Source organism: Streptomyces sp. ISL-99, assembly GCF_018614005.1.
Lineage (GTDB): Bacteria > Actinomycetota > Actinomycetes > Streptomycetales > Streptomycetaceae > Streptomyces > Streptomyces flavidovirens.
In genome coordinates, this window is record NZ_JAGGPC010000006.1 from 1 (window position 1) to 57,671 (window position 57,671).

47 protein-coding genes, 4 tRNA genes and 1 pseudogene (1 of these 52 running past the window's edge) are annotated in these 57,671 nt (G+C 68.9%); 35 read left to right on the plus strand and 17 right to left on the minus strand.

Features of this window, described 5'->3' with window-relative positions; all coding sequences use genetic code 11:
• From J7E91_RS03460 to J7E91_RS03505, 10 genes and pseudogenes are all read left to right on the plus strand, one after another.
• Positions 1 to 313, plus strand: a pseudogene (locus tag J7E91_RS03460) (NADH-quinone oxidoreductase subunit C); the annotation flags it as partial.
• On the plus strand, positions 310 to 1,278 hold the full coding sequence (locus J7E91_RS03465) for a complex I subunit 1 family protein (protein ID WP_214899029.1): 969 nt from the start codon (positions 310 to 312) through the stop codon (positions 1,276 to 1,278). The pseudogene J7E91_RS03460 and the gene J7E91_RS03465, both read left to right, overlap by 4 nt.
• Positions 1,278 to 1,874 carry an NADH-quinone oxidoreductase subunit I gene (locus tag J7E91_RS03470; RefSeq protein WP_214899031.1) on the plus strand — a complete coding sequence of 199 codons (597 nt, stop codon included), beginning with the start codon at positions 1,278 to 1,280 and terminating at the stop codon, positions 1,872 to 1,874. Before J7E91_RS03465 ends, J7E91_RS03470 begins: the two co-directional genes overlap by 1 nt.
• Positions 1,871 to 2,431 (plus strand): NADH-quinone oxidoreductase subunit J, encoded by a 561-nt coding sequence (locus J7E91_RS03475; RefSeq protein ID WP_214899033.1) that lies wholly within the window; start codon positions 1,871 to 1,873, stop codon positions 2,429 to 2,431. The genes J7E91_RS03470 and J7E91_RS03475 overlap by 4 nt, the downstream gene beginning before the upstream one ends.
• The gene (gene nuoK, locus J7E91_RS03480; protein ID WP_251015136.1) at positions 2,431 to 2,820 is read left to right on the plus strand and encodes an NADH-quinone oxidoreductase subunit NuoK; all 390 of its coding nucleotides are present in this window, start codon (positions 2,431 to 2,433) and stop codon (positions 2,818 to 2,820) included. Before J7E91_RS03475 ends, nuoK begins: the two co-directional genes overlap by 1 nt.
• Entirely contained in the window at positions 2,817 to 4,850 is a 2,034-nt protein-coding gene (locus J7E91_RS03485) for an NADH-quinone oxidoreductase subunit L (protein WP_214899035.1), read from the plus strand. The genes nuoK and J7E91_RS03485 overlap by 4 nt, the downstream gene beginning before the upstream one ends.
• 27 nt (positions 4,851 to 4,877) lie before the next feature.
• Positions 4,878 to 6,437: an NADH-quinone oxidoreductase subunit M gene (locus J7E91_RS03490; RefSeq protein ID WP_214899201.1), complete on the plus strand. Its 1,560-nt coding sequence runs from the start codon at positions 4,878 to 4,880 to the stop codon at positions 6,435 to 6,437.
• Complete coding sequence (locus tag J7E91_RS03495; protein WP_214899037.1) at positions 6,434 to 7,942, plus strand: NADH-quinone oxidoreductase subunit N; 1,509 nt, start codon at positions 6,434 to 6,436, stop codon at positions 7,940 to 7,942. The genes J7E91_RS03490 and J7E91_RS03495 overlap by 4 nt, the downstream gene beginning before the upstream one ends.
• Positions 7,943 to 8,086: 144 nt before the next feature.
• Positions 8,087 to 8,950 (plus strand): zinc metalloprotease HtpX, encoded by an 864-nt coding sequence (gene htpX / locus J7E91_RS03500; RefSeq protein ID WP_214899039.1) that lies wholly within the window; start codon positions 8,087 to 8,089, stop codon positions 8,948 to 8,950.
• A complete protein-coding gene (locus J7E91_RS03505) occupies positions 8,947 to 9,339 on the plus strand; it encodes a YccF domain-containing protein (RefSeq protein WP_214899041.1) in 393 nt (130 codons plus the stop codon). Before htpX ends, J7E91_RS03505 begins: the two co-directional genes overlap by 4 nt.
• 33 nt (positions 9,340 to 9,372) lie before the next feature.
• Here J7E91_RS03505 and J7E91_RS03510 read toward each other — a convergent pair whose 3' ends face one another.
• The 4 genes from J7E91_RS03510 to J7E91_RS03525 form a co-directional block, all read right to left on the minus strand.
• Positions 9,373 to 10,599, minus strand: coding sequence for an APC family permease (locus tag J7E91_RS03510; RefSeq protein ID WP_214899043.1), 1,227 nt, complete (start codon positions 10,597 to 10,599; stop codon positions 9,373 to 9,375).
• A gap of 49 nt (positions 10,600 to 10,648) precedes the next feature.
• Positions 10,649 to 11,311 (minus strand): alpha-ketoglutarate-dependent dioxygenase AlkB, encoded by a 663-nt coding sequence (locus J7E91_RS03515; RefSeq protein ID WP_214899045.1) that lies wholly within the window; start codon positions 11,309 to 11,311, stop codon positions 10,649 to 10,651.
• Complete coding sequence (locus tag J7E91_RS03520; RefSeq protein ID WP_214899047.1) at positions 11,308 to 11,826, minus strand: methylated-DNA--[protein]-cysteine S-methyltransferase; 519 nt, start codon at positions 11,824 to 11,826, stop codon at positions 11,308 to 11,310. The genes J7E91_RS03515 and J7E91_RS03520 overlap by 4 nt, the downstream gene beginning before the upstream one ends.
• 154 nt (positions 11,827 to 11,980) lie before the next feature.
• Positions 11,981 to 12,469 (minus strand): YajQ family cyclic di-GMP-binding protein, encoded by a 489-nt coding sequence (locus J7E91_RS03525; protein ID WP_028812401.1) that lies wholly within the window; start codon positions 12,467 to 12,469, stop codon positions 11,981 to 11,983.
• Positions 12,470 to 12,693: 224 nt separating this feature from the next.
• Between J7E91_RS03525 and J7E91_RS03530 the strand changes: the two genes are divergently transcribed.
• Positions 12,694 to 12,775 (plus strand) — tRNA-Tyr (locus J7E91_RS03530).
• A 99-nt stretch (positions 12,776 to 12,874) separates the two neighbouring features.
• Here the strand turns inward: J7E91_RS03530 and J7E91_RS03535 are convergent.
• Both J7E91_RS03535 and J7E91_RS03540 read right to left on the minus strand, forming a co-directional pair.
• Positions 12,875 to 13,531: an SDR family oxidoreductase gene (locus J7E91_RS03535; protein WP_214899049.1), complete on the minus strand. Its 657-nt coding sequence runs from the start codon at positions 13,529 to 13,531 to the stop codon at positions 12,875 to 12,877.
• A 54-nt stretch (positions 13,532 to 13,585) separates the two neighbouring features.
• Positions 13,586 to 14,845 carry an amidohydrolase family protein gene (locus tag J7E91_RS03540; RefSeq protein ID WP_214899052.1) on the minus strand — a complete coding sequence of 420 codons (1,260 nt, stop codon included), beginning with the start codon at positions 14,843 to 14,845 and terminating at the stop codon, positions 13,586 to 13,588.
• A 218-nt stretch (positions 14,846 to 15,063) separates the two neighbouring features.
• On the opposite strand from J7E91_RS03540, the gene J7E91_RS03545 reads away from it, so the two are divergent.
• The 6 genes from J7E91_RS03545 (at position 15,064) to J7E91_RS03570 (ending at position 17,597) form a co-directional block, all read left to right on the plus strand.
• Positions 15,064 to 15,136 (plus strand) — tRNA-Thr (locus tag J7E91_RS03545).
• Between the two features lie 48 nt (positions 15,137 to 15,184).
• A tRNA-Met gene (locus tag J7E91_RS03550) sits at positions 15,185 to 15,257 on the plus strand.
• A gap of 88 nt (positions 15,258 to 15,345) precedes the next feature.
• The gene (gene rpmG / locus J7E91_RS03555; RefSeq protein ID WP_003956487.1) at positions 15,346 to 15,510 is read left to right on the plus strand and encodes a 50S ribosomal protein L33; all 165 of its coding nucleotides are present in this window, start codon (positions 15,346 to 15,348) and stop codon (positions 15,508 to 15,510) included.
• Between the two features lie 93 nt (positions 15,511 to 15,603).
• Positions 15,604 to 16,056, plus strand: a complete 453-nt coding sequence (locus J7E91_RS03560) for a MaoC family dehydratase N-terminal domain-containing protein (RefSeq protein WP_214899054.1) — start codon at positions 15,604 to 15,606, stop codon at positions 16,054 to 16,056.
• Entirely contained in the window at positions 16,056 to 16,484 is a 429-nt protein-coding gene (locus tag J7E91_RS03565; protein ID WP_214899056.1) for a MaoC family dehydratase, read from the plus strand. Before J7E91_RS03560 ends, J7E91_RS03565 begins: the two co-directional genes overlap by 1 nt.
• Before the next feature lie 57 nt (positions 16,485 to 16,541).
• The gene (locus tag J7E91_RS03570; protein WP_214899057.1) at positions 16,542 to 17,597 is read left to right on the plus strand and encodes a UDP-N-acetylmuramate dehydrogenase; all 1,056 of its coding nucleotides are present in this window, start codon (positions 16,542 to 16,544) and stop codon (positions 17,595 to 17,597) included.
• Between the two features lie 393 nt (positions 17,598 to 17,990).
• Here the strand turns inward: J7E91_RS03570 and J7E91_RS03575 are convergent, their stop codons facing one another.
• The gene (locus J7E91_RS03575) at positions 17,991 to 19,010 is read right to left on the minus strand and encodes an adenosine deaminase (protein WP_214899059.1); all 1,020 of its coding nucleotides are present in this window, start codon (positions 19,008 to 19,010) and stop codon (positions 17,991 to 17,993) included.
• Between the two features lie 118 nt (positions 19,011 to 19,128).
• A complete protein-coding gene (locus tag J7E91_RS03580) occupies positions 19,129 to 20,355 on the minus strand; it encodes a pyridoxal phosphate-dependent aminotransferase (protein ID WP_214899061.1) in 1,227 nt (408 codons plus the stop codon).
• A gap of 194 nt (positions 20,356 to 20,549) precedes the next feature.
• Here J7E91_RS03580 and J7E91_RS03585 point away from each other — a divergent pair.
• From J7E91_RS03585 to tuf, 13 genes are all read left to right on the plus strand, one after another.
• A tRNA-Trp gene (locus tag J7E91_RS03585) sits at positions 20,550 to 20,622 on the plus strand.
• Positions 20,623 to 20,728: 106 nt separating this feature from the next.
• Complete coding sequence (secE, locus tag J7E91_RS03590; RefSeq protein ID WP_028812393.1) at positions 20,729 to 21,016, plus strand: preprotein translocase subunit SecE; 288 nt, start codon at positions 20,729 to 20,731, stop codon at positions 21,014 to 21,016.
• 73 nt (positions 21,017 to 21,089) lie between these two features.
• The gene (gene nusG / locus J7E91_RS03595; protein ID WP_214899063.1) at positions 21,090 to 21,959 is read left to right on the plus strand and encodes a transcription termination/antitermination protein NusG; all 870 of its coding nucleotides are present in this window, start codon (positions 21,090 to 21,092) and stop codon (positions 21,957 to 21,959) included.
• A 161-nt stretch (positions 21,960 to 22,120) separates the two neighbouring features.
• Positions 22,121 to 22,555 (plus strand): 50S ribosomal protein L11, encoded by a 435-nt coding sequence (gene rplK / locus J7E91_RS03600; protein WP_028812391.1) that lies wholly within the window; start codon positions 22,121 to 22,123, stop codon positions 22,553 to 22,555.
• A gap of 103 nt (positions 22,556 to 22,658) precedes the next feature.
• The gene (gene rplA / locus J7E91_RS03605) at positions 22,659 to 23,381 is read left to right on the plus strand and encodes a 50S ribosomal protein L1 (protein WP_214899065.1); all 723 of its coding nucleotides are present in this window, start codon (positions 22,659 to 22,661) and stop codon (positions 23,379 to 23,381) included.
• Between the two features lie 324 nt (positions 23,382 to 23,705).
• Entirely contained in the window at positions 23,706 to 24,236 is a 531-nt protein-coding gene (gene rplJ / locus J7E91_RS03610; protein ID WP_028812389.1) for a 50S ribosomal protein L10, read from the plus strand.
• 111 nt (positions 24,237 to 24,347) lie between these two features.
• Entirely contained in the window at positions 24,348 to 24,731 is a 384-nt protein-coding gene (gene rplL, locus J7E91_RS03615) for a 50S ribosomal protein L7/L12 (protein WP_214899067.1), read from the plus strand.
• A gap of 548 nt (positions 24,732 to 25,279) precedes the next feature.
• The gene (rpoB, locus tag J7E91_RS03620) at positions 25,280 to 28,762 is read left to right on the plus strand and encodes a DNA-directed RNA polymerase subunit beta (RefSeq protein WP_214899069.1); all 3,483 of its coding nucleotides are present in this window, start codon (positions 25,280 to 25,282) and stop codon (positions 28,760 to 28,762) included.
• A 98-nt stretch (positions 28,763 to 28,860) separates the two neighbouring features.
• Positions 28,861 to 32,760: a DNA-directed RNA polymerase subunit beta' gene (locus J7E91_RS03625; protein ID WP_028812386.1), complete on the plus strand. Its 3,900-nt coding sequence runs from the start codon at positions 28,861 to 28,863 to the stop codon at positions 32,758 to 32,760.
• Between the two features lie 388 nt (positions 32,761 to 33,148).
• Positions 33,149 to 33,520: a 30S ribosomal protein S12 gene (gene rpsL / locus J7E91_RS03630; protein ID WP_003948652.1), complete on the plus strand. Its 372-nt coding sequence runs from the start codon at positions 33,149 to 33,151 to the stop codon at positions 33,518 to 33,520.
• Positions 33,521 to 33,522: 2 nt separating this feature from the next.
• Complete coding sequence (gene rpsG / locus J7E91_RS03635; protein ID WP_028812383.1) at positions 33,523 to 33,993, plus strand: 30S ribosomal protein S7; 471 nt, start codon at positions 33,523 to 33,525, stop codon at positions 33,991 to 33,993.
• 38 nt (positions 33,994 to 34,031) lie between these two features.
• Positions 34,032 to 36,161, plus strand: coding sequence for an elongation factor G (gene fusA / locus J7E91_RS03640; RefSeq protein ID WP_214899071.1), 2,130 nt, complete (start codon positions 34,032 to 34,034; stop codon positions 36,159 to 36,161).
• Positions 36,162 to 36,309: 148 nt separating this feature from the next.
• On the plus strand, positions 36,310 to 37,503 hold the full coding sequence (tuf, locus tag J7E91_RS03645) for an elongation factor Tu (RefSeq protein ID WP_028812381.1): 1,194 nt from the start codon (positions 36,310 to 36,312) through the stop codon (positions 37,501 to 37,503).
• A 123-nt stretch (positions 37,504 to 37,626) separates the two neighbouring features.
• On the opposite strand, the gene J7E91_RS03650 is transcribed toward tuf, so the two are convergent.
• Positions 37,627 to 39,690 (minus strand): PIG-L family deacetylase, encoded by a 2,064-nt coding sequence (locus J7E91_RS03650; RefSeq protein ID WP_214899202.1) that lies wholly within the window; start codon positions 39,688 to 39,690, stop codon positions 37,627 to 37,629.
• 266 nt (positions 39,691 to 39,956) lie between these two features.
• Here J7E91_RS03650 and J7E91_RS03655 point away from each other — a divergent pair, with 266 nt between their 5' ends.
• Complete coding sequence (locus tag J7E91_RS03655; RefSeq protein WP_214899074.1) at positions 39,957 to 40,508, plus strand: excalibur calcium-binding protein; 552 nt, start codon at positions 39,957 to 39,959, stop codon at positions 40,506 to 40,508.
• Positions 40,509 to 40,558: 50 nt separating this feature from the next.
• Here the strand turns inward: J7E91_RS03655 and drmC are convergent, their stop codons facing one another.
• The 3 genes from drmC to drmA are packed head-to-tail and all read right to left on the minus strand — an operon-like array spanning position 40,559 to position 46,757.
• Positions 40,559 to 41,299, minus strand: coding sequence for a DISARM system phospholipase D-like protein DrmC (drmC, locus tag J7E91_RS03660; RefSeq protein ID WP_214899075.1), 741 nt, complete (start codon positions 41,297 to 41,299; stop codon positions 40,559 to 40,561).
• Positions 41,296 to 43,155 carry a DUF1998 domain-containing protein gene (gene drmB, locus J7E91_RS03665; RefSeq protein ID WP_214899076.1) on the minus strand — a complete coding sequence of 620 codons (1,860 nt, stop codon included), beginning with the start codon at positions 43,153 to 43,155 and terminating at the stop codon, positions 41,296 to 41,298. The genes drmC and drmB overlap by 4 nt, the downstream gene beginning before the upstream one ends.
• Entirely contained in the window at positions 43,152 to 46,757 is a 3,606-nt protein-coding gene (gene drmA / locus J7E91_RS03670; RefSeq protein WP_214899077.1) for a DISARM system helicase DrmA, read from the minus strand. The genes drmB and drmA overlap by 4 nt, the downstream gene beginning before the upstream one ends.
• A gap of 187 nt (positions 46,758 to 46,944) precedes the next feature.
• On the opposite strand from drmA, the gene J7E91_RS03675 reads away from it, so the two are divergent.
• Both J7E91_RS03675 and J7E91_RS03680 read left to right on the plus strand, forming a co-directional pair.
• On the plus strand, positions 46,945 to 47,568 hold the full coding sequence (locus J7E91_RS03675) for a DUF4365 domain-containing protein (RefSeq protein ID WP_214899078.1): 624 nt from the start codon (positions 46,945 to 46,947) through the stop codon (positions 47,566 to 47,568).
• On the plus strand, positions 47,565 to 48,746 hold the full coding sequence (locus tag J7E91_RS03680; protein ID WP_214899079.1) for a hypothetical protein: 1,182 nt from the start codon (positions 47,565 to 47,567) through the stop codon (positions 48,744 to 48,746). Before J7E91_RS03675 ends, J7E91_RS03680 begins: the two co-directional genes overlap by 4 nt.
• Positions 48,747 to 48,764: 18 nt before the next feature.
• Here the strand turns inward: J7E91_RS03680 and J7E91_RS03685 are convergent, their stop codons facing one another.
• The 3 genes from J7E91_RS03685 to J7E91_RS03695 all read right to left on the minus strand — a co-directional run bounded on the left by J7E91_RS03685 (position 48,765) and on the right by J7E91_RS03695 (position 51,070).
• On the minus strand, positions 48,765 to 49,352 hold the full coding sequence (locus J7E91_RS03685) for a Uma2 family endonuclease (protein ID WP_214899080.1): 588 nt from the start codon (positions 49,350 to 49,352) through the stop codon (positions 48,765 to 48,767).
• A gap of 49 nt (positions 49,353 to 49,401) precedes the next feature.
• Entirely contained in the window at positions 49,402 to 50,364 is a 963-nt protein-coding gene (locus J7E91_RS03690; RefSeq protein WP_214899205.1) for a helix-turn-helix domain-containing protein, read from the minus strand.
• Between the two features lie 295 nt (positions 50,365 to 50,659).
• The gene (locus J7E91_RS03695) at positions 50,660 to 51,070 is read right to left on the minus strand and encodes an ATP-binding protein (RefSeq protein ID WP_214899082.1); all 411 of its coding nucleotides are present in this window, start codon (positions 51,068 to 51,070) and stop codon (positions 50,660 to 50,662) included.
• A gap of 138 nt (positions 51,071 to 51,208) precedes the next feature.
• Here J7E91_RS03695 and J7E91_RS03700 point away from each other — a divergent pair, with 138 nt between their 5' ends.
• Positions 51,209 to 52,078 carry a helix-turn-helix transcriptional regulator gene (locus tag J7E91_RS03700; protein WP_214899207.1) on the plus strand — a complete coding sequence of 290 codons (870 nt, stop codon included), beginning with the start codon at positions 51,209 to 51,211 and terminating at the stop codon, positions 52,076 to 52,078.
• Positions 52,075 to 52,281 carry a DUF397 domain-containing protein gene (locus J7E91_RS03705; RefSeq protein ID WP_214899084.1) on the plus strand — a complete coding sequence of 69 codons (207 nt, stop codon included), beginning with the start codon at positions 52,075 to 52,077 and terminating at the stop codon, positions 52,279 to 52,281. The genes J7E91_RS03700 and J7E91_RS03705 overlap by 4 nt, the downstream gene beginning before the upstream one ends.
• A gap of 52 nt (positions 52,282 to 52,333) precedes the next feature.
• Here the strand turns inward: J7E91_RS03705 and J7E91_RS03710 are convergent, their stop codons facing one another.
• Entirely contained in the window at positions 52,334 to 56,452 is a 4,119-nt protein-coding gene (locus J7E91_RS03710; RefSeq protein WP_214899086.1) for an Eco57I restriction-modification methylase domain-containing protein, read from the minus strand.
• Positions 56,452 to 57,671, minus strand: the final stretch of a protein-coding gene (gene drmD, locus J7E91_RS03715) for a DISARM system SNF2-like helicase DrmD (protein ID WP_214899088.1). The gene runs 2,059 nt beyond the window's last position; 1,220 of the gene's 3,279 nt are visible here — the last part of the coding sequence; its start codon lies off the right edge, out of view; its stop codon occupies positions 56,452 to 56,454. The genes J7E91_RS03710 and drmD overlap by 1 nt, the downstream gene beginning before the upstream one ends.

Genomic DNA, 57,671 nt, shown 5'->3' on the forward strand with positions numbered 1-57,671 from the left:
CCCGCCGGCTGCGGGGTCCGCCCGGCCCGCCCCGGCGGTGCCCGCGCGCAGCGCGGACGCGCCGTGGCACCACCCGCGTCCCGCGTTCCGGGACGAGGAAGCTCAGGCGGAGAGCGAGGCCGCGACCAGGACGGGCGCCTCCGCGGACACAGAGGCCGACGCGGCGGCAGCCGCCGATGCAGCCGCCGACGAAGCCGTGGGCGGCGACGCGGCCGCTGCCAAGGAGCCCGGCCGGCAGGCCGACGGCTCCGCCGACGGCGAGGGCGCGACCGGCGCCACCCCAGGCCCGGACCGAGGGAGCGACAACGCGTGAACGACGTACTCGATGTCGCCTTCCGCCTGGTCATCGTCTTCGCCGTGTTCATGGTCATGCCGCTCGTCGTGGGGCAGACCGAGCACAAGGTGATGGCCCACATGCAGGGCCGCCTCGGCCCCATGTACGCGGGTGGCTTCCACGGCTGGGCTCAGCTCGTCGCCGACGGCGTGAAGTTCGCGCAGAAGGAAGACATCGTCCCGGCCAACGCCGACCGCCGTATCTTCCAGCTCGCGCCCGCCGTCGCGCTCCTCCCCTACCTCCTCGTGCTCGTCGCGATCCCGATCGGCCCGAGCGAGGGCGCGGTCGGCCAGGTCATCGACGCGGGCATCTTCTTCGTGCTCGCGGTCATGGGCGTCGGAGTGCTCGGCTCGCTCATGGCGGGCTGGGCCTCGGCCAACAAGTTCTCCCTCCTCGGCGGCCTGCGCACCGCCGCCCAGTTGCTCGCGTACGAACTGCCGATGCTGCTCGCCGCCGCCTCCGTGGCGATGGCGGCCGGCACCGTATCGCTCCCCGGCATCCTGAACGCCTTCGAATGGTGGTGGCTGCCGTGGCAGATCGTCGGCGCCATCGTCTTCTTCGTCGCCGGCCTCGCCGAACTCCAGCGACCGCCCTTCGACATGCCGGTCGCCGACTCCGAGATCATCTTCGGCGCGTACACCGAGTACACGGGTCTGCGCTTCGCGCTGTTCCTGCTCGCGGAGTACGCCGGAATCGTCGTCCTCTGCGGTCTGACCACCGTCCTGTTCCTCGGCGGCTGGCACGGCCCCTGGGGCGCGGACGGCCTCGGCTGGGTCTGGACGCTCCTGAAGACCGCGATCCTCGCGTTCGGCGTCATCTGGCTGCGCGTGACCTACCCGCGCCTTCGCGAGGACCAGCTTCAGAAGCTCGCCTGGACCGTACTCATCCCGCTCGCTCTCGCGCAGATCGCGCTCACCGGCATCGTGAAGGTGGCGATCCAGTAATGCCTCCGATCCCAGGTTCGGGCCTCGCCAAGGGCCTGGCCGTCACGCTCCGCACGATGACGAAGAAGACCGTCACCGCGCAGTACCCGGACACCCAGCCCGAACTCCCGCCCCGCACGCGCGGCGTGATCGGCCTGTTCGAGGAGAACTGCACGGTCTGCATGCTCTGCGCCCGCGAGTGCCCCGACTGGTGCATCTACATCGACTCGCACAAGGAGACGGTCCCGGCGGCCGTCCCCGGTGGCCGCGAGCGCAGCCGTAACGTCCTCGACCGCTTCGCGATCGACTTCTCGCTCTGCATGTACTGCGGTATCTGCATCGAGGTCTGTCCTTTCGACGCGCTCTTCTGGTCCCCGGAGTTCGAGTACGCCGAGACCGACATCCACGAACTCACCCACGAGCGGGACAAGCTCCGCGAGTGGATGTGGACGGTGCCCGAGCCGCCCGCCCTGGACCCGGGCGCCGAGGAGCCCAAGGAGATCGCGGCTGCCCGCAAGGCCGCCGACAAGCTCGCAGCCGCCCAGGAACAGGCCGCCCAGGAACAAGCCGCCCAGGAACAGCCCGCCCAGCAGGAAGACGAGGGGCCCGCCGAATGAGCCACCTCGCCGCAGCCGCCGAGCAGGGCTTCCTCTCCCCGACCGGCGTCGAGATCGCCTTCCTTCTCGTCGGCATCGTCACCCTCGGCGCGGCCGTCGTCACCGTCACCACCAAGCAGCTGGTGCACGCCGCCCTCTGGCTGGTCGTGGCACTCGGCGGCCTCGCCGTCGAGTACCTCCTGCTGACGGCCGAGTTCGTCGCCTGGGTACAGGTCCTGATCTACGTCGGTTCCGTGGTCGTCCTCCTCCTCTTCGGGCTGATGCTCACCAAGGCGCCCATCGGCCGCTCCCCGGACGCCGACTCGGGCAACCGCTGGGCCGCCCTCGTGGTGGCCGTCGCCGCGGCGGCCGCACTCGTCTGGGTGGTCGTGGACGCGTTCCGCACCCAGTGGATCGACCTGGACGGACCGTCCCAGGGCTCGACGAGGGTGACCGGCGAGATCCTCTTCCAGCACTGGGTGCTGCCCTTCGAGGCGCTCTCGGTCCTGCTGCTCGCCGCCCTCGTCGGCGCGATCGTCCTCTCCCGCAAGAGCGACAGCGACAAGGAGCAGCGCTGATGCACCTCGCCTATCCCGCCGTGCTCGCAGCCCTCCTCTTCTGCACCGGTCTGTACGGAGTGCTCGCGCGCCGCAACGCGATCCTGGTCCTGATGTCCGTCGAGCTGATGCTCAACGCCGTCAACCTCAACCTGGTCGCCTTCGACGTCTGGCTGCGCGACACCCTCCACACCGGCCAGGCACTCACCCTGTTCACCATCGCCATCGCCGCGGCGGAGATCGGCATCGGCCTGTCGATCGTCCTGATGGTCTACCGCAACCGCGGCACCGCGGACATCGACAGACTCCGCGACACCGCCGAAGGCCCGGCCGCCGACGAAGAAGCGGCTTCCGCCATGGCACAGAAGGCCGCACAAGAGGCCGCACAGAAGGCTGAGGCCGCCGCGTGACGACCACGACCCTCGCCGTCCTCGTCCCCCTCCTTCCGTTCCTCGGCGCCGCCGCCGGCCTGCTGCTCGGCCGCACCGCGCCCGGATTCGTCCGGCCCCTGGCCGTACTGCCGACCGTGGCGGCCGCCGTGCTCGCCGCCGTCGTCGCCGTACGCCAGGGCGGTGACGGGCCGATCGACGCCTCGACGCAGCTGACCCCCACCGGCTCGGTCCCCATCGACCTCGCCCTGCACCTCGACGGCTTCGCGGTCCTCGTCGCCGTCCTGGTCGGGGTCGTCGCGACCTGCGTGCAGCTCTACTCGACGGGCTACCTGCGCGACGACCCGCGCTATCCGTCGTACGCCGCCCTCATCTCCCTCTTCACCTCCGCGATGCTGCTCGTCGTCTACTCCGGCGACCTGATGGTGCTGCTGGTCGGCTGGGAGATCATGGGCATCTGCTCGTACTTCCTCGTCGGCCACTACTGGGAGACGCCCGAAGCCCGCGCCGCCTCCCTCAAGGCCTTCCTGGTCACCAAGCTCGGCGATGTCCCCTTCCTCTTCGGCCTGTTCGCCCTCGCCGCCGACGCCGGTACGTTCCGGATCACCGGCATCCTCGGCGCCGTCGGCAGCGGCGGACTCGACCACCCGACCCTGATCGCCCTGCTGCTCCTGGCCGGTGTGGCGGGCAAGTCGGCCCAGTTCCCGCTGCACACCTGGCTGCCCGACGCGATGGCGGGCCCCACGCCCGTCTCCGCGCTGATCCACGCCGCGACGATGGTCGCCGCCGGTGTGTACTTCGTGGCCCGCCTCCTCCCCGTCTTCGCCGCCTCCGCCGCGGCCCTGACCGTCCTCGCCGTGATGGCCGCCGTCACGATGGTCGGCTCGGCCCTCGCCGCCCTCGCCCAGGACGACATCAAGCGCGTCCTCGCGTACTCGACGATCGGCCAGCTCGGCTACATGACCGGCGCCCTGGCCGTCGGCGACCGCGGCGCCGCCGTCTTCCACCTCCTCTCCCACGGCGCCTTCAAGGCACTCCTCTTCCTCGGCGCCGGCGTGATCATCCACGCCGCCGGCACGAACTCTCTCGCCGCCATGTCCCGCATGAGCGGCCTGCCCAAGCGCATCCCGGACGCGTACTGGACGACGACGATCGCCCTGTTCGCCCTGGCAGCGATCCCGCCCTTCGCCGGCTTCTTCTCGAAGGAAGCCGTCCTCGTCGCCGCCGAGCACGCCTCCCTCGGCGACACCACGGGCGTGCCCTCCGGAGCCGGCTGGACCGTGCTCGTCGCGGGCCTGCTCACCGCAGTCCTCACCGCGGCCTACGCCACCCGCCTGTGGCTGCTGGCCTTCCGGGGCCGCGGCCCCGCCGCCCCCGCTCACGGCAAGCAGCCCGTCGCCATGAACGGCGTCCTGTGGTTCCTCGCCATCCCCTCCCTCGCCTTCGGCCTCACCGTCGGCCGGCTCGCCGGCTGGTTCGACGGCCACCCCCTCACCCCGACCGTCACCACCGCCGTCCTCGGCACCGGCGTGGCCCTCGTCGGCGGACTGGTCACCTACGGCGCCTGGCGCCACACCACGGCCATGGCCGCCCGCCCCCCGATCGGCGCCGTGGCCGCCCACCCCGAGGACAGCCCGGCCGTCTCCGAGGCGGAAGCCATCGCCACCCTTCCCCAAGCTCTCAACTCCGTTCGAGCAGGGGATACCCCATTCCCCGCCTACGGCGACATCGCGTCGGCCCCCGACCCCGCCGACCCCGGCCGGCTCCTGCTGGGCCCGCTGCACCGCCACGCCGCCGTCGGCTTCCACCTCGACGCCGTCTACCACACCCTCTTCGTACGGCCCGTCCAGGCAGCCGCCGAGCTGGTCCGCTTCCTGGACCGCGAGGTCGTCGAGACGTACGTACGCGGTGCGGGCACCCTCCCGCGCCTGCTCGGCGCGGGCGTCCGCCGAGCCCAGACCGGCAACGTGCAGACCTACCTCAGCGCACTGCTCGCCGGTTCCGTCGTCCTGGCGATCGCCGCCGTCATCGTCGCCGCCGTCGGAGCGTGAGCCGTGATCGATATCAGCCCGTCCGTAATGCAGTTCCTCCTGGCGTTCATCGTCGTCGGCCCGCTCCTCGGCGCCGCCGCGGCCCTGCTCCCGGCCCCGCCGGGCCTGAAGGGCAAGAACCCCCACCAGGCCGTACTCCGCCACGGCGTGACCGTGACCGGCGCGATCCTGCTCGCAGCCATCGCGCTCACGCTCGGCTTCGACCACGACCACCCGTCGAAGATGCAGGCCACGACCGACATCAGCTGGATCCCGGCGCTCGACGTCAGGATCCACCTCGGCATCGACGGCATCTCGCTCCCCCTCCTCGTGATGACCGCGCTGCTGACTTTCCTCTGCGCGCTCTACAGCTACTTCAAGCTGCCTTCCGGCCCCTCCCCGAAGGCCTTCGTCGCCCTCGTCCTGGTCCTCGAATCCGGCATGCTCGCGACCTTCGCCGTCCTCGATCTCCTGCTGTTCTTCCTGGCGTTCGAGATGGTGCTCATCCCGATGTACTTCCTGATCGCCCGCTGGGGCGGCGACCAACGGCAGCCCGCCGCCTGGAAGTTCATCCTCTACACGCTGCTCGGCTCCGTCGTCATGCTGCTCGGTCTCCTCCTCATCGGACTGAAGTCGGGCACATTCGACATGGTGGCACTCGCCACTGACAACGGCCGTGGACTGACGACATCCGTGCAGGTCATCGCCGTTCTGGCGATCGGCATCGGCCTCGCCGTGAAGACCCCGATGTGGCCGCTGCACAGCTGGCTCCCCGACGCCCACACCGCAGCCCCCACCGTCGGCTCGGTCCTCCTCGCGGGCGTCCTGCTGAAGATGGGTACGTACGGATTCGTCCGCATCGCACTGCCCATCACACCCGACGGCATGCGCACCTTCGCGCCCTACCTCGCCGCCTTCGCGGTGGTCGGCATCATCTACGGATCCCTCGCCTGCCTCGCCCTGGCCCGCAAGGGTGCCAAGGGCGACCTCAAGCGCCTGATCGCGTACTCCTCGGTCGGCCACATGGGCTTCGTCCTCCTCGGCATCGCCTCCATGACCCCCACCGGCGTCAACGGCGCGCTCTTCGCCAACATCGCCCACGGCCTGATCACCGGCCTGCTCTTCTTCCTGGTCGGCGCCCTCAAGGACCGCTACGGCACCGCCGACCTCGACACCCTCGCCGGCGCCACCGGCGCGGCCCTCTACGGCCGCGCCCCCCGCCTCGGCGGCCTCCTCGCCTTCGGCGCGGTCGCCTCCCTCGGCCTCCCCGGCCTCGCCGGATTCTGGGGCGAGATGCTGACGATGTTCGGCGCCTTCGACCCGGCAGAGGGCCTCAACCGCCCCGCGTTCCTCACCTTCATGGCGATCGCCGGCGTCGGCACCCTGCTCACTGCCGCGTACCTGCTCGTAGTCGTACGCCGCGTCTGCATGGGCGTACCCCAGCAGCAAGCACCCGAGCCGGCGAAGATCGCCGACGTCCAGGGCTACGAATTCGCCGCCTGGACCCCCCTCGTCGCCCTCACCGTCCTCGCCGGACTCTGGCCCGCGGTCCTCCTCGGCCTCACCGACCCGGCCGTGCAGAAGCTCCTCGCAGGAGGCAAGTCGTGACCGTGGCCGCCGAAAGCGCCAGCCTCGTCCAGTCCGTCGACTGGGTGGCGATCGCCCCGCCGACGATCACCGCGACGGTGGGCATGATCGTCCTGGTCGCCGACCTGTTCGTACCCGAGAACAAGAAGCAGCTCCTCGGCCGGCTCTCCGTCGCCGGTCTGGCCGCAGCGCTCCTCACCCTCCTGCCCCTGCGCGAGGGCGACCGCTCCACTTTCTGCCTGACCTCCGACGCCGAGGTCTGCAGCTACACGGCCGACCACTTCACCCTGGTCATCCAGCTCCTGGTGCTCGGCGGCGCGCTGCTCACCGCGCTCCTGTCGATGACCGAGACGACGAAGAACAAGCTGCCCGCGGGCGAGTTCTGGTTCCTCCTGATGTCCTCCGCGGCCGGTGCGGCCCTGCTGCCCGCCTCCCGCGACCTCGCCACCCTCGTCGTCGCGCTCGAAGTGGCGTCGCTGCCCGCCTTCGCCCTGGTAGGCATGAAGCGCGGCGACCGTCTCTCCTCCGAGGCGGCCCTGAAGTTCTTCCTCTCCTCCGTCACGGCGACCGCCGTGATGCTGCTCGGCGTCAGCTTCGTGTACGCGACGACGGGCACCCTGCACCTCACCGAGATCGCCGTGCGCCTGGACGACGTACCGGCGCAGCTCGACACTCTCGCCAAGGCGGGCGTCGCCCTGACCCTCGTCGGCTTCGCCTTCAAGACGGCCGCGGTCCCGTTCCACTTCTGGGTCCCCGACACGTACGTAGGAGCGCCCCTTCCGGTCGCCGCCTACCTCTCCGTCATCGGCAAGGCGGTCGGCTTCACGGGCCTCATCCTGGTCACCGTCATCGCCTTCCCCTCGTACGCCGACGTGTGGGGCCCGGCCATCGCCGTGCTGGCGGCGCTGACCATGACGGTGGGCAATGTGGCCGCCCTGCGCCAGTCGGCCACGCGCGCGTACAGCGCGGTCCGCCTGCTCGCCTGGTCCTCCGTCGGCCAGGCCGGCTACATCCTGGTCCCGATCGCGGCGGCGGCGTACTCCAGTGACGACCAGATCGGCTCCACCGTCGCGTACGCCCTGATGTACGCCGTGGTGAACCTCGGCGCCTTCGCGGTCGCCGCCCTGGTGGCCCGTACGCACCCGCTCAACCGGATCGCCGACTACCGCGGCCTGTACGCGGCCCGCCCCCTGGAAGCCCTCGCGCTCGGCTTCTTCCTCCTGTGCCTCGCGGGCCTGCCGCCCGGCATCATCGGCCTCTTCGCGAAGGTCACGGTCTTCTCCGCGGCGGTCGACGCGGGACTCGGCTGGCTCGCGGTCGTCATGGCGGTGAACGTCGTGATCGCGCTCTACTACTACCTCCAGTGGACCGCGGTCCTCTTCCGCGCCCCCGAGGGCGAGCAGCCCAGGCACGCGGTCCCCGTGCCCGTCACCGTCGCCATCGTCCTCACCGCCGTCCTGGGCATCGCCCTGTCCGGCGTACCCCAGCTGGCACTGCGCTTCGCGACGGGCAACCTCTTCCAGTAATCCCGTATGGCCCAACGGACGGCCCGGTAGCACAAGGGAACTAGCACCCCTCGCTTGGCGTTGACCAGTAAGGGAGGGTCCACTGGATGTGGAAGCACCCCCACAGCAAGGGGTTCCCCCGCCGCACCATTTGGAGGGCGCACCGTGCACCGCCGGCACAACGGGCTGAGGACCGCCGTACTCCTCGGGGGACTGTCAGCACTCATCATCGTCATCGGCAGCTTCTTCGGCCGTACGGGCCTGATCGTCGCGGTTCTCGTCGCACTCGGCACCAACGCCTACGCGTACTGGAACAGCGACAAGCTCGCCCTGCGAGCCATGCGCGCACGCCCGGTGAGCGAGTTCGAGGCGCCACAGCTGTACCGCATGGTCCGCGACCTCTCCACCCAGGCCCGCCAGCCGATGCCCCGCCTGTACATCTCGCCCACCCAGGCCCCCAACGCCTTCGCGACCGGCCGCAACCCGCGCAACGCCGCCGTCTGCTGCACCGAGGGCATCCTCCAACTGCTCAACGAGCGTGAACTGCGCGGCGTCATCGGCCACGAACTGAGCCACGTCTACAACCGGGACATCCTGATCTCCTCGGTCGCCGGCGCCCTGGCCTCAGTGATCATGTTCCTCGTCAACTTCGCCTGGCTGATCCCGTTCGGCCGCTCCGACGACGACGAGGGTCCGGGCCTCTTCGGCATGCTGTTGATCATGATTCTCGGGCCCCTCGCCGCCTCCGTCATCCAACTCGCGGTCAGCCGCTCCCGCGAGTACCAGGCGGACGCCTCCGGAGCCCAGCTCACCGGCGACCCGCTCGCCCTCGCAAGCGCCCTGCGCAAGCTGGAGATCGGCACAAAGCAGCTGCCACTGCCTCCCGAGCCGCGCATCGAGACCGCGAGCCACATGATGATCGCGAACCCGTTCCGCCCCGGACAGGGAGCCGCGAAGCTCTTCTCCACCCACCCGCCGATGGCGGAACGCATCGCCCGACTCGAGCAGATGGCAGGTCACCGCCCGTGAAGACAATCCTGAACCTCATATGGCTGGTCCTGAGCGGCTTCTGGCTCTTCCTCGGCTACCTCCTCGCCGGCGTACTCCTCTGCGTCACGATCATCGGCATCCCCTTCGGCCTGGCGTCATTCCGTATCGGCGTCTACGCCCTCTGGCCGTTCGGCTACACCACAACAGAGCGACGCGACGCGGGAGCGCCCTCCTTTGTGGGCAACGTCCTGTGGCTGATCCTCGCGGGCTGGTGGCTGGCGCTGAGTCACATCGTCACGGGCATCGCGCTGTGCGTCACGATCATCGGCATCCCGTTCGGCATAGCCAACTTCAAGATGATCCCCATCTCGCTGCTCCCCCTGGGCCGCGAAATCGTCCCAACGGACCAGCCCTTCACAGCCCGCTAGCGAACGCGAGAGGCTCGGAGACGCCCCGGTGCGTCACCGACCCCCCGCACGTACGCGCCACGCGTACACCCCCGCCCCCGCAGCGAGCACCGCCGCCCCCGCCACCACCGAAGACACCGGCAGCGAGAACGCCAGCACCACGCACCCCACAAGCCCGCCCCCGGCCACAACGCGCCCACGCCTGCCCAGCGTCCAGGCAGACGCATTGGCCACGGCGTAGTAAGCCAGCACCCCGAACGACGAAAACCCAATGGCCTCCCGCACATCGCCCACCGCGGCCACCGCGGCAACAACCGCCCCCACCACCAACTCGGCCCGGTGCGGCACCTGAAACCGCGGATGTACGGCGGCCAAGGCCCTCGGCAGATGCCCGTCCCGCGCCATCGCCAGCGTCGTACGCGACACCCCGAGGATCAGCGCCAGCAGCGAGCCGAGCGCCGCCACAGCCGCCCCGACCCGCACCACGGGCGCCAGCTCCCCCACCCCCGCCGCCCGCACCGCGTCCGCCAACGGCGCGGCAGAGGACGCCAGTTCCCCGGCCCCCAGCACCGACACCACCGCGACCGCCACGCACGCGTACACCACCAGCGCGATCCCCAGCGCCAAGGGAACCGCGCGCGGGATCGTACGTGCCGGATCGCGCACCTCTTCCCCCAGCGTCGCGATCCGCGCGTACCCGGCGAACGCGAAGAAGAGCAGCCCCGCCGCCTGAAGCACCCCACCGGGCAAACCACCGGGCCCAGACCCCAGCGAGGGGCCACTCGCCCCCAGGCAAACCACCACAACGCCCACCAGAACCGCCAGCACCACACCCACGATCGCCCGCGTGAGCCAGGCCGACTTCTGAACGCCCCCGTAGTTGACGGCAGTCAGCACGACCACCGCACCCACCGCCACCAAATGCGCCTGCTCCGGCCACACATACGCCCCGACCGCCAGCGCCATAGCGGCGCACGAGGCGGTCTTCCCCACCACGAAACCCCAGCCGGCGAGATACCCCCAGAAGGGCCCGAGCCGCTCCCGCCCGTACACATAGGTCCCGCCGGAGGCCGGATAGAGGGCTGCCAGCCGCGCGGAGGCCATCGCATTGCAGTACGCCACCACAGCGGCCAGCGCCAGCCCCGCCAGCAGCAGCGTCCCGGAACCGGCCGCCCGCGCCGCCGGCGCGAGCGCGACGAAGATCCCGGCCCCGACCATCGCCCCGAGCCCGATCACGACCGCATCGAAGACCCCGAGCGTCCGGCGCAGTTCCCGTGTCATGCGCCGCACCCTACTGAGTCACCCGGGCTGCTGAGCCACCCGGCCCGAGCTACCCCAGCCCCGTCTCCCGCAGCGTGATGTTGAGCCGCCCGCCCGGCATCCCGGTCGCCGGATCACCCGTCCCCGGCAGCACCTTCGGCACCCCGTGGTACGCGAAGCGGGAAGGCCCCCCGAACACAAAGAGATCCCCCGACGCCAGCTCCACATCGGTGTACGGCCGCCCGCGCCCCTCCGTACTGCCGAACCGGAAGACACACGAATCACCGATGCTCAGCGACACCACAGGAGCCTCGGACCGCTCGTCCTTGTCCTGGTGCATGCCCATCTTCGCGTCGCCGTCGTAGAAGTTGACCAGCGCGGTGTCGGGGGCGTACTCCGCAGCCCGCCACGGACCGGCACCCCCGTACGCGTCCGCCACCGCCCGCCTCCCCAGCTCCGCCAGCCACTCGGGAAACTCCGCGACCGGCGCACCGTTCACGTCGTCCGCGGTGCGCGTGTACCGGTACGGCTGCCAGTGCCACCCCACGCACACCGTCCGCACCGACATCACCCCGCCGTTCGGCAGCCGCGTATGCCGGATCGGCACCGGACCGCGCGCCCACTCCCGGCAGGCCACGACCAGCTCCCGCTGCTCGTCCACCGACAGCCACCCGGGCACATGCACAGCCCCCGGCGCGACCTGCGCCCGCTCCCGGGGAAAGAGGCCGTTCACGGCCGCGCCCCGGCTCCCTCGAGCTCCAGCAGCCGCCGCTTGCGCTCCAGCCCGCCCGCGTACCCGGTCAGCGAGCCGTCCGCCCCGATCACCCGGTGGCACGGCCGCACGACGAGCAGCGGATTACGTCCGATCGCCGTCCCCAGCGCCCGCACCCCCGCCCGCGAGACCCCGATCCGCTCCGCGAGCTTCCCGTACGACGTCGTAGTGCCGTACGGAATCGTCTCCAGGGCGTCCCACACCCGCCGCTGGAAATCCGTACCGACACCGGCGGCGTACTCGACGTCGAAGCGCGTCAGTTCCCCGCCGAAGTACGCCCGTACCTGCCGCGCGATTTCCTCGAAGGCCCCGGCATCGCGCCGCCACGCGCCCGGTACGTCCTCGACGGCGACCCCGCCCTTCTGCCCGGGCACCGACAACGAGGCCAGCGCCGTGCCACCGGTGGCGGTCGCGGACTCCTCACCGACCAGCAGCAGCTCGCCCAGTGGGCTGTCCATGGTCGCGTAGAGCGTCATGGCTTCCTTCCCTTCGCGGTACGTCCCGTCACCACGAGTCTGCGCCGCCGCGACCGCTCCGGCTGGCGGGATCCGGACATCGCGACGGGGGTGGAGCCGACCGAGCCGCCTCCACCCCCGTCCCGACGCGAACCACCGTCGCGGCGACCAGCGGTCAGCGGTAGTTCACGAACTGCAGCGCGAAGTCGAAGTCCTTGCCCTTCAGCAGCGCCTGCACGGCCTGCAGGTCGTCACGGCTCTTCGAGCTGACCCGAAGCTCGTCACCCTGGACCTGCGCCTTGACGCCCTTGGGACCCTCGTCGCGGATGATCTTCGCCACCTTCTTGGCGTTGTCCTGGGAGATGCCCTCCTCGATGGACGCGAAGATCTTGTACTCCTTGCCGGACAGCTGCGGCTCGCCGGCGTCCAGCACCTTGAGCGAGATCCCGCGCTTGACCAGCTTGGTCTCGAAGACGTCGAGGATGGCCTTGACCCGCTCCTCGGAGTTGGCCTGCATCAGGATCTTCTCGCCGGACCAATCGATCGAGGCACCGACGTTCTTGAAGTCGTAGCGCTGCGAGATCTCCTTCGCGGCCTGGTTGAGGGCGTTGTCGACCTCCTGCCGCTCGACCTTCGAGACGATGTCGAAACTGGAGTCGGCCATGTCCTGTGGCTCCTTGTGATCGGGGGACGGGGGCACCGGTACCAGGTGCCTCACCGGGCAGCGTGCGCGGCCGGGCGTCCGGGCCGCTCCCGTAAAGCCTAGCCACCCGCACCCGCCCCGGGCGCTGATCAATCCAGTGGCGAAGCACCCCTGGGTATCGGGTATCGTTTACGTCGTTGCCACGGAACAACCGCCCAGGCGGTCGTCCCAAGGCGACATCCCATGGCGGTGTGCCCGAGTGGCCAATGGGAGCGGACTGTAAATCCGCCGGCTTAGCCTTCCCAGGTTCGAATCCTGGCGCCGCCACAGGTAGGGAGACCCCCTCCGGACTGCAGAAACGCAGCCCGGAGGGGGTTTTCTCGTTCATACGGATCCACAACCGGCCGGGATCCGTAACCGGCCGCATCAATTACCGGCGACGTCCTTCACGGCGACGGTGACCGGTACGGATCCGCTGATCAACTCCAGCGTCAGGCCCGCGGTCGACGGCGTCTCCAGCAGCTCGGCCAGGACCGCCGCCACGTCGTCGCGCGGCACGGGACCACGCCCCGTCGAGACCCCGAGCGACACGAGCCCGGTGCCCGCGTCGTTGGTCAGGCTGCCCGGCCGCAGGACCGTCCAGTCCAGACCGGCCCGCGAGCGTACGTCCGCGTCAGCCGCCCCCTTGGCGCGCAGATACGCGTCGAACACCTCGTCACCCGCCCGTTCGGCGTCGGCGCCCATCGAGGACACGACGAGATAGCGGCGTACGCCGGCCCGCTCCGCCGCGTCCGCGAAGAGCACGGCCGCGCCCCGGTCCACCGTGTCCTTGCGCTCGGTGCCGCTTCCGGGTCCCGCGCCCGCCGCGAACACGACGGCGTCGGCGCCCCGCAGCACCTCGGCGACCTGATCGACAGAGGCCGACTCCAGGTCCAGTACGACCGGTTCGGCGCCCACCGCCCGCAGATCCTCGCTCTGCCGGGAGTCGCGGATGACGCCCGCGACTTCGTACCCGCGCGCGGCGAGCAACCGCTCCAGCCGCAGCGCGATCTGACCATGTCCACCCGCGATGACAATGCGCATGTTTCCGACCGTACGCTCACCGGCGCACGCGTGCCCACGCCGGGGAGCCGGAGTTCAGCCCCGCCCCTGCCGCGGCAGGTCGAGCGCGACGGCGGCCGCCGAGTCGCAGTACTCGCGGACCGCGCTGGTACGGGCCACGACCCGCCCGCGGTGGATGACGACCCGGCTGTACGCCAGGGACAGCACGCCCGCGATCCGGTCCCCGCGTACGGCGACCAGCTCGGCCGGAAAGCCCGCCTCCACCCGCACCTCGGGCAGCCCCATGGCTTCCCGCGCCGCCGAACTCACCGCCCCGTACGCGTCCGCGGCCCGCATCCCGCCCTGCGAGGCCAGCAGATAGGCCGCCTCCAGCGGGTCCCCGCGCCCCACCGGATTGGCCACGTCCCGCAGCGCCCCGCTGCCCGCCGCCACCCTCACCCCGGCCGCCCGCAACAGCCGTACCGGAGCCGGTCCGCCGCCCCGCCGCTCCACCCCGCAGCAGTCGCCCTGCGGCAGGCACACCACGGTCACGCCGGCGGCGGCCAACTGCCCGGCCGCGCGCGTCGCGGCCTCCAGGGGGAGCCGGGAGAGCCCGGCGCACGGCCCGATGGTGACGCCGGGCCGCAGCCCGCCGGCCATCGCCGCGAGCCGTGCCAGCCGGGCCGGATCGTCACCCTCCGTATGGAGGTCCACGGGGCAGCCGTGCTCGGCGGCGATCTCCAGGACCGCCTCCGTGTATCCGGCCGGGTCGGGGTCGAGGTCCGGGCAGCCGCCCACCACACCGGCGCCCATCTTCACGGCGTCCCGCAGCATGGCGAGCCCGTCGGCGCCCGCCACCCCGGTCAGCAGCCGTGGAACGGCCACGGCGGTCAGATCGGCCAGCCCGCGCAGCGAGCGCCGGGCCTGGAGCACCGCCTCCATGGACCGCAGTCCCTGCACGCCCCCGATCCGTACGTGCGAGCGCACCGCGGTCGCACCGTGCCCCAGCTGCAGCAACGCGGCCTCGGTGGTGCGGCGCTGGACGTCCTGGGTGCTGTACGAGACGGGGCCGCCGGCGTCGGCGGTGAGAGCGGTGTCACTGTGGGCGTGCGGTTCGGCGGGAGCCGGGAGCAGGAGATGGCCGCCGAGGTCCACGCGCGCGCCCACGCCCGGGAGACTGCCCGCGGTTCCGACGGCCTCGATGCGGCCGCCGCTGAGCCGTACGTCCACAGTGCGGCCGTCGGTGAGACGGGCCGCGCACAGCAGGAGCGTGGTGCTGTCGGCGCTGGGCAAGCCGTCGCTGTTCCCCGGGGGGCCGCCGGACGAACGCGGCGGCTGCGGCTGGCTGTCGGACATCGGGCTCCTGGTGCGGCTGGGGCGTGCAAGATCAAGATCAAGATCACGCAGCGTGAGTCGAGCCTAGGGGGCCTTAAACCAGCCTTCGAGGAGGAGCGAAATAGTCGTACCGGTGTGGGTCACGAGTGGCGTACGGGACTGCTGTGGTGGGCAGGTGAAGGGGTGCGGGAAACGGATTTGGGCGATCGGCGGGCGACCGTGTAATGTCTTCATCGCTCGCCCCAATAGCTCAGTCGGTAGAGCGTCTCCATGGTAAGGAGAAGGTCTACGGTTCGATTCCGTATTGGGGCTCTGGTGATCGGTGATCCCCGCCTTCGGGCGGGGGGATCCGGACATCAAAGCGGTGTAGCTCAGTCGGTAGAGCAAGCGGCTCATAATCGCTGTGTCACCGGTTCAAGTCCGGTCACCGCTACACACGGTAGCCGATTGTGGGGTCGGTCCTTCGATCGGCTACTCTTTTATGCGTTCATCCGTCAACCGTCCGTCCAAGGAGCACTCACGTGGCTGCCACCGACGTCCGCCCGAAGATCACGCTGGCCTGCGTGGAGTGCAAGGAGCGGAACTACATCACCAAGAAGAACCGGCGTAACAACCCGGACCGTCTTGAGATGAAGAAGCACTGCCCGCGCTGCAACTCGCACACCGCGCACCGCGAAACCCGCTAAACACAGGCTCGTATGCGAGGCCGTCCCCACTTCGGGGGCGGCCTCGCGTCGTTTGCTTCAGTCAATACATCAGGCATCAGGAGGTACGAGTCCATGGCGCTCGACCAGTCCTTCGTGGGGCGGGCCTATCCGCCCACCGCACCGTACGAGGTCGGCCGGGAGAAGATCCGGGAGTTCGCCGAGGCAGTGGGCGACACCAATCCCGCGTACACCGATCCGGAAGCCGCCAAGGCACTCGGTCACTCCGATGTGATCGCACCGCCGACCTTTGTCTTCGCCATCACCTTCAAGGCGGCTGGACAGGTCATCGAGGACCCGCAGCTCGGTCTGGACTACAGCCGGGTGGTGCACGGCGACCAGAAGTTCGCGTACAAGCGCCCGGTGCGTGCGGGGGACCGGCTGTCGGTCACCTCGACCATAGAGGCGGTCAAGTCGATGGCCGGCAACGACATCCTGGACATCCGCGGTGACGTCCACGACGAGTCCGGCGAGCATGTGGTGACGGCGTGGACGAAGCTCGTCGCACGCGCGGCCGAGGAGGCGTGATGGCGGCGAAGATCTCTTACACGGACGTCGAGGTCGGCACCGAGCTGCCGGCACGGTCCTTTCCCGTGACACGCGCCACGCTCGTGCGGTACGCGGGCGCCTCCGGCGACTTCAACCCGATCCACTGGAACGAGAAGTTCGCCACCGAGGTCGGGCTGCCGAACGTGATCGCGCACGGCATGTTCACCATGGCCGAGGCGATCCGGGTGGTCACCGACTGGGTGGGCGACCCGGCCGCCGTCGTCGAGTACGGCGTGCGCTTCACGAAGCCGGTCATAGTCCCGAACGACGACAAGGGCGCGCTGATCGAGGTCAGCGCCAAGGTCGCCGTGCTGCTGGAGGACAACCGGGTCCGCGTGGACCTGACGGCGATGAGCGCCGGGCAGAAGGTCCTCGGCATGTCCCGCGCCGTGGTCCAGCTCGCCTGACGGTACGCCGCCACGGGGCGCCTCTGGCTGTCGGAGGCGCCCCGTACGCTTGTCCCCGTGCAGGAACTCCATGATGCCCCCCTCGCCCCCCTGACCACCTTCCGGCTCGGCGGTCCCGCGACCCGTCTCGTCACGGCCACCACCGACGACGAGGTGATCGCCGCAGTTCGCGAGGCCGACGCGGCCGGCACGCCGCTGCTCGTCATCGGCGGCGGAAGCAACCTGGTCATCGGCGACAAGGGCTTCGACGGCACCGCCCTGCGCATCGCGACCACCGGCTTCCACCTGGACGGTACGTCGCTGGAGCTGGCCGCCGGCGAGGTGTGGACCGACGCCGTCACCCGCACCGTCGAGGCGGGCCTCGCGGGCATCGAGTGCCTCGCCGGCATCCCCGGCTCGGCCGGCGCGACGCCGATCCAGAACGTCGGGGCGTACGGCCAGGAAGTGTCCAGCGTCATCACCGAGGTCGTCGCCTACGACCGCCGAGCGGGCGAGACGGTCACCATCCCGGCCGCCGAGTGCGACTTCTCGTACCGCCACAGCCGCTTCAAGCAGCACCCGGACCGCTTCGTGGTCCTGCGTGTCCGCTTCACGCTGGAGGACGCGGACGGCCTCTCGGCGCCGATCAAGTACCCCGAGACCGCGCGCACCCTGGGCGTCGAGGCCGGCGACCGGGTGCCGGCCGCCGTCGCCCGCGAGACCGTGCTGAAGCTGCGCGCGGGCAAGGGCATGGTCCTGGACCCGGAGGACCACGACACGTGGTCGGCGGGCTCCTTCTTCACCAACCCGATCCTCACGGGCGAGGAGTACGCCGCCTTCCTCGCCCGCGCCCAGGAGCGCCTCGGCGCCGATGTGACGCCGCCGGCGTTCCCGGCGGGCGACGGCATGACCAAGACCTCGGCGGCCTGGCTGATCGACAAGGCGGGCTTCACGAAGGGGTACGGGGCGGGCCCGGCCCGTATCTCCACCAAGCACACGCTGGCCCTGACCAACCGCGGCGAAGCCACGACCGAGGACCTGCTGGCGCTCGCGCGCGAGGTGGTCGACGGCGTCCGCGAGGCGTTCGGAGTGACCCTGGTGAACGAGCCGGTGACAGTGGGCGTCGCCCTGTAACTGGGCCGCCTGCGGCGCTTTCCCCCACCCGCCTCCCCGAACTGGGGCGCTGCCCCAGCCCCCGGCCCTCAAACGCCGGACGGGCTGCTGTCCGGGGGTACTGCTGGGACTCCGCCCCAGCCCCCGCTCCTCAAGCGGGGGCGGGCCGGATGTTGCCGCACGCGGCAACATCCGGCCCGCCCCGTACGAGTGAGAGCCGGACCGCCGAAGGCTCGGGTTTCGTGCTCCGCGGTGGGAGAGGGGACGTGGCGGGGTGCTCCCCGCAGGGTGTCGAACACAGTTTGGGTGTCGGGGGCAAACCCTGCCGGCCGTTCGGCACCCGAGGAGACGCCCCGGCGCGGCACCGACCCCAGAGCCCCGCTCCGCCCGGCGTGAGCGAAGCGCGCGCGCCCGTCAGCCCGCCAGCCAGTGGTCGATTCCGGCCAGCAGCTTCGCCTGTACGTCGCCGGGCGCCGCCGACCCCCGCACCGACTGCCGCGCCAGCTCGGCCAGCTCCGCGTCCGTGAACCCGTGATGCCGCCGCGCCAGCTCGTACTGCGCCGCCAGCCGCGACCCGAACAGCAGCGGGTCGTCCGCGCCCAGCGCCATCGGCACCCCGGCGTCGAACAAGGTCCGCAACGGCACGTCCCCGGGCTTCTCGTAGACCCCCAGCGCCACATTCGAGGCCGGGCACACCTCGCACGTCACGCCCTTCTCGGCCAATTTCCGCAGCAACCGCGGGTCCTCGGCCGCCCGTACGCCGTGCCCGATCCGCGTCGCGCGCAGATCGTCCAGGCAGTCCCGTACGGACGCGGGCCCGGTCAGCTCCCCGCCGTGCGGCGCCGCGAGCAGCCCGCCCTCCCGCGCGATCGCGAACGCACGGTCGAAATCCCTCGCCATGCCCCTGCGCTCGTCGTTGGAGAGCCCGAAGCCGACGATCCCGCGATCCGCGTACCGCACAGCGAGGCGCGCCAGCGTCCGTGCGTCCAGCGGATGCTTCATCCGGTTCGCCGCGACCAGCACCCGCATCCCGAGCCCCGTCTCCCGCGACGCGGCGTCCACCGCGTCCAGGATGATCTCCAGGGCCGGAATCAGGCCACCCAGCATGGGCGCGTACGACGTCGGATCGACCTGGATCTCCAGCCACCCCGAGCCGTCCCGCACGTCCTCCTCGGCCGCCTCACGCACCAGCCGCTGGATGTCCTCGGGCTCGCGCAGACACGACCTGGCGGCGTCGTACAGCCGCTGGAAACGGAACCAGCCGCGCTCGTCCGTCGCCCGCAGCTTCGGCGGCTCCCCGCTGGTCAGCGCCTCCGGCAGGTGTACGCCGTACTTGTCGGCCAGCTCGAGAAGCGTGGTGGGCCGCATCGATCCGGTGAAATGCAGATGCAGATGGGCCTTCGGCAGCAGTCGGACATCGCGCACACTCAACATCCCAAGATCCTGCCGTACGCGGGAGCGGCCCGGAAGCGTCTTTGCCCGAACGAGTAGCGAGCCGAACGCAGAAACGGGCCCCCGGCCGAAGCCAGGGGCCCGTCAAGCGAGGTTGTAACTAGTCCCGGGCCTCGGCCAGCAGCTTCTGGATGCGCGACACACCCTCGGCCAGGTCCTCGTCGCCCAGCGCGTACGAAAGCCGCAGGTAGCCCGGCGTACCGAAGGCCTCGCCCGGTACGACCGCCACCTCGACCTCGTCCAGGATCAGCGCGGCGAGCTCGACCGAGCTCTGCGGGCGCTTGCCGCGGATCTCCTTGCCGAGCAGGCCCTTCACCGACGGGTACGCGTAGAACGCGCCCTCGGGCTCCGGGCAGACGACGCCGTCGATCTCATTGAGCATCCGCACCATCGTCTGCCGGCGGCGGTCGAAGGCGGAACGCATCTCGGCGACCGCGTCGAGGTTGCCGGAGACCGCCGCCAGCGCCGCGATCTGAGCGACGTTCGACACGTTGGACGTGGCGTGCGACTGGAGGTTGGTCGCGGCCTTCACGACGTCCTTCGGAGCGATGATCCACCCCACCCGCCAGCCGGTCATCGCGTACGTCTTCGCCACACCGTTGACCACGATGCACTTGTCGCGCAGCTCCGGCAGGATCGCCGGGAGCGAGACGGCGGACGCGTCGCCGTAGACGAGGTGCTCGTAGATCTCGTCCGTCAGCACCCACAGACCGTGCTCGGCGGCCCAGCGGCCGATCGCCTCGGTCTCGGCCTCGGTGTACACCGCGCCGGTCGGGTTGGACGGGGAGACGAAGAGGACCACCTTGGTCTTCTCCGTACGGGCCGCCTCCAGCTGCTCGACGGAGACCCGGTAGCCGGTGGTCTCGTCGGCCACGACGTCGACCGGGACACCGCCGGCGAGACGGATCGACTCGGGGTACGTCGTCCAGTACGGCGCCGGGACGATGACCTCGTCGCCCGGGTCCAGGATGGTGGCGAAGGCCTCGTAGATGGCCTGCTTGCCGCCGTTGGTGACCAGGACCTGCGAGGCGTCCACCTCGTAACCGGAATCACGCAGCGTCTTCGCGGCGATCGCGGCCTTGAGCTCGGGGAGCCCGCCGGCGGGCGTGTAGCGGTGGTACTTCGGGTTGCGGCAGGCCTCGATCGCGGCCTCGACGATGTAGCCGGGCGTAGGGAAGTCGGGCTCGCCCGCGCCGAAGCCGATGACCGGACGGCCGGCGGCCTTCAGGGCCTTGGCCTTGGCGTCCACGGCAAGGGTTGCGGATTCGGAGATAGCGCCGATTCGGGCTGAGACCCGGCGCTCGGTGGGAGGAGTTGCAGCGCTCATACGGCCCATCGTCCCAGACCGGAAACCAGCCCAGCACACGGATATCGAGGGGCGGACAGGAAGGGGTCGGACGGTATCTGTTCGACGCCGGGCCTGTGACCACGTACACTCACTCGTCGTTGGCCCCTCATCAGCCACTCCGCCGCGCGCACTCCGTGCACTCGGCCGGATGCGGTAGGTTGGGGGAACCACAAAGGGTCGTAGCTCAATTGGTAGAGCACTGGTCTCCAAAACCAGCGGTTGGGGGTTCAAGTCCCTCCGGCCCTGCTACACGCATCTTCGCCAGGATGTGTGCGCATGTACGTACTTCTATGCACTGCCGTGCGGCTCCACCGGGCGCGGCACGGCCACGACCCGGAATCAGGTGAGTAGCGTGACGGACGCCGTGGGCTCCATCGACATGCCTGATGCCCAGGACGAGACGCCGGATTCCAGCAAGAAGTCTCGTAAAGGCGGCAAGCGCGGCAAGAAGGGCCCCCTGGGCCGTCTCGCGCTCTTCTACCGCCAGATCGTCGCAGAGTTGCGCAAGGTCGTCTGGCCCACGCGCAGCCAGCTGACGACGTACACCACCGTGGTGATTGTCTTCGTCGTCATCATGATCGGCATTGTGACCGTGATCGACATGGGCTTCGCCCGAGCCGTCAAGTACGTCTTCGGCTGATCCCGCGTAGGGCGCCTCACCCGGCGCCCCTTTCGCCGTTCCACCCATATGTATCCAGGAAGAAGCAGCCACCGTGTCTGACCCGAACCTGAACGACGCCGTTGAGCCGAGCGAAAGCGCGGAGTCCGCTGAGGACCAGCTCGACATCGTCGAGGCGGCCGACGAGGACCAGGCGGAAACTGCTGACGTCGCTGCGGGCGAGCCGGCGGAAGAGGCAGCCGTGCACGTCGAGTCCGCCGAGGACGCAGACGCTGCCGAGGACGCCGCCGACGCCGAGTCCGACGAGGACGCCGAGGCGGAGCCCGTCGAGGCTCCCGCCGAGCCGGCCGACCCGATCGCCGCCCTCCGCGAGGAGCTCCGCACCCTGCCGGGCGAGTGGTACGTCATCCACACGTACGCCGGGTACGAGAAGCGCGTGAAGGCGAACCTGGAGCAGCGCGCGGTCTCGCTGAACGTCGAGGAATTCATCTACCAGGCTGAAGTCCCCGAGGAAGAGATCGTCCAGATCAAGAACGGCGAGCGCAAGAACGTCCGCCAGAACAAGCTTCCCGGTTACGTCCTGGTCCGCATGGACCTCACCAACGAGTCCTGGGGCGTTGTCCGCAACACCCCCGGCGTCACCGGCTTCGTCGGCAACGCCTACGACCCGTACCCGCTGACCCTGGACGAGATCGTCAAGATGCTCGCCCCGGAGGCCGAGGAGAAGGCCGCCCGCGAGGCCGCCGAGGCCGAGGGCAAGCCGGCGCCCAGCCGCAAGATGGAGGTCCAGGTTCTGGACTTCGAGGTGGGCGACTCGGTCACCGTCACCGACGGCCCCTTCGCGACCCTCCAGGCGACGATCAACGAGATCAACGCCGACTCGAAGAAGGTCAAGGGCCTCGTCGAGATCTTCGGTCGCGAGACCCCGGTCGAGCTGAGCTTCGACCAGATCCAGAAGAACTGATCTTCTCTGGAATCACGCTTCCGACCAGGTCAGATCGGCTCTCGCAGCCGGTCTGACCTGCTCGGTTTTTAGCCGCAGCACGATACCCGTTATCGTTGTGCGGTATGCCTCCGTCCGGTGATCGGATGGCAGGAAACTCTCACTAGGACCCGGAGAGAGCAATGCCTCCCAAGAAGAAGAAGGTCACGGGGCTCATCAAGCTCCAGATCAACGCCGGCGCGGCCAACCCGGCTCCGCCGGTCGGCCCCGCGCTCGGCCAGCACGGCGTCAACATCATGGAGTTCTGCAAGGCCTACAACGCCGCGACCGAGTCGCAGCGTGGCATGGTCGTGCCGGTGGAGATCACGGTCTACGAGGACCGCTCCTTCACCTTCGTGACGAAGACCCCGCCGGCCGCGAAGCTGATCCTCAAGGCCGCTGGTGTGGACAAGGGATCGGGCGAGCCCCACAAGACCAAGGTCGCGAAGCTCACCGCGGCTCAGGTGCGTGAGATCTCGACGGTCAAGCTCCCCGACCTGAACGCCAACGACCTCGAGGCCGCGGACAAGATCATCGCCGGTACCGCCCGTTCCATGGGCATCACCGTCGAGGGCTGAAAGTCCCCGTAGTACCTCAGTGGTAGGGCCAAGCGCTGGTCCGCACCACGACTCCACCTCCCACGCGGCTCAAGCCGCATGGTGTAACTGCTCAGGAGCAGAAGTGAAGCGCAGCAAGAACTTCCGCAACGCGGACGCGAAGATCGACCGGGAGCGTCTGTACGCCCCGCTCGAGGCCGTCCGTATCGCCAAGGACACCTCCACCACGAAGTTCGACGGCACCGTCGAGGTCGCCATGCGTCTGGGTGTAGACCCGCGCAAGGCCGACCAGATGGTCCGCGGCACCGTGAACCTGCCGCACGGCACCGGCAAGACCGCCCGGGTCCTGGTCTTCGCGACCGGTGACCGTGCTGCGGCCGCGGAGGCCGCAGGCGCCGACATCGTCGGCTCCGACGAACTCATCGACGAGGTCGCGAAGGGCCGTCTGGACTTCGACGCCGTCGTCGCCACCCCGGACCTCATGGGCAAGGTCGGCCGCCTCGGCCGCGTGCTCGGTCCGCGTGGTCTGATGCCGAACCCGAAGACCGGAACGGTCACCCCGGACGTGGCGAAGGCTGTCACGGACATCAAGGGCGGCAAGATCGAGTTCCGCGTCGACAAGCACTCGAACCTGCACTTCATCATCGGCAAGGTTTCCTTCGACGAGACGAAGCTGGTCGAGAACTACGCCGCGGCGCTGGAGGAGATCCTCCGTCTCAAGCCGTCCGCCGCGAAGGGCCGCTACATCAAGAAGGCCGCCCTGACCACGACGATGGGCCCCAGCATCCCGCTGGACCAGAACCGCACCCGTAACCTCCTCGTCGAGGAGGACCCGGCCGCTGTCTGACCGGGTCGGGCCTGACGGCTCGCCGAGTGGCTCGAATCGGGCCCCGCATCTCCCCTCAGGGAGGCGCGGGGCCCGATTTGCTTGTGGGTGACCCGTTCGCGTAGTCTTCCCCGGAAGCCAAAGACCGCTGGTCGTTGCTGTGTCTTCGCAAGAAGGTGCAGTGGCCGAAGGATCCGCTAGGTGCGGACGACCTGCGCAGGTGTTCGTGGAAAGCTCCCAGACTCGTTCCGGTCGAGCCCAGCCCCGTGCGCCTGCGCCGGGGCGTTTCGTTTTGCCCAGCCCCTTCTGAGCGGTCCTCATCACCCGGAAGGAGGCCGACGCTCTATGGCAAGGCCCGACAAGGCTGCCGCGGTAGCCGAGCTCGCGGACCAGTTCCGCAGCTCGAACGCCGCCGTGCTGACCGAGTACCGGGGTCTCACCGTGACGCAGCTCAAGACGCTGCGTCGTTCGCTCGGTGAGAACGCCCAGTACGCCGTGGTGAAGAACACGCTGACCAAGATCGCGGCCAACGAGGCCGGGATCAACACGCTGGACGACCTGTTCGCAGGCCCGACGGCGGTTGCCTTCATCACCGGTGACCCGGTGGAGTCGGCGAAGGGTCTTCGTGACTTCGCCAAGGAGAACCCGAACCTGATCATCAAGGGCGGTGTCCTTGATGGCAAGGCGCTGTCCGCCGATGAGATCAAGAAGCTTGCGGACCTCGAGTCCCGCGAGGTTCTGCTCGCCAAGCTGGCGGGCGCCATGAAGGGCAAGCAGTCCCAGACTGCGTCGCTGTTCAAGGCGCTTCCCTCGAAGTTCGTCCGCACCGCGGAGGCGCTTCGTGCCAAGCAGGCCGAGCAGGGCGGTGCCGAGTAATTCGGCTCGCTTTCTGACCGTCGCCGCCTAGGCGCCAGGTCGCAGCGGGCCGGAAGTACGCCCGCCTCACATGTACATCGGCACCAGCCGAATTAGTGGAAGGACGCCATCATGGCGAAGCTGTCCCAGGACGACCTGCTCGCGCAGTTCGAAGAGATGACCCTCATCGAGCTCTCCGAGTTCGTGAAGGCCTTCGAGGAGAAGTTCGACGTCACCGCCGCTGCCGCGGTTGCCGCCGTCGCCCCGGGTGCCCCCGGCGCCCCCGCCGAGGCCGCTGAGGAGCAGGACGAGTTCGACGTCATCCTCACGGGTGCCGGCGACAAGAAGATCCAGGTCATCAAGGTCGTGCGTGAGCTGACCTCGCTGGGTCTGAAGGAGGCCAAGGACCTCGTCGACGGCGCTCCGAAGCCGGTCCTCGAGAAGGTCGCCAAGGAGGCCGCTGACAAGGCTGCCGAGTCCCTCAAGGCCGCCGGCGCGGCTGTCGAGGTCAAGTGACCTCGTTGAGTCTCTGACTCAGCTGCTCACGTTCTAAGGGCGATCACCCATTCGGGTGGTCGCCCTTAGTCGTTCCCGCGACGCCGTCCTTGCTCTTGGCGTCGTGGCGAGTATCGTGATCTTCGCCGTACGCCCCGCGGGTGTCCTTGCGCCGTACGGCGCTGTGGCCAGTGACGATCTCTGTCGAGAGCGGGGGGCCTTGACGAACCGCATGAGGCGCGCAATTCTCAGGACTCGTCGTCATACCGATCCGGATCCGAGGCATGGATCGGCGGCGTAGAGGGCAGTACTGATATGCGCATAGAGCGCATGGCTTTCCGCAGGAGTTGAGTACAGCGAGGGTGTCAAACAACCCGCTCTGGACATCAGTGAGCCAAGTGGCTACACTGACCCTTTGCGCTGCCTGTTAGCTGCCTCCTGCCCGTCACCAGAGGCATACCCTCGCTCGAGCATCGACAGCCGACTTCCCTGATCAGGGAATTCTGCCGCTGTGCCAGCTTGGGACCGGTACGCGCGTAGTGAGTCCGAGCCCTCGGAAGGACCCCCTCTTGGCCGCCTCGCGCAACGCCTCGACCTCCAATACGAACAACGGCGCCAGCACCGCCCCGCTGCGCATCTCCTTTGCAAAGATCAAGGAGCCCCTCGAGGTTCCTAACCTCCTCGCGCTGCAGACCGAGAGCTTTGACTGGCTGCTCGGCAACGCCGCTTGGAAGGGTCGCGTCGAGGCCGCTCTCGAGAGCGGACAGGACGTCCCCACCAAGTCTGGACTGGAAGAGATCTTCGAGGAGATCTCGCCGATCGAGGACTTCTCCGGGTCGATGTCGCTGACGTTCCGCGACCACCGGTTCGAGCCGCCGAAGAACTCGATCGACGAGTGCAAGGAGCGCGACTTCACGTTCGCGGCTCCCCTTTTCGTCACCGCAGAGTTCACCAACAACGAGACCGGCGAGATCAAGTCCCAGACGGTCTTCATGGGCGATTTCCCGCTCATGACCAACAAGGGCACCTTCGTCATCAACGGCACCGAGCGTGTCGTCGTGTCGCAGCTGGTCCGCTCGCCGGGTGTCTACTTCGACTCCTCCATCGACAAGACGTCCGACAAGGACATCTTCTCGGCCAAGATCATCCCGTCCCGGGGTGCCTGGCTGGAGATGGAGATCGACAAGCGCGACATGGTCGGTGTCCGCATCGACCGCAAGCGCAAGCAGTCCGTGACCGTCCTCCTCAAGGCTCTCGGTTGGACCACCGAGCAGATCCTCGAAGAGTTCGGCGAGTACGAGTCCATGCGCGCCACCCTGGAGAAGGACCACACCCAGGGCCAGGACGACGCGCTGCTCGACATCTACCGCAAGCTCCGCCCGGGCGAGCCGCCCACGCGTGAGGCCGCTCAGACGCTGCTCGAGAACCTCTACTTCAACCCGAAGCGTTACGACCTCGCGAAGGTCGGCCGCTACAAGGTGAACAAGAAGCTCGGCGCCGATGAGCCGCTGAACGCCGGTGTCCTTACGAGCAAGGACATCATCGCCACCATCAAGTACCTGGTCCGGCTGCACGCCGGCGAGGTCGAGACGGTCGGCGAGTCGGGCCGGAGCATCGTCGTCGAGACCGACGACATCGACCACTTCGGCAACCGTCGTCTGCGCAACGTCGGCGAGCTCATCCAGAACCAGGTCCGCACGGGTCTGGCTCGCATGGAGCGCGTCGTACGTGAGCGGATGACGACTCAGGACGTCGAGGCGATCACGCCGCAGACCCTGATCAACATCCGGCCGGTCGTCGCCTCCATCAAGGAGTTCTTCGGCACCAGCCAGCTGTCGCAGTTCATGGACCAGAACAACCCGCTGTCGGGTCTCACCCACAAGCGCCGTCTGTCGGCGCTTGGCCCGGGTGGTCTCTCCCGTGAGCGGGCCGGCTTCGAGGTCCGTGACGTGCACCCGTCTCACTACGGCCGTATGTGCCCGATTGAGACTCCCGAAGGCCCGAACATCGGTCTGATCGGTTCGCTCGCCTCGTACGGCCGTGTCAACGCGTTCGGTTTCGTCGAGACGCCGTACCGCAAGGTCGTCAACGGTGTCGTCACCGACGACGTCGACTACCTGACGGCTGACGAAGAGGACCGTTTCGTTATCGCGCAGGCCAACGCGACGCTGGGTGAGGACATGCGCTTCACCGAGTCGCGCGTTCTGGTCCGCCGTCGTGGCGGCGAGATCGACTACATCCCGGGCGACGACGTCGACTACATGGACGTCTCGCCGCGCCAGATGGTGTCGGTCGCCACCGCGATGATCCCGTTCCTCGAGCACGACGACGCGAACCGCGCGCTCATGGGCGCGAACATGATGCGTCAGGCCGTGCCGCTGATCACGTCCGAGGCGCCGCTCGTCGGCACCGGCATGGAGTACCGCTGTGCGGTCGACGCCGGTGACGTCATCAAGGCGGAGAAGGACGGTGTGGTCCAGGAGGTTTCCGCGGACTACGTCACCGTCGCCAACGACGACGGCACGTACACGACGTACCGGATCGCGAAGTTCTCCCGCTCGAACCAGGGCACCTCGGTCAACCAGAAGGTTGTCGTGGACGAGGGCGCCCGGGTCGTCGAGGGCCAGGTCCTCGCCGACGGGCCCGCCACCCAGCAGGGTGAGATGGCGCTCGGCAAGAACCTGCTCGTGGCGTTCATGCCGTGGGAGGGCCACAACTACGAAGACGCGATCATCCTCAGCCAGCGTCTGGTGCAGGACGACGTCCTCTCCTCAATCCACATCGAGGAGCACGAGGTCGACGCCCGTGACACCAAGCTCGGCCCGGAGGAGATCACCCGGGACATCCCGAACGTCTCCGAAGAGGTCCTCGCGGACCTCGACGAGCGCGGGATCATCCGTATCGGTGCCGAGGTCGTCGCCGGTGACATCCTCGTCGGCAAGGTCACGCCCAAGGGTGAGACCGAGCTGACGCCGGAGGAGCGCCTGCTCCGTGCGATCTTCGGCGAGAAGGCGCGCGAGGTGCGCGACACCTCGCTGAAGGTGCCGCACGGTGAGGTCGGCAAGATCATCGGTGTCCGCGTCTTCGACCGCGAAGAGGGCGACGAGCTGCCGCCGGGCGTGAACCAGCTGGTTCGCGTGTACGTCGCGCAGAAACGCAAGATCACCGATGGTGACAAGCTCGCCGGCCGTCACGGCAACAAGGGCGTCATCTCGAAGATCCTGCCGATCGAGGACATGCCGTTCATGGAGGACGGCACCCCGGTCGACATCATCCTCAACCCGCTGGGCGTCCCGTCCCGAATGAACCCGGGACAGGTCCTCGAAATCCACCTCGGCTGGCTCGCCAGTCAGGGCTGGAAGGTCGAGGGCAGCGAGGAGTGGATGGAGCGCCTCAAGGTCATCGGCGCCGACGAGGTCGCCCCTGGCACCAACGTCGCCACCCCGGTCTTCGACGGTGCGCGCGAGGACGAGATCTCCGGTCTCTTCGAGTCCACGATCCCGAACCGCGACGGCAACCGGATGGTCCAGCCGTCCGGCAAGGCCAACCTGTTCGACGGTCGCTCGGGTGAGCCGTTCCCGGACCCGATCTCGGTCGGGTACATGTACATCCTCAAGCTCCACCACCTGGTCGACGACAAGCTGCACGCTCGTTCGACCGGTCCGTACTCCATGATCACCCAGCAGCCGCTGGGTGGTAAGGCCCAGTTCGGTGGCCAGCGCTTCGGTGAGATGGAGGTGTGGGCGCTCGAGGCTTATGGCGCCGCTTACGCCCTCCAGGAACTGCTGACCATCAAGTCCGACGACGTCACCGGCCGCGTGAAGGTCTACGAGGCCATCGTCAAGGGCGAGAACATTCCTGAGCCCGGCATCCCCGAGTCCTTCAAGGTGCTCATCAAGGAGATGCAGTCCCTGTGCCTCAACGTGGAGGTGCTGTCCTCGGACGGCATGTCCATCGAGATGCGCGACACCGACGAGGACGTCTTCCGCGCTGCGGAAGAGCTCGGTATCGACCTGTCCCGGCGCGAGCCGAGCAGCGTCGAAGAGGTCTGACGGGTTGGCCGGCCGCTGCTTCACCGCAGCGGCCGGCTCTCCCCGGACCCGTTCAGACCATGATTGACTCTCGACCCCGAAAGAGGGATTGACGACAAGTGCTCGACGTCAACTTCTTCGACGAGCTGCGGATCGGCCTCGCCACCGCGGACGACATCCGGACCTGGTCGCACGGCGAAGTGAAGAAGCCGGAGACCATCAACTACCGCACGCTCAAGCCCGAGAAGGACGGACTCTTCTGCGAGAAGATCTTCGGCCCGACCCGGGACTGGGAGTGCTACTGCGGTAAGTACAAGCGTGTCCGCTTCAAGGGCATCATCTGCGAGCGCTGCGGCGTCGAGGTCACTCGCGCGAAGGTGCGTCGTGAGCGGATGGGCCACATTGAGCTGGCCGCACCCGTCACTCACATCTGGTACTTCAAGGGCGTCCCGTCGCGCCTTGGCTACCTGCTGGACCTCGCGCCGAAGGACCTCGAAAAGGTCATCTACTTCGCCGCGTACATGATCACGTTCGTGGACGAGGAGCGCCGCACGCGCGACCTGCCGTCGCTGGAGGCGCACGTCTCCGTAGAGCGTCAGCAGATCGAGAACCGCCGCGACGCCGACCTCGAAGCCCGCGCCAAGAAGCTCGAGACCGACCTGGCCGAGCTTGAGGCCGAGGGCGCCAAGGCCGACGTACGCCGCAAGGTGCGCGAAGGTGCCGAGCGTGAGATGAAGCAGCTGCGCGACCGTGCGCAGCGCGAGATCGACCGTCTCGACGAGGTGTGGAGCCGCTTCAAGAACCTCAAGGTCCAGGACCTCGAGGGCGACGAGCTGCTCTACCGCGAGCTGCGCGACCGCTTCGGTACGTACTTCGACGGCTCGATGGGCGCGGCTGCTCTGCAGAAGCGTCTGGAGTCGTTCGATCTGGAGGAGGAGGCCGAGCGCCTCCGCGAGATCATCCGTACCGGCAAGGGCCAGAAGAAGACCCGTGCGCTGAAGCGGCTGAAGGTCGTGTCTGCCTTCCTGCAGACCTCCAACAGCCCCAAGGGCATGGTTCTCGACTGCGTGCCGGTCATCCCGCCGGACCTGCGTCCGATGGTGCAGCTGGACGGTGGCCGCTTCGCGACCTCCGACCTGAACGACCTGTACCGCCGCGTGATCAACCGCAACAACCGCCTCAAGCGTCTCCTTGACCTCGGTGCTCCCGAGATCATCGTGAACAACGAGAAGCGCATGCTTCAGGAGGCCGTCGACGCGCTCTTCGACAACGGCCGTCGTGGTCGCCCGGTCACGGGCCCCGGCAACCGTCCGCTGAAGTCGCTGTCCGACATGCTCAAGGGCAAGCAGGGTCGATTCCGTCAGAACCTTCTCGGTAAGCGTGTGGACTACTCCGCGCGTTCCGTGATCGTCGTCGGCCCGCAGCTGAAGCTGCACCAGTGCGGTCTGCCGAAGGCCATGGCGCTGGAGCTCTTCAAGCCGTTCGTGATGAAGCGCCTGGTTGACCTCAACCACGCGCAGAACATCAAGTCGGCGAAGCGCATGGTCGAGCGCGGCCGCACGGTCGTGTACGACGTGCTGGAAGAGGTCATCGCCGAGCACCCGGTTCTGCTGAACCGTGCGCCGACGCTGCACCGCCTCGGCATCCAGGCCTTCGAGCCGCAGCTGGTCGAGGGCAAGGCCATCCAGATCCACCCGCTCGTCTGCACCGCGTTCAACGCGGACTTCGACGGTGACCAGATGGCCGTGCACCTGCCGCTCTCCGCGGAGGCGCAGGCCGAGGCGCGCATCCTGATGCTGTCCTCGAACAACATCCTGAAGCCGGCCGACGGTCGTCCTGTCACCATGCCGACCCAGGACATGGTGCTTGGTCTCTTCTTCCTCACCACTGATGAGGAAGAGCGCAAGGTCATCGGTGAGGGCCGTAGCTTCGGCTCGACCGCCGAGGCGACCATGGCGTTCGACAACCGTGAGCTCTCGCTCCAGGCCAAGGTCGACATCCGCTTCCCGGTGGGCACCATCCCGCCGCGTGGCTGGGTGCCGCCGGTCGCCGAAGAGGGCGAGCAGGAGTTCCAGCAGGGTGACAGCTTCCGGCTGCGTACGACGCTGGGCCGCGCGCTCTTCAACGAGCTGCTGCCCGAGGACTACCCGTTCGTCGACTACTCGGTGGGCAAGAAGCAGCTCTCCGAGATCGTCAACGACCTGGCGGAGCGCTACCCCAAGGTCATCGTGGCGGCGACGCTCGACAACCTGAAGGCGGCCGGCTTCCACTGGGCGACCCGTTCGGGCGTCACCGTGGCCATCTCCGACGTCGTCGTGCCCGAGGCCAAGAAGGCCATCGTCAAGGGCTACGAGGCGCAGGACGAGAAGGTCCAGAAGCAGTACGAGCGCGGTCTCATCACCAAGGAAGAGCGCACTCAGGAGCTCATCGCGATCTGGACCAAGGCGACCAATGAGGTTGCCGAGGCGATGAACGCGAACTTCCCCAAGACGAACCCCATCTTCATGATGGTTGACTCGGGTGCCCGAGGAAACATGATGCAGATGCGTCAGATCGCCGGTATGCGTGGTCTGGTGTCGAACGCCAAGAACGAGACGATTCCTCGCCCGATTAAGGCGTCGTTCCGTGAGGGTCTGTCCGTGCTGGAGTACTTCATCTCCACCCACGGTGCCCGTAAGGGTCTCGCCGACACCGCCCTGCGTACCGCCGACTCGGGTTACCTGACCCGTCGTCTGGTGGACGTCTCGCAGGACGTGATCATCCGCGAGGAGGACTGTGGCACCGACCGCGGCCTCAAGCTGAAGATCGCGGAGAAGGGCGCCGACGGCATCCTCCGCAAGACCGACGACGTCGAGACGAGCGTGTACGCACGCATGCTCGCCGAGGACGTCGTCATCGACGGCAAGGTCATCGCGCCGGCCAACGTCGACCTCGGTGACGTGCTCATCGACCAGCTGGTCATGCACGGCGTCGAGGAGGTCAAGACCCGCTCGGTCCTGACCTGCGAGTCCGCGGTCGGCACCTGTGCCTTCTGCTACGGCCGCTCGCTGGCCACCGGCAAGCTGGTCGACATCGGTGAGGCGGTCGGCATCATCGCCGCCCAGTCCATCGGTGAGCCCGGCACGCAGCTGACGATGCGTACCTTCCACACCGGTGGTGTGGCCGGTGACGACATCACCCAGGGTCTGCCCCGTGTCGTCGAGCTCTTCGAGGCTCGTACGCCCAAGGGTGTCGCCCCGATCTCGGAGGCGGCAGGCCGCATCCGTATCGAGGAGACCGAGAAGACCAAGAAGATCGTCGTCACCCCGGACGACGGCAGCGACGAGACGGCGTTCCCGATCTCGAAGCGTGCCCGTCTGCTCGTGGGCGAGGGCGACCACGTCGAGGTGGGCCAGAAGCTCACCGTGGGTGCCACCAACCCGCACGACGTGCTGCGGATCCTCGGTCAGCGCGCGGTCCAGGTCCACCTGGTCGGCGAAGTCCAGAAGGTCTACAACAGCCAGGGTGTGTCGATCCACGACAAGCACATCGAGATCATCATCCGGCAGATGCTCCGCCGCGTGACGATCATCGAGTCGGGCGACGCCGAGCTGCTTCCGGGCGAGCTCGTCGAGCGCGGCCGCTTCGAGGGCGAGAACCGTCGTGTGGTCACGGAAGGCGGCCACCCGGCCTCCGGCCGTCCGCAGCTGATGGGTATCACCAAGGCCTCGCTGGCGACCGAGTCGTGGCTGTCGGCGGCGTCCTTCCAGGAGACGACCAGGGTTCTGACGGACGCGGCGATCAACGCCAAGTCCGACTCCCTGATCGGCCTCAAGGAGAACGTCATCATCGGTAAGCTCATCCCGGCCGGTACGGGTCTGTCCCGCTACCGCAACATCCGGGTCGAGCCCACCGAGGAGGCCAAGGCCGCGATGTACTCGGCCGTCGGCTACGACGACATCGACTACTCGCCGTTCGGCACCGGCTCCGGCCAGGCCGTTCCGCTGGAGGACTACGACTACGGTCCGTACAACCAGTAAGAGCGTGTGTCTGTACGTCCACAGGGCGGCCACCCTTCACGGGGTGGCCGCCCTGCGGCGTCGCGGGCGGTGCCTCCAGGGGCGCTGTGGGCCCTCAATCGGCGGGATCGTCCCCCGGCAGGTTCAGGAAGTCCGGCGTGTTGGGGTGCACGGCATTTGTTTTGACCGGAGTCGATGAGGTAGGTACAGTCAGACCTTGTGCCTGGGGTGTGCCCCGGCTGCCGCGCGCGTGCCTATGTCCGCTCGTGGAGCCAGGGGGAAAACACACCGCAATCTGCGTCTTCTTCGCTTCGGCGGGGGCCTGCAGTGTTCGACACACCCGACCGCGTGGGTCGGAGGTGTTCCAGGTTAGTTTCACAGTGATCGGCACACAGAAACCGGAGAAGTAGTGCCTACGATCCAGCAGCTGGTCCGCAAGGGCCGGCAGGACAAGGTCGAGAAGAACAAGACGCCCGCACTTGAGGGTTCCCCTCAGCGCCGGGGCGTCTGCACGCGTGTGTTCACGACCACCCCGAAGAAGCCGAACTCGGCCCTGCGTAAGGTCGCGCGTGTGCGTCTGACCAGCGGGATCGAAGTCACTGCTTACATCCCGGGTGAGGGACACAACCTGCAGGAGCACTCGATCGTGCTCGTGCGTGGTGGCCGTGTGAAGGACCTGCCGGGTGTTCGCTACAAGATCATCCGCGGCTCGCTCGACACCCAGGGTGTCAAGAACCGCAAGCAGGCCCGCAGCCGCTACGGCGCCAAGAAGGAGAAGTAAGAATGCCTCGTAAGGGCCCCGCCCCGAAGCGCCCGGTCATCATTGACCCGGTCTACAGCTCTCCTCTTGTCACGTCGCTGATCAACAAGATTCTGCTTGACGGCAAGCGTTCCACCGCCGAGCGCATCGTTTACGGCGCCATGGAAGGCCTCCGCGAGAAGACCGGCAACGACCCGGTCATCACGCTGAAGCGCGCGCTTGAGAACGTCAAGCCCTCGCTCGAGGTCAAGTCCCGCCGTGTCGGTGGCGCGACGTACCAGGTGCCGATCGAGGTCAAGCCCGGTCGTGCCGCCACCCTCGCGCTGCGCTGGGTCGTGGGTTACTCCCGCGCCCGCCGTGAGAAGACCATGACCGAGCGCCTCATGAACGAGCTGCTCGACGCCTCGAACGGTCTTGGCGCTGCCGTCAAGAAGCGTGAGGACACCCACAAGATGGCCGAGTCCAACAAGGCCTTCGCGCACTACCGCTGGTAGTCGCTACCCACATCGAGACCGAGAGAAGATTGAGCCTTATGGCCACCACTTCGCTTGACCTGGCCAAGGTCCGCAACATCGGGATCATGGCCCACATCGACGCGGGCAAGACGACCACCACCGAGCGGATCCTCTTCTACACCGGTGTGTCTTACAAGATCGGTGAAGTCCACGATGGCGCAGCCACCATGGACTGGATGGAGCAGGAGCAGGAGCGCGGCATCACGATCACGTCTGCCGCGACGACCTGCCACTGGCCGCTCAATGAGGTTGATCACACGATCAACATCATTGACACCCCGGGTCACGTCGACTTCACCGTCGAGGTGGAGCGTTCGCTGCGCGTCCTCGACGGTGCCGTCACCGTGTTCGACGGTGTGGCGGGCGTCGAGCCGCAGTCCGAGACTGTCTGGCGTCAGGCGGACCGCTACGGCGTGCCGCGTATCTGCTTCGTCAACAAGCTCGACCGCACCGGCGCCGAGTTCCACCGCTGCGTCGACATGATCGTCGACCGCCTCGGTGCGGTTCCGCTGGTCATGCAGCTCCCCATCGGTGCTGAAGCAGACTTCAAGGGCGTCGTCGACCTCGTGACGATGAAGGCCTTTGTCTGGTCCGCCGAGGCCGCCAAGGGTGAGATGTACGACATCGTCGACATCCCGGACACGCACGTCGACGCCGCCGACGAGTGGCGCGGCAAGCTCCTCGAGGCCGTGGCTGAGCACGACGACCAGATGATGGAGCTGTACCTCGAGGGCCAGGAGCCTTCGGTGGAGCAGCTGTACGCCGCCATCCGTCGTATCACCCTCGCCTCCAAGGGCAGCGCCGACTCCGTCACCGTCACCCCGGTGTTCTGTGGCACCGCGTTCAAGAACAAGGGCGTCCAGCCCCTGCTCGACGCGGTCGTGCGTTACCTGCCTTCCCCCCTGGACGTCGAGGCCATCGAGGGCCACGACGTCAAGGACCCGGAGAAGGTCGTCCAGCGCAAGCCCGCCGACGACGAGCCGTTCTCCGGTCTTGCATTCAAGATCATGAGCGACCCGCACCTCGGCAAGCTCACCTTCGTCCGGGTTTACTCGGGCCGCCTCGAGGCCGGCAGCTCCGTGCTGAACTCGGTCAAGGGCAAGAAGGAGCGCATCGGCAAGATCTACCGCATGCACGCGAACAAGCGTGAGGAGATCGCGTCGGTGGGCGCCGGTGACATCATCGCCGTCATGGGCCTGAAGCAGACCACCACCGGTGAGACGCTCTGCGACGAGAAGAACCCGGTGATCCTGGAGTCCATGGACTTCCCGGCGCCGGTCATCGAGGTCGCGATCGAGCCCAAGTCCAAGGGTGACCAGGAGAAGCTGGGTGTTGCCATCCAGCGTCTCTCGGAGGAGGACCCCTCCTTCCAGGTGCACACCAACGAGGAGACCGGCCAGACCGTCATCGGCGGTATGGGCGAGCTTCACCTCGAGGTTCTTGTCGACCGCATGAAGCGCGAGTTCCGCGTCGAGGCGAACGTCGGCAAGCCCCAGGTCGCTTACCGCGAGACGATCCGCAAGGCCGTCGAGCGCATCGACTACACGCACAAGAAGCAGACTGGTGGTACCGGCCAGTTCGCGAAGGTGCAGATCGCCCTTGAGCCCATCGAGGGTGGCGACGCCTCGTACGAGTTCGTCAACAAGGTCACCGGTGGCCGCATCCCCAGGGAGTACATCCCCTCGGTGGACGCGGGCGCGCAGGAAGCCATGCAGTTCGGCATCCTGGCCGGCTACGAGATGGTCGGCGTCCGCGTCACCCTTCTCGACGGTGGTTACCACGAGGTCGACTCCTCGGAGCTCGCCTTCAAGATCGCCGGTTCGCAGGCGTTCAAGGAGGGTGCCCGCAAGGCCTCTCCCGTTCTCCTCGAGCCGATGATGGCCGTCGAGGTCACCACGCCCGAGGACTACATGGGCGATGTCATCGGCGACCTCAACTCCCGCCGTGGCCAGATCCAGGCCATGGAGGAGCGCAGCGGCGCTCGCGTCGTGAAGGGCCTCGTGCCCCTCTCGGAGATGTTCGGCTACGTCGGAGACCTCCGCAGCAAGACCTCGGGTCGCGCAAGCTACTCGATGCAGTTCGACTCCTACGCCGAGGTTCCGCGGAACGTCGCCGAGGAGATCATCGCGAAGGCCAAGGGCGAGTAACTCCCCCGAGTTGACGCTTTAGGCTTGACCCGACCGCCGGGGGGTATTCCCCCGCGATCCGTATGGGAACCCCCGGCGGTCGGCATCCCAGCAAAGATCACCTGGCGCCGATGAAGCAAGGCGTACAGAACCACTCCAGGAGGACCCAGTGGCGAAGGCGAAGTTCGAGCGGACTAAGCCGCACGTCAACATCGGCACCATCGGTCACATTGACCACGGTAAGACGACGCTGACCGCGGCGATTACCAAGGTGCTGCATGACGCGTACCCCGACCTGAACGAGGCCTCGGCCTTCGACCAGATCGACAAGGCTCCTGAGGAGCGCCAGCGCGGTATCACGATCTCGATCGCGCACGTCGAGTACCAGACGGAGTCGCGTCACTACGCGCACGTCGACTGCCCCGGTCACGCGGACTACATCAAGAACATGATCACGGGTGCGGCGCAGATGGACGGCGCCATCCTCGTGGTCGCCGCCACCGACGGCCCGATGCCGCAGACCAAGGAGCACGTGCTCCTGGCCCGCCAGGTAGGCGTGCCGTACATCGTTGTCGCCCTGAACAAGGCCGACATGGTGGACGACGAGGAGATCCTGGAGCTCGTCGAGCTCGAGGTCCGTGAGCTCCTCTCCGAGTACGAGTTCCCGGGCGACGACCTCCCGGTCGTCAAGGTCTCGGCGCTCAAGGCGCTCGAGGGCGACAAGGAGTGGGGCCAGACCGTCCTCGACCTGATGAAGGCCGTCGACGAGTCGATCCCGCAGCCCGAGCGCGACGTCGACAAGCCGTTCCTGATGCCGATCGAGGACGTCTTCACGATCACCGGTCGTGGCACGGTCGTCACCGGTCGTATCGAGCGTGGTGTTCTCAAGGTCAACGAGACCGTCGACATCGTCGGTATCAAGGAAGAGAAGACCACCACCACGGTCACCGGCATCGAGATGTTCCGCAAGCTGCTCGACGAGGGCCAGGCCGGTGAGAACGTCGGTCTGCTCCTCCGTGGCATCAAGCGCGAGGACGTCGAGCGCGGCCAGGTCATCATCAAGCCCGGTTCGGTCACGCCGCACACCGAGTTCGAGGCCCAGGCCTACATCCTGTCGAAGGACGAGGGTGGTCGTCACACCCCCTTCTTCAACAACTACCGCCCGCAGTTCTACTTCCGTACCACGGACGTGACCGGCGTCGTTACCCTCCCCGAGGGCACCGAGATGGTCATGCCGGGCGACAACACCATCATGACGGTCTCGCTGATTCAGCCGGTCGCCATGGAGGAGGGCCTCAAGTTCGCCATCCGTGAGGGTGGCCGGACCGTCGGCGCCGGCCAGGTCACCAAGATCACCAAGTAATTTGGTGGCTTGACCTGGTTGCTCCTGAACGAGCACCAAGAAGGGCCCCCGCTCCGTCGTTCGCGACGGTGCGGGGGCCCTTCGCTGTTCCCGCGTTCCTTTTGCCGCCCGGCCGGGGACGGTTCAGGGACGCCAGAGCCAAGGGGTGGCGTCCGGGCCCAGGCCCACCACAGCCGGGCCCTTCGGGGTGACGTGGAGCGTGGGGCCCTCCAGGGACGCCGGGGCGCCTCTACGGCGTACCAGGCGGCCGTCCGCGAGGAGCTGGACCCGGCCCTTGCGGTCCCGGCCGAGCAGGACCGGGCCCGTCGGCGCCGACGCCGCGCCCACCGCGCCGTAACCGTTGAACCGCACCGTCGCCGGACGGGCGCCGCTCACCCGCGCCGTCGTCAGGCCGGCCGTGGCCGGGCGCCGGTAGACCAGGTCTATGCCGCCGTCGGGGGACGTGAGGGCGGTGGGGGAGCTGCCAGGGGTGGGGAGGCCCGTGCCCGGGCGCGGGCCCACCGGCCCGCCCGGCGCGTCCTGCGTCCAGTGGTGGACGGTCTCGCGGCCGGCGGCGAAGACATGGACCCGGCCGCGCCCGTCCACCGCCGTGGCCAGACCGTCCTGGATCTCGCCGCCACCGAGGTCGCGCCAGGCACCCCAGCGGCCGGCCGCGTCGCGGACGCGTGTGCTGATGCCCTTGTCCGCGTTCCGTACGAAGAGATGGACCCGGCCGTCGGGTGCCGCCACCGCGACGGGGGAGCCGATGCGGCGGCCCCGGTCGTGGCGCTTCTCCGGGTTGCCGAGGCCGGTCCAGGCGCCGAACTCCCCGCCGGTGCCGCGTTCCTCCAGCAGTACGATCTCGCGCGTGTTCGCCGCGCCGTGACCCGCGAGCGCGGCGAACCGCAGCCCGAAGAGCAGCTGTCGGCCGTCCGGCAGCGCCGCCGCACCGAGCGCCGGCGCCAGCGGGCCGCCGCCGAGGTCGTCCGGCACGCCCCACGCCCCGCTGCCGGGCGCCGTTTCGCGCCAGCGCGCCACCCGGAGACCGAGCACGCCGTACGCCGTCAGCCGTCCACCGGGGCCGGTGGCGACGACCGGGCGGGCGCCGGGGTAGCGGTAGTGCGTGGAGCGCACCCAGCCCTTGCGGTTGGTGAGCGGGCGGTCGCCGCCGACGTTGTAGTCGCCGCACCCCGCCGCGTTCCCGCACTCCCAGTCGGGCGAACCGCCGTACGGGACGAGGTGCGACGCCTTCTTCCTGAGGACGGGCTCCGGCAGGTTCTTCGGCCAGTGCCGGTTGTAGTAGCCCCGGTACGACGTGGCGACGAACCCCGGCACCTCCCCGCCGCCCTCGGTCGCCTCGGCGACCCGCCGGATCATCGCGGCCCACGCGAAGGAGGAGACCGCCGTGTGGTCGGCGTGGTCGGAGTACCCCGGCTGCTCGCTGTCGCGGCGCCGGGTGGCCTCGTCGCTGTGCTGGATGTCGGGGTCCGGGTCGAGGGTCTGCACGACGGTGGGGCGGTACCGCTCCATCAGCCCCGCGAGTACGTCGATGAGTCCGTCGTAGTCGTACGAGCCGGCCTTCTGCAGCGGTGATCCGTCGGCCACGACGGTGCGCAGCGAGAGGCCGCGCGCTTCCCACAGGCTGGGCAGGCCCATGCGGCCCCGGGTGGTGTGCATGGCCAGGTTGAGGAAGACCAGCTCGACCCGGCGGTCACCGTGCGCCAGCGTGTTCAGCTCGGCCTTCCGGTCCCCGCGCAGGGTGGTGACGGTCTTTTGCCACTCGACGAAGCGGGGGAGGCCCAGGAGGACGGCGTACGCCTGACGCAGTCCCTGATGGCGGGCGGAGGAGTACGCCGCACGGTCGGCGGGCTGCGGTCCCGCGCCGGGTATGCGGTTGACGCCGTTGGCCTCGCCGGCGGTGACGTACACGCAGACCAGGGGGACACCGGAGTCCAGCGTCTGCTGGGTGTCCGGGTTCATGAAGTACAGGTCGTCATCCGGATGGGCGAGTATCTGAAGAAGCAGTGCGCGGCGTGGGCTGGACATCGGCTTGCCGGGCAGCGGATCGGGCGCCGGGCCCGTGCGGCGCGGGGCGGGCACCGAGCAGGAGCTGACGGCGAGAACGGCGGCCGCGGCGGCGGCCGAGGTGATCAGCGCGCGTCTGCCGGGGCCGGACCGGGGGCCGCTCTCTCCCGGGCGCGCGGGCACGCGGCCGCCTTCGTTCGTGCTGACCAAGGCCGCGCTCCGTCCGCTTCCCCCGCAGCGGGCGTGTCCCGCACCGCGCGTACATCCCGTCGATTACTGAAGGCGCGGCCCGCCCCCCGAGGCCGGGCCGCGATGGTCTAGACGGTGTCCGGGCGGTCCAGGTTGCCCGGCGGGGGTCTCCGGTTCGGCGGGCGGCGGACCCGTCCGGACCCGTCCGGACCAGTCGCGGTCGAGTGGCAGGGAAAGATCACCCTGCTTACGTTCGAGAAATGAACCTTCGTACCGCCGCCGCGGCCCTGGTACTGGCTGCCGCCGCCTCCGTACCGCTGTCCGGCGTTTCGTACGCGCAGCCCGACCTCGACTGCAGCGACTTCACCTTCCAGGAGGAGGCGCAGGCGGAGTTCGACCGGGACCCCAGCGACCCGCACCGGCTCGACGAGGACCCGGGGGACGACGACCGGATCGCGTGCGAGGCGCTGCCCAGCAGGGGTGAGGTCGGCACGGCGACGGCCGTACCCCGGCCGGCGGTCACCGTCACCACGACAACGACGGCGACGGCCCCGGCGTCGCCCACGACACCGGCCGCCACGGCCACAGCGACGCCCGCGACCCCGTTCACCACCGTCACCGCCACCACCGCCGCACCCGTTCAGCCCACCGTGTCCCCGACGCTCGGGGTGAGGGGCGGCACGGGCGGCACCATGGAAAGCGGCAGCAGCACTGAGACCGCCCTCGGTCTCGGGCTCACTGCTGCCGCGGCTGCTCTGACCATGGGTCTCGTCGTGGCGAGGCGGCGTCGTCGCCATGCGAAGCGCCTGTGACGGCGCTCCGGCGGTCCTGCAGGGCCGGTTCGGGGGGCAGAGAGCAACGTTCAAACTGGGCGCAGCGAACCGTCTTTGCCGATAAGCCAGCGGAAGTGATCGACCAAGCGGCTCACCGTCGGCGGATCGCGCAGCACCACACCGATTTCGATGTTCTCGTGGAGGGCCCGATCGGTGAGGTTGGCACTGCCGAGCAGAGCGGTGTGACGGTCGGCGGCGATCAGTTTGGCATGGAGAGCGCCGGCACCTGGGCCGTCTGACCGGTGCCATATTCGGACGTCGCCTAGGAGCGGGGCGAAGGCTTTGACTGCCGCTGTTGACTCTTCCAGCAGCAAGTCGATTCGAACGCCCCGCCTCTGGGCCTCGCGGAGTTCCCTTACTATCTGTGCGATCCCGTAGGCGGCGAAGCTTGCGATGAGCAGCGATTCCTCGGCAGACCGTATGACCTCTACTGCGATTCCGCTGGTGAGCCGGATGGGCACTGCGGGGCTTGCCGGGCCGCTCACCACTAGTTCGACCGGTTGCACATCCGGTCCTGCAGCCGCCGTCACGGCAGCGAGGGCAAGGGCGATGCCCGATCCGGGTAGCCCGGGAGCCTCCTCCCGCCATGCCTGTCGTATCGCGCCCCATTGCTGTGCGAGACCGGCGGCCGGACTGGCGGCGGTCCACTGGTCAAGAACCGGGTCTGTCGGGCCCTTGGCAGCTTGCAGGAGGCGCTGCCAGTCAGACAGCCGGTCGGGCGGAAGCCTCCCGCCCAGCTCGGCGAGGAGGGCGGGCAGACGGCCGGTCACGGCAGGAACGCGCCGAGGTCCCCGGCGAGGGTCTCGACCAGCAGGGCGCGGTCCAGGTAGTGGTTGCCCCGTTCGCAGGAGGTCTCAGCCGCGAAGAGACAGGCATGGCAGGCCGCGCCGTGCAACCGGCCGTGCACGCGGGGGTCGTGCTCCGCGCACATCGGGTCGGAACTGCACAGCCGGGCCTCCTCAAGTGCCTGGTCGATCACAGGGCCGAGCCTTGCCCTGCGGCCGAGAGAGACCAGTCCGCCGAGGGTGCCTTCGCTGTCCGGGGCCGCGGTGTAGAGGAGGATGCCGGCCATGGGCTGTTTTCCGGACCGCGCGTAGATGCGTTCTGCTATGCCGGAGGCGCCGTATCCGCACTCCAGTGCGAAGCCGCGGATCAGGACATGGGCGAAGGTATGGAGGAGTACGTATCGGATGCCGGGCCACTGCGGCTCGATCCCCCGGGCCAGGCACCACGTCCGGTGTGCTGCTCTGAGCACCCTGTCGCGGGCGCTGACTTCCGGTCGCTTCTCCCACTCGGCCAGAAGCTCCTCCCGGAAGGCGAGAAAGACGCCCTCACCCCGCAGTTCCGCGCAGGGCACCCAGGTCGGCGGTTCTCTGGTGAGGGATGCGGCCTGCATGGCTGGATCGTCGTCCTGGGGCATCCACTCTGGGGCGTCGATGCGGGTGAACCCGGTCAGAGCGGAGACTTCACGCAGCCGTTGCACGAGAACGACTCGTTCCAGCCAGCCGGAGGCGCTGGCGGGGACCCTCTCGGGTTCGGTCGTGAAGTCGGGCAGCTCGTGGCGGTGGGGAGCGGTAAAGGCCTCCCACTCGGGAGTGGCCAGGTCGAACTCGTCATCCTCGGCCACTTGATCCGCAAGAGGAAGCGCGCTCGTGGCGGCCTCCGCCGTGACGGCCTTCCACACGGCGTCCACGCCGTACTGCTCCAGCTCCGGCCAGCACGCCTGGGTCGGCAGCAGCATCTTGGCGGCTTCCACCGGGATGGCGGCAAGCGGTTGCAGGGAGCGCCAGTGCTCACGTACGGCCTGAGCCAGTGGCTCCTCTGCCCGGGGAAGGCTGAAGACTCTTAGCTGTGATGCGAACCAGCTGTTGGTGGCGCCGAGCGCGATCGTACGGACCTTCTCACCGCAGTCTGCGAAGGTGCCCAGATGAGGGTGGTGGCCGCGGCAGGCGGGCAGTTCCTGTTCACCGCGCTTGCCCATGGCTTCGGCCATGGAGCGGGCGTTGACGCCCGGGCAGGTGCACCGCACGAAGACATTGGCAGCCTCGCCGGTGGTGCCGCGCTCGATCAGGGACAGAGTGCAATTGTCCGCGGCGGCCGCTCCCCGGTGAACGAAGTACTGCCAAGGGAAGTCGTCCATGTGCCCGGAGGGGCAGGCGATGAGGAAGCGGGCGGGGAGCGCGGTGGGCCTGCTGCGGCCTGTGCCGAAGCATTCCTTATGCACGTACCGGGTGTTCTCCGGACGGAAGTACTGTGCGTCCAGCTCGAACAGACCGGAGGAAGCAGGCGACAGGATGTTGCACTGCTCGCGGGAGCAGCGCAGCCAGCGGGGAAAAAGCGCCACCGGCACACCGACCTTGGCCCAGTCCCCGAAGGGGTCGGCGGTCTCCTGGAGGTACGGCGGGGTGCGCAGGGTGGTGACCTGGGCACCCAGTCGGCGGCGTACAGCGGCGAGCAGGCGGTCCTCGGTGAGAGCCTTTGCCTGCACGAGATCCCAGTGGTCGAGGCCGAGCACCATCGTGGACAGGTTGGGCAGGTCGGTGACCGAGCCCACGCCGTAGGTATGCAGGAGCTGGCTGGGCCGGAGCTCGCCCACCCGCAGCGGTCCGTTGGCCGGTGCGTTCACGGCTTCTCCCAGTGGTCGTCGTCGGTGTCGGTCTGCGGGCGAGGAACGAACGGTGGTTCGGCGGCGAGGTCCTGCCCCACATCACCGACGAACATCAGCCGCACGGGCGGCTCCACTTCGCGCAGCGATGTAGGACAGGTCATCAGCTGCCAGCGGCTGCCGTCGGGCTCTTTCAATAGCGGAGTGACGTCTCCCTGGCGCCGGGCGGCCCGGTAGCCGAGTACGGCGGCGGGCGTCTTCCTGCGGCGCTCCCAGTAGTCGAGACGTTGCCCGAGGCGCGTCCCGAGGTCGGAGCCGGTCCGGCGGTCCTCGGTGATGTCTTCGGCGCGCCGCTGGAGAGAGCGCACGACGTGGTCGGCGAGCTCGCCGCGTACGTCGAAGAACTGGGCTCCCCGGTTGCCGTTGTACTCCTGCTTCAGGTTGCGGACGAGCGCGGCGAGCACGCCGGTGAGGCCGCGGTCGACGGCCCGCTCCGCGAAGGGGGTCACCGAAAGAGCCTCCACGTGCTGGTAGATGGTCGCGTGGAAGGACTCGAACGTCTCGTAATGCGATAGGTCCCGAGGACGGGCCCAGTTGAGAACGGTGAAGACGAGACCGGGATCCCGGCGTCCGACGCGGCTGGTGGCCTGGATGTACTCGGCCGTCGACTTGGGCTGGTTGTTGACGACCATCACGCCGAGCCGCGACACATCCACGCCCACGGCGATCATGTTGGTGGCCAGCAGTACGTCGATGGGGCGCGCGGCGCCCTTCTTCTTCGGCCCTGCGAAGCCGAGTTCCAGCTTCTCCAGGATGTCGGGGATGGCGTCCGACGACATCCGGGAGGTGAGCTCGGCGGGCTCCCCGAGGTAGCGGACGGCGAGGCCGCGGCGGTCGACCCGGGTGAGCCGGGTCGAGACGTCGTCCTCGACCAGCCGGCGCATCCCTCCCAGGTCGCGGAGGCTGTTGAAGTAGCCGACGAGGGTCATGTACGGGTCGGTGACCTCGCTGCGTCCGTACCTCTGATGGAGCAGTTCGGCGGCGCCGAGTTGTGCGACGTACACCCGGATGGCCACCGACTTCGTCCGCACGCCCTGGGCGCAGATGCCGACGTACCGGCGGCCGGCCTTGACGTCCGTGGACCTTCGGCGTGCGAAGAAGTTGTCGTCCGCGGTGAGCCCAGGGGGCGGGAACACAGCGGTTCTGCGGCTGAACAGGTCATTGATCTGCCGTTCGGCGCGGCGGACCGTGGCGGTGGACGCGATGACCTTGGGACGCACGGCGCGGCCCGGCTCGATGTCCCAGGTCGCCAGCCGGTCGATGGCGGCTTCGTACAGACCGGTGAGCGAGCCGAGCGGCCCCGAGATCAGGTGCAGCTCGTCCTGGACGATGAGGTCCGGCGGGCGCATGCGCCGCGCCTCGACCGTTCGGGCCGCGGGGTGGTTGCCGTGTGCCGGGTGGCCCGGTCGCTCCCATTCGCTGTCGACGGCGTCGGCGGTGACATAACCGTGGCGCGTGCAGCGCTTGGACACCTGGCCGAAGAGAGCCTGGGTCTCGCCCTTCCAGGGAAGCTGGGCGAACTTGTCGACGGTGGCGATGACGAGGCTGGGCGGCAGCCGGTAGATCTCTTCGTCGACGACGAGCACAGGCAGCCCCCGCTCGTCCGCGGCGACGTCGAAGGCGCCTTCCCCGAAGGGGCAGGAGAAGACGTCGGGGCAGGTGATGAAGGTGCGGCGCAAGGTGGTGTCGACGGTGATGTCACGGCCCGCGTCCAGTTTCGTGCCGCACCAAGGGCAGCTGGTGAGCTGATGCGGGGAGCCGGAGCGCCCGCGCCTGCCACGCCCCTTGTCCTTGCGGCGGTCCTTGAGCCAGACGTTCGCCTGGTCGGTGGTGTTGGGCGTGACACCGCCGCCCACCCACAGCCCGATGCGGAAGGGAGCCGTGCCCCACAGGGTGGGGTCGGCCCGGCGGATGGTCTCGCAGGCGCAGATGAGGGCGGCGGCACGCTGGAACTGCTGGATGGTGAGGAGCCGCAGTGTGTAGCGCATGAGGACAGCGACGCCGTGCTCGGCGTCCAGTCCGCCGAGGCCGGGCATACGGCGCCGTATCGCGAGCGTGAACGCGGTGAGACCGAGGTACGCCTCAGTCTTGCCGCCACCGGTGGGGAACCACAGCAGGTCGGCGAGGGCCTGCCTGCTGTCGACCCGCTCAGCGTGCCCCGGGTCGGCCAGCGACGGCAGGTTGAGCAGCAGGAAGGCAAGCTGGAAGGGACGCCAACTGCGGTTCTTCGGCACGTCGGCGTCCGCGAACGCGGTGTCCAGTGGCACGTCCTGGTCGGCACGACGGCGGGCCGCCGCGATGGTGTGCACGCGCTGTTGCCACATGGCGCGGTTGGCGAACCGGAAGGCGTCGAGGGCGGGGCCTTCGGTCAGCAGGAGGATGCCCGCCTCAATGCGGTCGGCGGTCTGGCCGGCGCGTTCCAGATTCGCGCGTGCTTCGCTCTCGTACCCGTCGAGACGGGCGGCCGGATCACCGATGGTCTGTTCCGTACGCCCGATCCAGGCGCGGTAGCCATCGACGAGCGGAAGCAGCGCGTCCCGCAGTCCCGTCGGCTCCAGCTCCGCGAGGGCTTTCATGTCCAGTACGAGGCCGTGCAGCTCGGTCAGATCCTGATCGTGCTCGCCGCGCGGGTCGGGTACGTCGGTATGCGGGATCTCGTACGAGGGCGCGGCGGCCGTGGCGATCTCGACAGCTCGCATCGCGTCATCGGGACTTGCCTCGGCCCGCACTCCGGTGCCGTGGCCCACCGCGAACTCCGGCATGAACCGGTACGCCATCGCCAGTGATCGCCGCTCGGCCTGCTCGCTCGGATCGCTGCCGGACCTGACGGTGGTACGCCGGGGCAGGAAGGGCGCGGTGCCCGGGAGGCCACTGACGGTCAGGCCGGCCTGGAAAAGCCAGTTCCGCGAGCCCAGCTCCCTCTTGTCCTCCTGACCGTTCACGAGGAAGAGAGAGACGAGCCAGTCACCCTCGTGCCGCCGGGCCCGGCCGCGTACGACGACACCGGGAAAGCTTTCCGCCAGTACCGGCCGCGCTTCGATGAGCCCGTCCTCCAGGAGCTTGACGGTCACGGCTCCGGCGTAGGCAGTCCGGTGCCAGACCCGAGGCCCCGTGTATTCGGGGTCCTTCGAGACCCCCGGTTCGTATCGCGCCCACGAGCAGCGCACTCGCAGCTCGTCCACCGACCCGTCGACGCGGATGGTGAGCCCTAGGGACGAGGGCTGAAGGCTCGGCACGTTGGGCGAGTCCGGGTCCGGGTCGCCCTCCTCGGCGTCGGGTACTCCCGCGATCACCGCCTCGTCGAACGTGGCAGGCTCGACCGGCATTCCGGCGAGCCTGACGCGCCCCTCGAACGCGACACCACCGGGGGCGAGGCGACCGATGATGTAGTGGTCGGCCGGGTTGCCGGCGAGCTCCTCCTCCTCGCCACCGATCGGACCGAGCAGATCCTTGACGACGAGCTCCGCGAGCTCGTCGCGGAGCTGCTGGGGGGTGGGCGTGCCGAGGACCGACTCGGCCCCGGTCCCGCCGGCCGCGGATGTGGAAGTGCTCTGCTGGCTCACGGGGCTCACGATAGAGCCGCCCGCTGACAACGGGCAGGGTCTTTGGCACGGAAAGTGATCAACGTCTTTGCTCAGCGCGGACCCGCAGCTACTGTGTGCCACCTGGCAAGCACGGGGCGACGCGGGGGTACGGATGAAGGAGCGTCCGGCGAGGGGCAGTTACCAGGGCCTCCCGTTACAGAGCGGTGTGAGCGGCAAGGACGTCCAGGCCGACCCCACCGCTCTTCCTCACCCCTCGGGGCCGGACATCCCGCAGCCCGCCGAACCGGCCCAGGCGCAGCCGTGGCTCGAACCCGTGACGATGGGCGACAACGGCCACAAGGGCGCGTTCGGCGAGCAGTTCGTACAGACCCTGGCCAACGCCGCCAACCTCAATGTGTCGCAGTCCCGCGATCGCCTGGGCATCGACTGGGAGTTGACCTATCCGGGCCGCGGCGGCACCAGGAGACACCCGAAGATCCTGGCCCAGGTGAAGTGCTGGAACCGCCCCGAGGACGCGGGGGACAGCTGGCGCTACCCCTTGAGGGTCCACAACTTCAATCTGCTCTCCGGCCGCGACTGGTACGAACCCCGCTTCCTCTTTCTGGTGGTCGTCCCTGGGGACGAGAGCACATGGGTCCAGGCGGGCCACGACGGACTGCTGTTGCGTTACGCCGCCTACTGGGCATGTTTCCATGACAGCGCACCGCTGGAAGGCCGCCCCAAAGACAGCACCTTCACGGTGCCTGTACCGAAGGCGAACCTGCTGACGGTCCAGACCTTGCACGGCTTATTCGGTCCCGAGTTCCGCGACAAACTGGAGGCGTCATGACCGTCATCTCCGACGCGGAGTTCGACCGCGCGGCCGAGCTGGCTCCCCATGCCCTTCTGCGCTATCTGCGGGGCCGTGGCTGGTCTCCGCTGCGTGACTACGGCCGTGGCCAATTGTGGGTGCTGCCCGTCCCTGACGATCCGGCCTTACCGTACGAGGTGATGGTGCCGCTGGACCGCCGGCCGCGCGACTACGGCGACCGTGTGGCCGACGTCCTGGAGACGCTGTCCGCCGTGGAGGCCCGCCGGCCCGGCGACGTACTGCGCGAGATCGCGCTGCCGCCCGCCGACTGGCAGTATTTGCGCCTCCTTCCGCCCGGCCCCTCCGGCACCGCCCCCCTGGTGGATCTGGTCCCTGCTCTCACCGGCCTCAAAGAGCTGATGACCGCAGCCGCCGCAGCGGCTCTCGCCCCGGAGCCGCAGCCGGTCCAGCCGTCGCAGAAACCCCAGCGGGTCAAGGACTTCGTCTCCTCGGTACGTCTCGACCAGACCCGGGTCGGCAGCTACGTCATCGCGGCACACACGCCCTTGCCCGAGCCCCCGCCGCAGAGCGAGCTGATCTTCGACGATTTCGCCGACGAATCCCGCCGTGAGCCATTCGAGCGGTTGGTTTCACGCCGTCTGTACGCCGGTGTCCTGTGCGCTTACCAAGCCGCGAAACGCACGCTCGAGGAGGACAGCCTGGACGACTTCGCCCAGTACGCGTCCGCCGGCGTGTCCGCGAACCTCTGTGAGGCGCTGGTACGCATCTCGGGCGAGGAACGCAGGACATACGAGCTGAGCTGGGCCTGGTCGGGCGAGCTGCCGGTGGAACAGGAGACACCCCCCGTCTCCATCCCGACCCTCCTCATCCCAGCCCTCGAGGCCGGCGCGAAGGATCTGCGGGCGCGTCTCGGTCAGCGTGACGCCTTCGTGAACGGCACCGTCGTACGCCTCGACCGCTCCCTCCCGTACGGCCCCGGCGAGGCCACCGTCCTGGGCGCCACCGACGGCGAGGAGGGCCGCCGCCCGCGCCGCTACCGCATGGTCCTGGAGCAGGACGACTACTCGCGGGCGACCTTCGCGCACCGCGAGGGCCACGAGGTGACGGTCCGCGGCGACGTGGTCATGCGGGGCGGGCACGCCCGTCTGGAACCGGTCACCGGGTTCACGGTCCGGCATGTGTACGACGCCGACTGACGCGGGCGGTGCTCAGCGCTACGGGTAGCGGGGCAGCTGCTCCGTCGAGATCGTCCACTCGCCGATGGTGACGTCCTCGCCGTAGACGAAGTCCTTCCGGGTCGCGTAGCGGGGGCCGCCCGGGGTCGAGTGGATTTCGGAGAGCACCGTGCCCGATCCGGTACGCGGATCGAAGATCACGTACACGGGAATGCCCAGCAAGGGGTAGTCCCGCATCTTGCTCACCCAGTCGTTGTCCGGATTGGACCGTGACACGACCTCGATGGCGGCGATGAGCGTACGGGGGTCGAAGGACCCCTCCCCCTCCATGTCCGCCTCGGCGATCACCATCACGTCGGGATGACGCATGATGCCCTCGGCCGCCTCTTCGACGTCCGGGGTTCCCGTGTGAGCCACGAGCTCCTCCGGCAGGACCTTCTCAAGACGCCTCCGCACGCGCAGCGTGGTGAGCTCGTGCGGCTTGGCGGGCGACATCATGTCGTGGACGATCCCTTCCTTGGTGATCTCGAACTTGCCGGGAAGGGTGTCGTCCATGGACTGAACGAACTCCCGCATCACCTGGTACAGGTGGCCGTCTCGCCGTGCGTCGTCCGGGGCGATGGTCATGGCGGTCGCTCCTCGTCTGTGGCCAGGGGTAAGGGTCGTCACCGCCATGCTAGGTGGCCCCGGGAATACCGGGTCGGCAGTCACGGCAGCGGCCCGGTTCCGGGGCGCGGAAAGCCCGGTCGCAGTCCTCGCACGTCTGGAACGGGTCCGGCCGTACGACCCTCGGTGCGGGTGGCAGGGGCGGTGGCAGCAGCGCGGTGAGGCGGTGCGCGAGCAGGGCCGCCGGGTGGCGTGGCGGCTCGGGGAGGTTCGCGGTCATGGCGCCGCGTACGGCCTGGGGGGCGGCCCCGCGTTCCAGCCAGGCGGCGACGGCGGGCGCGAGGCGCTCTACGTCCCGTTCGGCGAGCAGCAGGCGCGGGTCGTCCCGGCGCAGGTCCGCGAGCAGCGCGGCGGCGACGCGGTGGCGCGCCGGGTCCGGGGTGCGGGGCTCGGGGAGAGGCGGGGGGACGCGGTGGGGTTGGGGTGCGGGTTCCGGCGCGGGCACCGGTTCGGGCTCGGGGGCCGGTGTGGGCGCCGGTGCCGACTCCGCTGGGAGCGGGCGTACGTCGGCCGGGGCGGGCCGGGGTGGGGATGCCTTCGGGCGCCGGGCCGGGGGTGCGGGCCGTTGCGGCGCGGGCTTCGGAGCGCGGGCGGGGCGGCTCGGCTCCGGCTGGTTGTACGACACTGTGTGCGTGACGATCCGGCCGTTCGGCAGCCGCTCCCGGGTGCGCTCCAGGTAGCCGTGCGCCTCCAGCTCGCGCAGGGCGGCGGCGATGCGTGCCTCGCTCTCCGGGAAGCGGTCGGCGAGGCACTTGATGCCGATGCGGGCCCCGGCGGGCAGCGACTGGATGTGCGCGGCGAGACCGATCGCGACGAGGGTCAGCTCGCGGTGCTGGGTGAGGTGGTTGCCGACGACGGTGTAGCGGCTGGTGTGCCGGGTGTTGGCGTGCACGACGCCGGAACCGGAACGGGCGGCGGCCCGGGGAACGCCGGACGAGGCGCGCGGGGGCGCGCTAAGGTGCTGAACATCCATCGGGAAGGTCTCTGCTTCCTCGGTGGTCAGGCCCTCGTTCGGGATGCCAGTCCCGGCCGGGGGCCGTCGCATGTGTGGGGTTGTCGCGGCGAGCATATGCCCGCCAAGCACTCGTAAATCCAGTCCAGTTGTCGAACGCCACCCGTGTGGGTGACGGGGAGGCTGGTGGGGTTGGGAGGGGTTTTTGCTCCCGGGGATTGAGAGTTTTAGATGTCGTGCCACGCCGCGACGCGGCTCACCGGGTCGCGGCACACCGTGACCCGGTGAAGTGGGTGACACGCGAGCCCGCCCCGGCTCAGAGGGCGATCTCGGCCCACACCGTCTTGCACGGTACGGGCCCGGGCGTGACGCCCCACCGGTCGGCGAGCGCGTCGACGAGCAGCAGCCCGCGCCCCGACTCGGTGTCCCCGGGCTCCTGTGCGGCCGGCAGCCGGTCGCCGCGCGCGTCGGTCACCTCGATACGGAGCGTTTCCGTGGCGGTGACGGCGAGCATGAGGCGGAAGTCCCGCCCCGGTGCGTGACCGTGCGTCGTGGCGTTCGAGGCCAGCTCGGCGACGATGTGGGCGGCGTCCTCCATGGGAAGCCCCCAGGAACGCAGCTGCTCGGTCGCGAGCAGCCGGGCCAGCCGGGCGCCACGGCGGGTGGCGGAGAGCTGGACGGCGAACTGGCGCGTACCGAGCTTGGTTTGGGTGATTTCTCGATTCACATCACTCAGCGTGGCCGGATACGCCTACGCTGAACAGCGACGACGCCTGTACGGACAGTGACTGTCCGGGTGGGGTCCGGATCTTGTCCGGCCAGTACGGCGTCAGGCGCGGGGGTACGTCGGAAGTGGGTGGCTCGCATGGGCGGCGGCGGTACGGACTACACGACGGACGGGGCGGACGGCCCCGGCTGGGACCCCGGCCTGGAGGACGACTCCGGCGCGGTGATCAAGGCGGTCGGCCGGCAGCTGAAACTGTGGCGCGAGGCGGCGGGGCTGCGGCAGGGGGAGTTCGGCGCGGCGATCGGGTACGGCGAGGAGATGGTCTCGGCGGTGGAGCGGGGGCGGCGCATCCCGAAGCCGGAGTACCTGGACAAGGCGGATGAGGTGCTGGGGGCGGGGGGCCGGATCTCGGCGATGAAGAAGGACGTGGAGGAGGCCAGGTATCCGAAGAAGGTTCGGGATCTGGCGAAGCTGGAGGGGGAGGCGGTCGAGCTTGGCGCGTACGGCAACCACAACATGCACGGGCTGTTGCAGACGGAGGAGTACGCGCGGGCGCTGTTCGGTGTACGGCGGCCCGCCCTCTCCTCGGACGACCTCGACCGGTACGTGTCGGCTCGCATGGCGCGGCAGTCCATCTTCGACCGGACCCCGCTCGCCACACTCACCTTTGTCCAGGAAGAGGTCACACTCCGGCGCCCGATCGGGGGCAGAATGGTCCTGCGTGCGCAGCTCGAACGCCTTTTGGAAGTCGGCCAGTTGCGGCATGTCGAGATTCAGGTAATGCCGACGGACCGCGAGGACCACGCGGGGATGGGCGGTGAGGTGCAACTGCTGAAGCTCAAGGACGGGTCGGCGGTGGGGCACGCTGAGGCGCAGCTCACCAGCCGTGTTGTCTCCGATCCGAAAGAGGTGCAGGTCCTGGAGCTGCGGTATGGGATCATCCGGGCCCAGGCTCTCAGCCCACGGGAGTCGCGGGCCTTCATCGAAAAAGTGCTGGGAGAGACATGACCCGCAAGCCCTCTGCCGGGAACGATTCCGAGCTGGAGTGGTTCAAGAGCAGCTACAGCGGCAGCAACAACAACGACTGCGTTGAGGTGGCGTCGGCCTTCGGCGCGGTGTGCGTCCGCGACTCCAAGAACGTGCAGGGCCCGCAGCTCGGGTTCGCGGCGGACGCATGGGCGGACTTCGTGGCGTACGCGTCCGGGAGCTGATCCAAACCATTCGCGCCCTACCCCGTGGATCACGGGGTAGGGCGCGTTGCTGTCAGAAGAACCCGTCCTGGATGCCGTCCTCCGGTTTCGGCTCAGCCTTGGGCTTCCGCTTCGGGGCGGCCTTTTTCTTTGCTCCCGGCAGGTGCAGCCCGGCCTCCTGCTCCTCCTTGTGACGAGCGTGGTTCAGCTCGAGGAGGTTATCCAAAAACTTTGCCTGGGCGTCGGGACGGATAGTGAATCGGATTCCGCGACGCGTCTCGTGAAAGCCGTGATCGAGATGGATTCTGTCCCAGTTGAAAGCTGCGGCAACAGCCTCGTCGATCCGGACGTGCACCTCGCGCAACCGCGAGATTTCGGGAGATTGATCGTTAGGATTATGGAAAGCGTGGGACATTGAGGTCAAGCTGAGACTCACGTTTTTCCGTGCTGACTCTAGCTGTTCCCCAAGGCATTCCAAGTCGGCGTCCCAAGTTGGCAAAGGGAGCGTTGCGCAGCAGGTGGTTGGTGTGTAAACGAGATCGGCCTTGAGTGTTGCGCCTTGCTTCACGGTCCACCAGTAGTGGATCTCGCTGCTCCGGAAAGCCAGATCCGCGTAAGTGCTGTCCTTGAAGACGACAAGCTTCTGGTCAAAAACTTGGCGTACGTCGACGAGGCTGGGCCATTGTGTGCTGCTGCTCTGTGCGATAACCAGTACTCGGTCCAGGTGTTTGATCGCGTCATATAGGGCAATCGTTGGTCGCGTGAATTGCCACCAAATTTCGCGACGCTTCCTGTCCTTGTTCTTGGCGCGCTGCGGCCTCACCTTCTGCTCGATAATCTCGAAGGGTGCGGCGTATTGTTGCGCTTTGTCGCGCGACCAGTTTCGGAAGTAGATAATCCAGCGGCTGGCGGACTGATCCGTTCGCTGGTTGAGGTCGTCACCATTCAGGTACGGGAAGAGTACGTCCTTGTTGCGAATATCTTCGTCAATCAACTCGAGGGCGGCCTCCCGAGTCACGGTGAAGCCGTCTCCGAGGACATTCGATCCCTGAAACGACTTTCCCTCGTTAGCGGCCAGTTGGTACGGCGACCCACTCATCCGCGACCGTGCGTCCAGCCCTGGAGTGATCCCATTGACTTTCTTGCCGTCAAGGATCCGGGGTTCATCTACGCAGGATGGTCCGAGCCACAGAAGAGACACCTCAAGGGAGGCCGACCCGGGCCAGCGCTGCGACTTGACTGCGCGGTAGATCTCCCAACCAGCGCTTGCCGCCTGCTCCAAGCCGACGCCTCGAGTTTTTCCCTGAGCGATCGTGTTCGTCGCGATGATTCCAGTGCGGCGGCCATATGCCAGTCTCAGGTTCCGCAATAGGAAGTATGCGGATAGGTCGGCGCTGCCGCGTACCCCGGTACCGAGTCGGTTGACCAGGTACTCGCGATAGTCCGTACCAAGATTACCGGTGAGCTTCTGGCCTCCGCTGAACGGCGGATTGCCCACTACAGCATCGAAGCCGGCTTCAGTGCCTGCACCCAGAACCTCCGGAAACTCCAATGGCCAATGCAACGGCCGCACCGCCGCAACCCGTTCGCCCGTCAGCCACCGGTCCACGATCGCCCGCGCCTTCTGCCCCGCGAACGACGACCCGGGCTCCGCCCAGCTGCCGTCGTCGGCGCGCTCCTCCTCCAGCGCGGTCGCGACCAGCCCCGCCACCGACTCCAGCCGGTTCCGGTAAGCGCGTTCCTTCGCGCTTTCCTTCGCGTCACGGAACTGCGCCGCCCCCCGCTTGCCGCCCACCTTCTCCTCGCCGGACAACGCGGACGCCTCGTCGTCGTCGATGCCCTCCGCCGCCAGCGCCGCCCCCACCACCGCATCGGCGGCCAGCCGCAGCCGCTCCGCCAGAGACTCCGCCTCGCGCAGCTTCTCCGTCTTGGCGTGGACGCTCCGGATGTCATGGACCGGCGTGGCCTCGATCTCCCGCCGCAGTTCCGCCGCCTCCGACAGCAGTGACTCCGTCACCTCCAGCGCCCGCGACACCTCCGGGCTCAGCTGCCGCGCCCCCGACTCCAGGTGGAACGCCTTGATCTGCTCCACGTCGATGACGCCCACCAGCGAATCCCCGGACCGCAGCGCGTGATCGAGGAACGAGAACGGCCGGCCCTTCGCCAGCGTCACCAGCCACAGCGAGAGCTTCGCCAGCTCCACCGCCATGGGGTCGCGGTCGACCCCGTACAGGCACCGGTCGGCCACCAGCCGCCGCGCCACCCGCAACAGCTCGTCCCGGTCGTCCTCGCCCACGTCCCGCCGGACCTCGTCCGGCAGCCCGTCGCGCAGCCACGCCTCGACCACCCGGTCGGACAGGTACCGGCACGCGGAGACCAGGAACGCGCCCGACCCCATCGCCGGGTCCAGGACGCGCAGCTTCAGCAGTTCCTCGGCCGACTTCGCCTGCCACACCCCCACCGCCGCACCCTGCGCCGGACCCGGCGAGAAGCACAGCGGTGCCAGGGTGTGCTCGACGACTTCCTCGGCCAGCGCCTTCGGGGTGTAGTGCGTACCCGTGTTGCGGCGGTTGCCCGACCGCACCATCACCATGGAGCCCGCCGGAAACACCATCGGCGCCCCGCGCAGATCGTCGCCCACCAGCCCGGCGAACGGCGCGACCCGGCCCGCCAGCTCCTCGTCGTTGTCGCAGGCCGCGTCCAGCTCGGCGGTGACCGCGCCAGGGGCGTCCAGCGCCTTCCGGAGCTGCGCGACAGAAGTGACCCCGGTCGCCTCCTTCAGCTCGCGTTCAAGAACCCCCGCTTCCGCCCACTCCTCCAGATCGGCCAGCGGCAGCACCGCCTCGTACTGACCGTCCCGGCCGAGCACCACGCCCAGGTAAGGCTGCTGGGCGCGCGCGCAGCCGTACTCAAGCAGGCCCTCGTACACATGGCCGATCTGCTCGACATCGAGGCCCTTGTACGACAGGGCCTCGCGGCCCGAGCCCTTGCGCCGCAGGGTCAGCAGCGCGTCGAGGATCTCGTACACGACCCGGTCGGTGACCTTCGCTCCCGCCAGCCACGGGAAGCGGGACGGGTCGAAGAGCGAGCCGCCGTACGCGGGGATCCACAGCTCGTCGTGGGTCGAGCCGCCGTGGATCGCGGCGAAGACGGCGAGCAGCCGCGGCCAGGCGGCGGCGCGGCGGTCGCCGAGCTCGCCGCCGTGCAGGGAGCGTTCGGCGTCCAGGGCGTCGTGGAGCGGACCCACGGCGTACGACTCGGCGTACAGGCGGTCGTCGGCGGGCAGCAGCCGCTGTTCCTCGGCGTACAGGAGGAAGACCAGCCGCATCATGACCGTCAGCGCGCTGTCGTACACCGGCTTGCCATCCGCGCCGGCGAGCAGTTCGCCGCCCGACTCGCGGTCCAGGCGGGAGAGTTCGGCGACGAGCAGGGCGACGGCCGCGCGGACCTGCTTGCCGAGGGTGTCGGTGACGTCGGCCTGCTGATCGGCGGTACGGGCGAAGAGCGCGGCCAGCGACGCGGAGTGCTGACCCTTCGCGTCGCGTGGAGGCAGCGCGGCGCGGCGGGCGTGCAGGAGGCTCGTGAACGACCGCAGCAGCAGCGGCTCTTCCAGCCACAGGTCGGCGTCGAAGACCGCGAAGGTGGTGGCCTCCTTCGGGCGGGCGTGCACGAGCGCCCACTCGCGGCCGTTGGTCACCAGGGCCAGCGGTACCTCGCGCCACCGGGCGAGGTCGGCGGCCCGGTCGACCAGCGATGACGTGTCGCCCTTGGCGCGGGTCAGGGAGTCGCCCCAGCCGGGCGTACGGAAGAACAGCACCCGGGGCCGAAGCCCCTCGGGGGAGGGGCCGAGGAGGGTGGCGTCGGGGGTGTTCGCCCCGGCGCGCAGGGTCTCGGGCAGGGCGGCGCCCTCGCGCAGACCGGGCGTCCAGCCGAGCAGCTCGCCGAGGATCAGCCGCTCCCAGCCGTGGCCGAGGAGGGCCGGGTCCTCCTGGACCTCTTCCCAGGCCTGGCGGATGCGGGCCCGGGTCTCGTCGGGGACGGTGTCCAGGCCCTGCGGGAAGACCTCGGTGAGGACCGGCAGCGATACGAACGGCCCGTCGGGGCGCAGCAGCCGCAGCCACTCCTCGTGCTGCTCGGCCGGGGTAGGGATGTGCCCGTGGAGGGCGGGGCGGCGGCGGGCGGCGGGCGGCATCAGTGACGGTCTCCACGGGCGAGGGCGGACGGAACGAGGAAGGTGACGGCGACGGGGAACCAGCGCGGGGTCGGGTCCGCCCACCGGCTGCGCAGAGCGTCGGTCTCGGACGTGACGAGGGCGGGGATGGCGCGCAGGCGCTCGCGCAGCGCCTCGCGGTCGGCACGCAGCTGGCGGCGTTCGTCGTCGATGTCGAAGAGGGAGCCCTGCTCCCAGTGTGCGTCGTCGTCGAGCCGCTCACGGATGGAGCGCTCCAGCTCGGCGAGCACCTTCCGTACGCCGTCGACTTCCTGTTCGCACCGCTTGGCGAGCAGGGTCTCCACGGACCGGAACTTGGTGTTCGCCCGGGTGCGCAGGGCGCGCGAAAGGCGCTCCTCCAGGTGCGGAGCCCACAGCTCCGTGAGCCGGCCAGTCACGGCCTCGTCGGGCAGCTCGTCGGTCGCGGCGGCCAGCCAGGCGTCGAGTTCGTCCTGGCGGGCCGACCCCAGCTTGCCGCCCGTGATCGCACCGCCCGCGGTGATGATCTCCTCGTGCAGGCGGGCGCCGCCGCGGCCGGAGATGACGACGCGGCCGTGGGCGATCACGGCGGGCGTACGCAGCAGATCACCCGGGACGACCTTTGCTGTGACGCGGGACAGCTTGGCTTCCCGGCCGCCCGACCACAGCTCGGCGCGCAGCAGCCGCAGGCACATCTGGACGAGCCGGTGGCCGAGGTGCAGCAGGACGACGTCCGTGCGACGCCTGGCGTCGCGTTCGTCGAAGACGACGGGGCGCTCCCGGCCGGTCAGCGGGTGGCGCAGGCCGTCGTTGCGGGCGTGCGCCCAGGCGCCGGGCAGTTCCGGGAGCCGGAAGCAGCGGGCGCCGCCGTCCTTGGGCGCGTCCGGGTCGGGGTCCGGGACCTCGGTCAGGTCCTTGCGGTGGGCCAGCTGGAGCGCCGTACGCACCACACGCTCGACCGTCCCGGGTGTCAGGTGCAGGGCGTCGCGGCTGCCCGCCAGCTCGGCGACCAGCTTCTCCAGCTCGCGGGCGAGATCCCGGTCGACCTTGAGGACGGCCCGTCCCGACCGCTTGCTGATCTCCGCGTCGGCGGTGGTCCAGTCCGAGCGGCGGCCCAGCATCTTCTGCTCGACCTGGGCGGCGATGACCTCGCCGGCGCTGCCCAGGTCCTCACGGATCTGCTCGGTCTTGCGGGCGGCGACGGCGAGAAAGTGCAACTCGT

Bases quoted from the DNA above. Each gene is read 5' to 3' on its own strand.
- J7E91_RS03680 (WP_214899079.1), top strand. From the start codon at position 47,565: ATGACCGTCATCTCCGACGCGGAGTTCGACCGCGCGGCCGAGCTGGCT.
- J7E91_RS03560 (WP_214899054.1), top strand. From the start codon at position 15,604: ATGGCGCTCGACCAGTCCTTCGTGGGGCGGGCCTATCCGCCCACCGCA.
- J7E91_RS03685 (WP_214899080.1), bottom strand. From the start codon at position 49,352: ATGACCATCGCCCCGGACGACGCACGGCGAGACGGCCACCTGTACCAG.
- J7E91_RS03475 (WP_214899033.1), top strand. From the start codon at position 1,871: ATGAGCCACCTCGCCGCAGCCGCCGAGCAGGGCTTCCTCTCCCCGACC.
- J7E91_RS03520 (WP_214899047.1), bottom strand. From the start codon at position 11,826: ATGACGCTCTACGCGACCATGGACAGCCCACTGGGCGAGCTGCTGCTG.
- fusA (WP_214899071.1), top strand. From the start codon at position 34,032: ATGGCCACCACTTCGCTTGACCTGGCCAAGGTCCGCAACATCGGGATC.
- J7E91_RS03490 (WP_214899201.1), top strand. From the start codon at position 4,878: ATGCAGTTCCTCCTGGCGTTCATCGTCGTCGGCCCGCTCCTCGGCGCC.
- J7E91_RS03535 (WP_214899049.1), bottom strand. From the start codon at position 13,531: ATGCGCATTGTCATCGCGGGTGGACATGGTCAGATCGCGCTGCGGCTG.
- J7E91_RS03705 (WP_214899084.1), top strand. From the start codon at position 52,075: ATGACCCGCAAGCCCTCTGCCGGGAACGATTCCGAGCTGGAGTGGTTC.
- J7E91_RS03655 (WP_214899074.1), top strand. From the start codon at position 39,957: ATGAACCTTCGTACCGCCGCCGCGGCCCTGGTACTGGCTGCCGCCGCC.
- J7E91_RS03580 (WP_214899061.1), bottom strand. From the start codon at position 20,355: ATGAGCGCTGCAACTCCTCCCACCGAGCGCCGGGTCTCAGCCCGAATC.
- rplL (WP_214899067.1), top strand. From the start codon at position 24,348: ATGGCGAAGCTGTCCCAGGACGACCTGCTCGCGCAGTTCGAAGAGATG.
- J7E91_RS03470 (WP_214899031.1), top strand. From the start codon at position 1,278: ATGCCTCCGATCCCAGGTTCGGGCCTCGCCAAGGGCCTGGCCGTCACG.
- J7E91_RS03690 (WP_214899205.1), bottom strand. From the start codon at position 50,364: ATGGATGTTCAGCACCTTAGCGCGCCCCCGCGCGCCTCGTCCGGCGTT.
- rplK (WP_028812391.1), top strand. From the start codon at position 22,121: ATGCCTCCCAAGAAGAAGAAGGTCACGGGGCTCATCAAGCTCCAGATC.
- J7E91_RS03525 (WP_028812401.1), bottom strand. From the start codon at position 12,469: ATGGCCGACTCCAGTTTCGACATCGTCTCGAAGGTCGAGCGGCAGGAG.
- J7E91_RS03565 (WP_214899056.1), top strand. From the start codon at position 16,056: ATGGCGGCGAAGATCTCTTACACGGACGTCGAGGTCGGCACCGAGCTG.
- rplJ (WP_028812389.1), top strand. From the start codon at position 23,706: ATGGCAAGGCCCGACAAGGCTGCCGCGGTAGCCGAGCTCGCGGACCAG.
- rpsG (WP_028812383.1), top strand. From the start codon at position 33,523: ATGCCTCGTAAGGGCCCCGCCCCGAAGCGCCCGGTCATCATTGACCCG.
- J7E91_RS03540 (WP_214899052.1), bottom strand. From the start codon at position 14,845: ATGTCCGACAGCCAGCCGCAGCCGCCGCGTTCGTCCGGCGGCCCCCCG.
- J7E91_RS03510 (WP_214899043.1), bottom strand. From the start codon at position 10,599: ATGACACGGGAACTGCGCCGGACGCTCGGGGTCTTCGATGCGGTCGTG.
- nuoK (WP_251015136.1), top strand. From the start codon at position 2,431: ATGCACCTCGCCTATCCCGCCGTGCTCGCAGCCCTCCTCTTCTGCACC.
- J7E91_RS03575 (WP_214899059.1), bottom strand. From the start codon at position 19,010: ATGTTGAGTGTGCGCGATGTCCGACTGCTGCCGAAGGCCCATCTGCAT.
- J7E91_RS03700 (WP_214899207.1), top strand. From the start codon at position 51,209: ATGGGCGGCGGCGGTACGGACTACACGACGGACGGGGCGGACGGCCCC.
- J7E91_RS03710 (WP_214899086.1), bottom strand. From the start codon at position 56,452: ATGCCGCCCGCCGCCCGCCGCCGCCCCGCCCTCCACGGGCACATCCCT.